A 57671-nucleotide genomic window follows, 5' to 3' on the forward strand; every position below is an offset into this window, starting at 1 on the left:
GACGGCCTTCTGCTCTTGAGCAGTCAGTTTTCCCAAGGCATCGTAGAATGTATCGGCGATCCTGTGGGTCAAACGGTCAAAACCTTCATCACTTCATCCCCAAGATGGTTGATCACCTTAACTGCAATGCGCCCTGACTTGGGCCGCGCGAAGGGGCGGGAGACTGTGCGTTTCAGGCTATCCCAAGCCTCTTGATCGATCTCCCCCTTCAGCGTCGTCTTCAGCTGCTTGTAGGGGATGTCTGCGCCGGGGAAGTAGGCGTGGCGCACAAAGAAGCTTTCTTCGTTGTAGTCGGTATCGATGAACCAGCAGGCGATATCGTCCGGCTCGGAGGAGATAACCTGCCCAGTTGCAGGTTTGAAGATATCGACGCCAAGCAGTTCGACACGGTATGCGCCATCCTCCTCGACCAGCTTGATATCCGGCTCACCGAACACGACGAACAGGTTGCCGCCACCGGCTTTCAGATCGCCAGCCATATGCAGATCGGGGTTCATACGGGCTTGCAGGATGGGCACACGGCCTAGTTTTCGGAACTCAGCGGTGTGGGCGTCGAAGTTGAAGGCGCAGGCGATCACGATGTCCAGACCGGCATCCGCTGCCTCGCGCGCGGCGGCGACCAGATCGGCGCGTTGCACGGTGCCGTATTCGGGGCCGATGAAGACACCGGCGCGGCGCTCGGTCTCGCCTTCCATGTACTTGCCCTCGGCGGCGATCCATTCGCCGGGCCACGGGACAAGGCTGCTGAACTTGATCGCGTCTTCCTTGCCCGATTGCTGCACGCCTGCTTTGCGCAGGTTTTCCAGCATCGCCTCTCGGTAGTTGTCGGCCTCTTGTGCGCCACGGGCACGTTGCCCGGTGACGGCGTCGACCTCTTCGATCAACTCGCCATGTTCATTGACCGCTTGGGTACGGTGGGGGGAGAGGCTTTCGACCGTGAACGGCCCCGCCACGCGGACGCGTTTTTTGTCCTCGTAGGGTTTGTCGTAGAGGTACTCGAAATCTGCTTTGGCGGCGATGGAGGCGTCGATTTCGGTCTGCCGCGCGATGCGGGCTTTCCAGAAGGTCTCCAGCGCTTCCACGGCAGCGTCGGGCCACGGGGTCACGGGGCGGTCGGGCAGCGTGTCGAAATCCCATGCGGTGCTGCGCATCTCGTTCAACTCGGCCAATCCCTGTTCGGCTTTGCGGCGTTTGGCGGGGGTCAGGTCGTCGGACATGGTGCGTGCGGCGGTATAGGCGGCGCGGTGGTCGGCGGGCCACGGTGTGCCGGGTTCGCGGGGGATTTCCCATTCCATGAAACCGTTTGCCGGGGCCATCTCTCCGCTGGGCATTTCAACCTCGCCGGAGGCGGTAAAGTCGATGTATTGGCCAATGCGCCCGCCAGTATCCACGTGGAACGGGTCGGGCTGACCTTGGAGGGCAGTGTTGAGGGCCACGCGGGTGTCTTCGACGGCGGGTTGGCGCTGCTCCCAAATCTCGTCAATTTCCGCATTATTTGCGATCGACTTGAGCATGATGTGAGGCACCCGCTCGTAAACGAAACCGTGTCGAATATCATCGTAGGTTTCGCTGGTTGCAGGCGCAGATCGAGTTACTTCGGCCTCTTTCTTTTGGCCGTCACTACTGTCTTTGAGCAGGTACCAAGGGTATTTTGCTCCCATAATCCTCGCACGAGCCAGTGCAAGAGCTACACGAGAGGTATCGATTGTGATCCAGCGTCGGCCCCATTGCTCTGCAACGAATGCCGCTGTTCCAGATCCACAAGTCGGATCCAATACTAGATCACCTGGGTCGGTCGCCATTAAAAGACAGCGCGTCACAATTTTTACATTAGTCTGAACGATGTATACCTTATCGGCGGTAAATGAGCCGGTTCCCACATCGGTCCAAACATTGTTGATCGGTGCCACGTTGAAGTCGTCGAGACGACGCAAATATTGATACGTCCGGTTGCTGGTGGTGAAAATTCGAGTGGCAGCCTTGAGGCGCTCCATACCAGCGGGGTTTGTTTTCCATCCCCCTTTTCCAGGTCCGGAGTGATCGCCGCGATAAGCAACCTTATAAGTCGCGCTTTCCGGTGAACTTTGGCTAGTAAGGTTGTCAGGTCGGAATATGCTCGCACCTTCTTGCAAACTTTCGGAACCATCGAGTTCTCCAGCTGTTGCTGCTCTGTGAACTCCTGACCAATCAGTATGTTTCTTATAGAGATTTGCGGACTGCATATCGGCTTTTTCAAAATAGAGCTGCCGATACTTCAGCATGTCCTTCTTGCGCGCATACCAGAGAACTGTATCGTAGACGCCCGCTAGAGCTAAGGTTCCTCCGCTTGGGCTTCCAGCTCCACTTGTTGTCTTCAGGACGATTTGGCTTACAAAATTCTCCTCTCCAAACACCTCATCCATTAACGCCCGCACGCGGTGCACGTTCTCATCCCCTATCTGGACAAAGCAGGACCCGCTCTCGGTCAGCAGTTCCCGCGCCACCACCAGACGGTCGCGCAGGTATTGCAGGTAGGAATGTATCCCGTCGCGCCATGTATCGCGAAAGGCCTTCACCTGCTCGGGCTCGCGGGTCAGATGATCCAGCTTGCCGTCTTTCACATCTCGATTGGTCGTGGACCATTGGAAGTTGGAATTGAATTTGATCCCATAGGGCGGGTCGATATAGATCGCCTGCACCTGGCCCTTTAGCCCCTCGCGTTCGGCCAGTGACGCCATCACCTGCAGCCCGTCGCCCAGGATCATCCGGTTCGACCATTTCTTGTGGTGCTTGTAGAACTCCACCTCCGCCTTTCGGTCGTCGTCCGTCACGCCAAAGTGGTCAAACAGATCCGCGCCGCCACCCTCGCCATTGCGTTTGTTACCTGCGCGCAGGTCTTCGATGATCGCCTTGGGGTGCACCTGTTCCTGCAGGTAGATCGGGGGCGCGTCGATTGTCACCGCCTCTTGATCGATATCCTTACCGCGCCAGATCAGCTGCGGGTCAACGTCCGGGTTGCGCTGCTGGTATGCGACCTTGATCGGCTTGGCATCGTCCGGGTCCATCATCGGTGCCAGTTCCGGCGTCGGGATGTTCACCCGCGCGTCGTCATGGGTGATCGGGTCGATGGGTGTTTTCTTGTCGGTCATGCTGCCGCCTCATCTTCTTCACTGGGGTCGTATGGGGCCTGCAAGTCCGGCTCGGCTGGGGAATTGCGGATCACGTCGCGGCGCATGGCAGTGCCGATCAGGTCGGCGAGTGCATTTTGGCGAGAGGTCCAGAATGCTTCGAAGTCGTCTGCGCGCAATGGTGCAGGATCAATCAGATGCGTCCGTAGGATTTCATCAAGCTGCTCTGTGGTCAGCCCATCCTTATGTTCGATCCGTTTGAGGTACACCGAAGGGGCGTCGCCACCGATGCGGATATTGCTGATCTTAGAAAGAGGCGACTTGTTGATGATGGAATCGTAGCGCGATGCGGGGATGTCGTTTTTGTTGCACCAGTCGCGCGGGAAGATGTGGTGGATGTCCACTTGGCTGTCGAAATAGGTCATGATCTCGAACGGCTCGCCCGAGATGAAGTCTTGCGCCCCGCTGAGCATTAGCCTCGCGTTGACGCCTTTGTATGCAGCGGCCAGGCGGGTGCGCAGCGTGTCCAGCCGGTCGATCTGGAAGACTGCATCGCCAATGGTGGCGGGTTGTGGGCCATCTTCCCGGATCCAGGCCAACAGCTCCGGAATGTCACGCGCGATACGGGTTTCGACAGACCCGGCATAAAGTTCGCCGAAGACACAGCTCCAATACCAGTGATCGAGCTTGTCATGCGCAGCGGCGGTACGTTCTTTAGCAGGCAGTCGCGCAAAAACTGCGGCGAGTGTGATCAACTGCGAGGGGTAAGGCACGTCCTTCACCCAGATGATGCGCTGAGATGTGAAGAACTTCTTCGCTTGAGCGAACCCCTCTTCGACGGAAACTGCTAGCCGCTTATATTCCTCGATTGGTAAATTCAGCATGGCATCGCGGCGAACAGTTACAGGCGGGAGGTCTTTGCCAGTGCGACCTGTTTTGACGGCTTGGTTGCGTCGATCCATTGTGGAAAGCGCGGTGCAGGCTTGCAGGAAGTCGGTACTGGCCAGTTTCGCGTAGATGTCCCTTGTTTTGTCGAGGCCGCGCAGCCGGTCAAGCCGCCCTGGCTGCCCTTCCACTCCAAGCCAATCTTCACGCAGATTGAACTCACTGGCAGCAAAGACAGCTGTTAGTAACTCAAACGCGTCAAGCTTCTTGCCGCCAGTGTTCACCTTTTCAAAGACTGTGCAAATCGCCTCGCGACTGTTACCTTTGGACAACCGAATAATCGGCATTTGGTAGGCCTGCACAGGTTTGACCACCTTCAGGTTCAAAGCCTGTTCTTTGGCATGCGTGTCTTCACCGCGTTCGTTCCAGTAATTTTTGTAGGCGAAGAGCCAATCGAATGGTGCGAAGACTTGATTTAGCGGAAAGGCATGTGACGCAAACTGCTGCTCAGCGGTTGAATAGTCACGATCAATGTCGCGGCCGAAATTGCTTGTTTCGCGACCATCTCCACGTGTCATTATGATCCAATTGGCGGGATCGCTACCTTCAAGCGACGCTGCCTCAAGATCCACGAAAAAGAGCCTCTCAGCCAAAGCACCTTTTGAGGTGAGCGTTTTGACGACATCTTTGCGCAAAAGCGACTGATAGAGGCTGGTCAGCCTCTGTTGGCCGTCCAACAGAAATTCTGCTGGCGGGCTCCCGTTGCTCGTTGCATTTGCTAATGGTCTTGCCTTGAAATTCACTTCACCGCCGACTTCAAGTGTTAGAATGGCACCCACAGGGAAGCCGCGCACGATACTCACCAAGAGCGCATGTATGCCGTCCTCGTCCCAGACCCAGTCTCTTTGAAAGTCCGGAAGCTGGAGGTCTTGGTCGTCCACCTGCTCAAGAATCCGGTTGAGATTGTCTTTTGTACTGTCAAACATCGTTAGAAAAATTCTCTTTTGAAAATGATCCGTTATCTGAAATCATGCCGTCTCTCCGACCAGAAGTTTGTCGATGGCGGCATCGAGGTCTGGACCAAAGTCATGGGCACTGCGCAATTCGGCAAAGCCCCAGCTGCCAAATTTGCCATTGCGGTTGATCGCGGGCACCCATTTGTTAGCGATGGTGTCGGCCTTGATCATCGCATCATGGCCACGGAAACCTTTGACTTCGATGATCAGGGTTGTCGGTTCAGGTGTATCGAGCCGGATCAGAAAGTCCGGCAAATACGTCTTCGGTTCGGCCTCTAGCAAGTATGGCACTTCGAAACCAAGGTTATGGTTCTTGGCATAGGACAGAACCTTGGGGTGTTCTTCGATCCGCGCCGCAAGTTTGTCTTCCCAATCGCTGTCGGTGATGATCCAGTTCAGGTGCGATTTGTCCGGTCGCGGTGCGTAACGGGTCGCCTTGGTCGTGTTGAAATTGACGCCAAGGGTGGAGCCAACGGGATTGTAGGGATCAAGCACCGCGCGCATCAGACTGTCGCCGCCAGGTTTGTCGATCAGCGCGCCTGAAATGAGCTCGCAGACTTCATCCGCGAGTTCACGGTAGAGCAGTTGGGCGGGTACTGTGCCGCCCTTGCAGACGAGATGCCCCTCATTCAGCCACTGGTTCACGATCCGCTTAGCAGCGGGGATCAAGTGGAGGCGTGGGGCCTCGTTCGCATCGCGCAATTTTTCGAAAACCATATGTTTGGCAACGTGATAGGCGATGGTCGAATTGCGCAGGGTTTTAAGGTAGTCCATTGTCAGCGTTTCACTTTCGCCGACGATGCCTTGCATGGTTACACGCGTCGCGTTTACCTTGTCAGGATCAAGCACGTAAGGCTCGATATCTGAAAAGTCCGCCTCCAACCGATCCGGCGGTAAATCTGCGATGTAGCCTTGGACCCGTGGGAATGTGATTTCCAAGTGATCCCGTGCGGGTGAGACGGCGTGTACTTGAATGACATCTCGCGGCTTTTGTGGGGGGGCTACGCGAGGCTGGTCCGAGAAGTTCAAGCCATCAATGCCCATGATGTCAGCGTATTCAGTTCGGAACAGACCGTTCTCATCGATTTGGTAAGAGAGGCGTCTGAGCGCACGTCCGACGACCTGCTCGCAGATGAGCTGGGTTCCGAAAGCGCGCAGTCCAAGAATATGCGTGACGTTGTTGGCATCCCATCCTTCGGTCAGCATCGATACTGAGACAACACAGCGGACTTGCTCTCCTAATTTGTCCTTCTTGCCGACGGTATTCATCACCTCTCGAAGAATATCTGCTTCGTTGAGGTCTTCACCACCCAATCCGCGTTCGGCCTGCTCCCGCCGGAATGCCTCAATTTCCGAGGCATGCGCATCGCGGAAGGACTTATCGATATCTCCCCCAGCCTCAAGCGTGGCGCTGTCAATCAGAACGGACCGAGGTCGCGGCAGCCGCTCTCCATCGGATGAGAAGTTTGAAAACAGGCCACACTTGCCGTGAACTGTCTCAATCGTGCCGTCTGGGTTCTCTCGTTCATATCCGGCGATGTAGTCGCGTAGCAGCTCGGAGTTGGTTGTGTTGTTGCAAACCACGATGAAGACTGGAGGAATCCCTACATTTTCAGTCTCCCACAGCTTGTAGGTTTTTTCGTAGTGGCCATAGAGCGCGTCGATAGCGGTCTTCAGCTCGAGAGGCAGTTTTTGGGGATCCGGGGGAGTGCCCTTCGTCTTCTTGGGCATTTTCTTCCCAATTGCAGCCCAGAGATTACGGTACAAAGGCTCAGGCTTGCCGGGCACGTTGTCAGCAACCGGAACACGAGGCAGTTTAACGATCCCGCATTCAATGGCATCCATCAGTGAGAAATCTGATACCACCCAGGGAAAAAGCGTTCCTTCCACCCAACCAGATCCTGCAAGAAAGAACGGTGTCGCAGACAGATCGTACACGATTTGCAGGCCGATTTTCCGCTTCGCTGCTTCCAATCCCGATATCCAAAGTCGCGCGGCTTCCCGGTTTTCGTTGGCCTCACGAAGTTCGTCTCCCGTCAGACGTTCAGTTTCAGAAACAGCCCGTTCGCGATAGCAGTGGTGGGCCTCGTCATTGATGACGTTGATCTTCCCAATGCCCATGAGATCAGGCATCACGCGCTGCAGCATCTGACCTTCTGTTTCGAGTGTCTTGAGCTCTTCGCCGTGCCCTTCGAGTGCTGTGCGTGTGCCGGTCGCGAGCTTTACTTTCTCTCGCAACTTAAAGGCATGATAGTTTGTCAGAACGATCTTTGCCCGCTGCATATCTTGCATCATATCGGCGGGGACCAAATTGATCTTTTGGTAGTAATTCTCAGCATCATTGGGCAGCAAGACACGCAGGCGGTCCTTGATCGTGATGCCAGGCGTAACGATGAGAAAACCACGAGAGAACGTCTTTGAGTTTTCGCTGCGAACCGAATTCAATGTTTGCCATGCAATCAACATAGCCATGACCGTCGTCTTTCCCGCTCCGGTCGCCAACTTCATCGCGACCCGAAATAGGTCAGGGTTTGCTTCGGCGTTCGCTGCTTCAAGGCGGGTGCGGAAGCGTCTGCCTCGATCCTTCAATTTCGGTGCGACTTCGGCGAGCCAGATGGCGGTTTCAACAGCTTCAAGCTGGCAAAAGAACGGCCTGATGACTTGTTTTTCGTCTTTTTGGATCGCCCTCCAATGTGAAAGCAAGCGCTGCGTGACTGGCGACACCTGCCATTGGGTAGGGTTGGGTAACGCACGCCAGACATCAACTTCACGGCGCAACTCGTTTACGAATTCAGTCACGTTGTAGCTAAGGTCTTGGCCCGACAGGCCTTCGGCGCTCAGCTCCATCTCACTCTGCTTACCACCTTTCTTGCTCTTGGCAGGAGGCATGGCTGATATGAGATCGGATCGACGCCGACGCTCTATGACCTGGTCAGTGGGTCGGCCTTCTGTATCCAGCTCCCAGTGGCGTCCCGGTTCAAAATAGGGCGAATTCAAAATTGGCTTTTCAAAAAATGACATGCTCACCCTAAAACTCATTGTTTTGGGATCATTAAATCAACGAGTTCAGCCCATCACAACCTCTTTCGTTTGTTTTCAATTGCATCTACAGCCTAAAGGCGACTAACCGCAGGGACTTTTGCTTCGAAAAAGTAAGGCGCGATTTGAGGTGCCCCTAGTTTCCTAGACACCTGCCTTTTCCAGTTTGCGCTGTCTGTTCTTATAGTCAACGGGCGACAGTATGCCGTTGTTGGTGTGCTTGCGTTCCGGATTGAGGAACCCGCTTCGGCAGCGATGACAACGTCTGCTTTCGGGAAGCTGCGCTGCGGCATCACTTGTCACGACGAGAGTCCGGTTTGGGCCGGTCTTCATCCAAGTGAAATGCGCCCGACCTCCGAATGTTGTATTGCCCCCACACGCCTCAGCCCAATTCAGTCATCCATCGTTGCTTGAGCACGACAATAAATTGCGCATTTGACAACAAGTATTTGCGGCCCACATGCTGAAACGTGAAAATCGAGGTGGAACGACCAAAGGTAATTTCATGTTTAGATCATCAACCCGAAGTGAAGCAGAAAGCTTGTTAAGCGGACTTGCTCTAGGATTTTCTGCCGACCCATTCATGCGCTGGTTGTATCCTGAACCTGCCGATTTCCTTACCCACTTCCCGCGAGTAATGGACTTCTTTGGAGGGCGTGCATTTGAACAGGGCAGCGCGTTTCGAAACGATGATTTTACTGCTGGCGCACTTTGGCTTCCGCCAAGCATTCACCCTGACGAAGAACGGCTTGTCGCCTGTTTTGAGCAGACGGTCTCATCAGAAAAGCATGATGCGTTGTTCGAAACCTTCGGGCAGATGGACAATTATCATCCCGATGAGGACTGCTGGCATTTAGCTTTTATTGCGGTCGATCCAATTCGCCAAGGAAAAGGGTTGGGGTCCGCGTTGCTTGAATGCTGCCTCAAACGTTGTGACGAAGATGGAAGACCTGCTTACTTAGAGTCGACAAACCCTACAAATCTATCGCTGTATAAGCGCTATGGTTTCCAAGAGATGGGTCTAATCAAAGCCGACCAAGCCCCACCCCTGTTTCCGATGTTTCGAGCCGCCCAATAGCGGTAGATCAAACGGCTGCATTGTCCGCAACCTGTGAGTTTGTGCAGCGCCAAAATTTGCACTTGCAGCGAATGACCGGAACGCGGGCGAGGTCGCAGTGTCTCGACCAACCGGTGAAAGGCAGCTGTGTGGCCGTGTGCAGCGTGGGTTCAGGGTCGCTTTGGTTGGGATGCTGCGCTGCCTCCGAGGTCGGCTGTGAGCCCTGAGCTTTGGATGCAGCGATCCTGAAGAAGGTGTGCGAGTTCGTCAGGGTTGCCCCTCGGTTTTCTAGTTCATGCAGGCTCTCCGGGTGCAATATGGCAATTGCGGTGGTCGAGCGTGATCAAGGGCCATCCGCGCTATCTGTTCGATGCAACGCGTGCGTTTCGATATTCGGAAGGGGATTGTCGGTGCCTTTCTCGAAACGCACGGTTGAAAGGTCCGAGGGAGGCGAACCCGACGTCGTAAGCGATGGACAAGACCGGTGTGTCGGCTTGCGCGGGATCGGATAGCACTTCGCAGGCCGCCACGATCCGGCGTTCATTTATGAATTGGGCAAAGTTGCGATACCTGAGCCCGTTATTGATCGCGCGGCGAACCCTGTGATCAGGCGCATCCACGGCATCGGCGAGTTGCGCAATCGTCAGCCCTTCCTTGCGCCAGATGCCTTCAGCCATCGCCGCCTCGACCCGGAGCAGCACGGCAGCATCGGCGTCTGACAGAGCCGGTTCGGAGCGCGGTCGAGATTTTTCCCCTGTGGGCCAGAGATCGGGCGCAACCCGCGCGCCCCAAATCAGAAAGAGCAGCGTCAGGAACAAAAAGCCCGCAGCATGAAGTGGATAGATAAAACGCGGCAGATCGGCATCGAGCTTCAACAATTCCACCACCGAGATCCCCAGACCGGTCAAGGCCATGAGCGCCACGAACCCCCTGCGGAAGCGGCGGCGTGTTTCGACCAGATCGCCCGAGGCGGAGGACAAGACGATATAGAGCAACCCGGCATAGAGCAAAACGACAAGGATGCCGCGGAGGGTCGTCAAGACCGGCAAGTACGGAGCCAGCCATGCCGCCGCGATAACGAGGCCCGCCAGGACTCCATGCAGGGGCCGGTAGACCGGGCGGTCGAGAAAGATTTCGGCTCCGGCCCATATGGCAAAAACCGGAGCCATGCCGGCAAGGAGGACGAGACCGGCTTCGGCCCAGGTTCCGGCAATCCCCAGATTCGGCGACGACACGAGCAAATAGGCGCAAAGACCAATGCACAGGCTCGGCACTGACAAGCCGCGCGCACCCGGTGCGCGGTCGGCCAGAAAGATCAGCGCGCATGCGGCTAATGCGGTTACCGCGCCGCCCCGCAACAAGAGATCCATTCTGACAGCCAAGTCTTCCATGGACAGAGCGAAGCCCAAACCAAAGCAACGGTCAACCAGGGCAGGTGCGCCGATTCCGGAGAAGCGGCGCCGATTCCTCAAATCCCGCGGCACATTTCAAATCCGGCGCGCCGCGCAATGCGCCTTCGCCTTATGTGGTCAGGAACACTCGCAACCAGGAGACCATGATGACCGAACAATGTTTTACCAGCCATCTCGCCGAGATATTCTCAGGCGTTCTTGTCGCGGATTTTCTGCGATACGCGGTCGGTGCAGGCGGTGTCTATCTGATCGTGAACTTACTGTTGGCCGTTCGTCTCCGCGCGCGGAAAATCCGGGCCGACGACCCGCCGCAAGGGCAGATCCGTCGCGAAATCCTGGCGAGCCTGCGCACCGTGCTTGTCTTTGCGCTGAATGGCACGCTGATCGTCCTTGGCGCGGAGATGGGGATCATCCCGATCTATACCGATGCCGCCGATTACGGTTGGATCTACCTGATCTTCAGCATTGCGATTCTGATCGTTGTCCACGACACCTGGTTTTACTGGTCCCACCGGTTGTTGCATTATTCGCCATTGTTCCGGCGCTTTCACCGCCTGCATCACCGGTCGCACAACCCGACCCCCTTCACGTCCTATAGTTTCGACCTGGGCGAGGCGGTTGCCAATGCGGTCTACCTGCCGCTGATCCTGCTGATCCTGCCGGCGCATCCGGCGGCAATTCTTGTTTTCGTCACGCACATGATGCTCAGAAACGCGGTCGGGCATTCCGGCTACGAAATCTTTCCGGCCGATCGCGACGGCAAACCGCTTTTTGACTGGATGACGACGGTGACACATCACGATCTGCACCATGCCCATGCCGGGTACAACCTCGGCCTCTATTTCACCTGGTGGGACCGGCTGATGGGCACCGAGTATCCTGACTATCACGAAACCTTCCGCAGGGTTGCCAGACATGACCTGCGGCGGCCCGTTCGCGAACCTCGACGCATCAAGGAAATCGCCCGGTGAGACCCAATTTTGGAGTGATTGACATGAAGAAGCCCGAATTCATCGCCCGCCAGAGCCGCCGTCCCACGGGCCTGCTCGGTGCAATCGTCGCCCGCATCATGGCCAGAGAAACGCGCCCCGAAAACCTACATGCCCTGCGCCTGCTTGATCTTGTGGACGGTGACAGCCTGATCGATGTCGGCTGCGGTCATGGCGAAACGCTGTTCGAAGCGGATTCGATGGTGCAACTTTCAGGAAGTGCCGGCGTGGACTTTTCCGAAGCCATGTTAAGCCGCGCGCGCACCAGGAACCTGGAAGCGGTCCGGGACATGCGGTTGACGTTGCGATGTGCGGACACGGTCGCACTGCCATTTCCAGACCAGCATTTTAGCAAAGCCCTTTCCGTGCATACGATTTACTTCTGGTCGGACCCAGCGGCGCACCTTGCCGAAGCGTTCCGTGTGCTACGAGCAGGCGGGCGGTTCGTTCTGTGTTACCGATCGACGGAAGACAGCCGGGCGGTGAGCGAGTTTCCAAACACCGTCTACCGTTTCCCGCAAGTCTGTGAGGTTGAAATGATGCTGTCCCAAATCGGGTTTTCCAGGCTCGAAACACGCTCTGAAGACATCTCAGGGCGTTTGACGCATTGGAGCATTGCGATGAAGCCCAAGGCGAAAGACTGCAAAGCAGGGTAACGCCGACAAGTAAGTCTGAGCATCAAACGGCGCCTCTGTCCGCGTAGTGTGAGTTCAATTGGGTTTGGATTTGGCGGCCGCAGCGAATGGCGGCCAATCGGGCTGCGATCGCAGCATCTTGACCGGTTGGTGAACGGCAGGAATGGGCCGTCCTTTCGAACGGCCCTTTAGTCTAGATTTCAATGGCTTCGGCAATGGCCAATGCATCCTCAAGTTCGACACCAAGGTATCGGACCGTGCTGTCCATCTTCGTGTGACCGAGTAGGAGCTGAACAGCTCGGAGGTTGCCTGTCTTCTTGTAGATCTGCGTGACTTTAGTTCTCCGCATTGAATGGGTGCCATACGCGCTCGCCTCAAGACCGATCGATGTGACCCAATCTCGGACGATCCGTGCATATTGGCGGGTCGAAATGTGCAGGCGTTCATGAAAGCGCCCGGGCCAAAGGTACTCGGAACCGACCATCAGTTCGTCCTCCATCCACTTTTCGACAGACGCGCGCGTTCCTTCGGATATCTCGAAGCGCACAGGTTTTTGCGTCTTGCTTTGAAGGACTGAGGCTCGTTCTTTGATTTGGCCTGAAGCCATGACATCGACCACTTTCATCTTCACCAGATCACAGCCGCGGAGCTTGCTGTCGATCGCCATGTTGAACAGGGCGAGATCGCGGCGGTTCTCGGCCAATTCAAGTCGAACCCGTATCGCCCAGACGTGTTTTGGTTTCAGTGGTCGCTTCTGGCCGACGATACGCCCTTTGTTCCAGGCAGGGCGAAGTGCGCGAATGGCTGGTAGGTTTGGTGTTTCCATGACTGATCCTCCGATCCGCCATGCCCTCCCAAAACGACAACCCGACGTTGACCGGAGCATTTTATCACGACACGCTGCGCTGCCTCCGAGGTCCGCTCTGAGCCCAAAGCTACTAATGCTGCAGTATCGATGAATGCCTGGGTTTGTGAGGTGGCGATGCGCTAACCGATAGATGTGGCCCTGAATCCCAGCCAGTATTTAGCTTTCAAAATGATCCGTGCTCGCATTCAAAAAACTGAGCGTGGCGTCCAAAAACGCGTCCCAATCTAGGCTGTTGGGCATAGGAACGTGATTTGCGGAGTCCAAAACAAGCAATTCAGAGTCGACTATGCCCGCCGCCAATTTGCGTGCTTGGGAAAGCGGGTGGATCGAGTCGTCACGTGCATGCACGATCAGCGTCGGGCATTGTACCTTTGGTAACAGCTCGACAACTGATGCGTCGTTATGAGACTCGCGCATACGGAGTATATTTTCCGCCGGGCATGACTTGTGCATTATCTCGACAATGTCCTTGGCCAGATCCAACGGGCCCTCCGGGAAATAGAGCAACGAATATGCCAGCAAAAAGCTGCTTTCAGGTTTGTCCCAAGCTTCGGAAATCATACCGAACATTTCTTGGGTGCCCGTGGTATCCTTCCGCACATTCCGCCCCTCAGCATAGCCACCATTCAAGACCATGGACACAACTCGGTCCGGATAGTGTGCGGCCAGATATGCGGCTGATAGCGCTGATCCCGACTGGCAAAACAAGCCGAACTGGTCGATCCCCAAGGCATCTGCAACACAAAGCAGGTCAAGTGCGATGGCCTCGACTCCAGCGGAATTCATATCTAAATCAGAATGACCACTGCCAATTTCGTCGAAGCGCACCAGCGTGTTCTTTGAACATATTGCGTCAAACAACGGGCGGAAAAATGGGGAACTCCAGTCAGCCTCAATGCTGGTCCCGCCAAATGTTGTGTATATAATCGGTGGTCCATCGCCCGCCACGGTATAGGCAAGCGACTTACCTTCGCGGTTTTTTGTGAATTGAAGCCTTGGCGAAAGCGCTCTTGGTGACGCGGGACTTGCGGCTTCAACAATCTCCACGTCGGCACAACACAAGAAGCCACGCCGCGCAACCGTTCGGATTATCGCTTGAGACTCACCGTTGTCTCCTACCGCGCGTCGGACCGCTGCAACGCAGGCGCTGATAGCAGAATCTGAGACTATGCGCCCTTGCCAAACGAGGTCGATCAATGTGTCACGGCTGATCAACTCGCCTGCGTTCTTCACCAAAATCAGCAAGAGATCGAACACCTTTGGCTCAATCGAAACCAGGGTCCCCGAACGCATCAGGCTATGCTGGTCGGGGTCAAGGACATAGTCGTCAAACTTGTACTTTCGCGCAATGCGCACCCTGTCTTTTTTTTCCGATGGATCAATCACAGGAAAATCCTATGAGTTTCTTCATGTGTTCCTCAAGCAAAAACCTACTGGGCTTGCAACATTCCTGAGACAACAGTGAATATAGAGGTTGCAAAGATGGACAGCACAAAAATAGCGCAATTAGCGCAAAGTTATACAAATGCGTGGAACTCGAAATCTGCTGAGGCAGTTGCCTCATTTTACGCGCGGGATGGCGACATCGTGATCAACTGTGGAGAGCCGTGGTCTGGTCGAAATCGAGTGCAAGAAATGGCCGATGGTTTTTTCACGGATGTGCCGGACTTGACGCTCACATGCGATGACGTGCGCGTTTCTGGAAAACACGCACTCTTTTCGTGGACCTTCACCGGGCATGATGCAGCCACAGGTAACCCTCTCAAAATCCATGGTTGGGAAGAATGGGATTTGAATCGCGACTTGGAGGTTCAGTCTTCACGCGGGTGGTTTGATGCCGAAGCGTATGCTCATCAAGCAGGGAACGGATAGCGGCAAGGGCAAAGCGGACATTGCTGAGTTTGGCGCAAAGGTCCGCTAAGTCCGCACTCCCGAAGTCGGGTCACGCTACAATCTCGTGGGCGCAGCGAATGGCCGGTTCGGTGAAGCTGCACTGCGGCGTAGTCTGACACGATAAATGTCTGGTATGGGCCGGATTATCATGCCGCTTTAGAAAATGCGTGAAATCTGGGCAAAGGCCGGTCAGGGCTCTTACCACCAGTTGAAGCGTTCCGCAGAGAATGGCAGGAGTGAGTCCAACCTGTAAATTCGAATTTCTCGCTGCGTGCGCACGCAGCACCAGAAATGCAGCATGCACGTGAATTTCGGTGCCACCGCGTAGCGGAAGGACCGGTCATTCATGTTGACCGCAGCGAGGATCAGACGCCGAATTCACCAGGAGCGGACAAATCTGCCATTCGGCCTCGCGGTCCGAACGGCAGGTTTGTATTCCAAGCAAGTTTTCTTAGCTCATAGCGTTATACGTAATCAGGCGCATCCAACGTTTCGCCGTTCATATTGCCTTCGATGGCAGCAACGTAGGCCTTTGCAGTGTCTGCCGCCGATAAGCCCGTGCTTGAATCCATACCCATCATCTCCATCGTTTCTTTGACGAAGACGGGGCTGACGGTGTTTACGGGACCCATTCGCTGCGCCGGACCAAGGCAGCCGAGATTTATCGAAAGACCGGCAACCTCCGCGCCGTGCAGCTTTTGCTCGGACACACGAAAGTCGATAGCACAGTGCGATACCTTGGGGTTGAACTGGAAGATGCGCTGAGTATTGCAGAGCGGATCGACATCTGAACTATGTCGGCGGGCGGCACCTGCCGTTCGCTGATTCAGAACGGACCTATGACCTCCCGGCGACGAAAGAGGAATGAGAGCCCATTTTGACGGATACTGCACATCGAACGAATGACGGCTTACACAAGCTCAAGAAACAGTTGCATAATAGGTTTCAGGCAACCGCAATAATGTTCGGATAATTGTCGACTACTTGAGAAGCTCAAATAGACTTGTGAAAGGGTCAACACTATACACCAAATAGCCCGACATAGTTCAGCTTGGAGCCGATTTCTGCGGCACCGCTCTCGGTGCCGCAGTGCTCTTTAGATCTAGAATGACCAGCGAAGTCCGGCGCGCAGGAATGGCCCCTGAGCGTCGCTGCCGATTTCCTGTTCCGCCGTCAGTTCAAGCCGCATGTCCTGAATGAGATCTTGCTCGTATCCGACCACGACACTGGCGCCGGTAAAGTCGGTTGACGCAAAGGCCAGAGACTCGGTCTGAGAGAAGACGGTTACGTCGCCCTCGGAACTGCCTAGGTCGCGCCGCAACACGCCGCCAAGCTGACCGCTGAGAACACCGCCGTTTTCAAGGTCCTTTGATGCCTCAACCCCCAAACGGGCCTCGACAACTTCGGTGGTGATATCGCCGACGGTGGCATTCGCAGATGACCCCGTCTCGGTATAGCCGTCATCCTTTTGGTTGGTGTAACGGGCGCTGGCAAAACCAAGCAAACCGAAATCGTCACTGAGGTCGAATGCACGCTCGACCCCGATGTTCGCGGTCAACAGCCTGCTGTTATAATCGGCCTTAGCGTCAGAGCTGCCCGAGATCGACCGGCTACGATCAGTCGTGAGCCAACCAATGCCAAATCCGGCATCCAGCGTGTAGGCACCAAACTGGCGACCCACTGCGGCATCAAGATAGAAGCCATTTGTGTCAAAGTCGGTGGTGCTGTTGTCACCATCCGACGCGAACACACCCATGGCAACAGCCAGAGACACTCCGTTATCCATCTGCCCCGTATACCCGGCGCTTCCGCTGAACATCGTCACGTCCGTGTCATCGTTCGAGCCGGACTCGAACTCTCGATACTGGGCGTCGATCATTGCGAAGGGCCGGAAACCAGCGAAGGTTGCGCCCTGCGCGACCTGCGGTCCCTGACCATAGCTAAGCGCATTGCCACTGCCGCCGACAATGCTGCCGAAGAAGGCCGCGACATCGCCCGATGGTGCAATGTCATTGCCGTCGACCACAGAATAGATCGGGGCAGCGCCGCCCTTGTCCTGCACGAACCAAGCGGATTGCCCGTCAGACACGGTGGTCTTGAAGGTACCCGTACCCGGCGCGGCATCTTCGAACGCAAACACGCCACTGCCGCCTTTGGCTTCTAGGTTCACGTCATGGTCCTGAACGCGGATCAGACCCTCAACGTCGTCCATTGTATCGACATTCAGCGTCCCCGTGCCGGTTCCTAGATAGACGGCGTAGACCTCATCATTCCCCGAAACCCTGATGGTCCCCAGATCATGAATCGTTCCGTCGAAATTGTCGAACTGAATACCGGCTGCACGGGTGCCGGAACTGCCGGTCGCGTGCACGGTAATCGGGCCCGTGTTCGAGAACGTTCCCTGCATGTCGCCGGCGTACACGCCGAATGCCTCAGATGCGCTTGGCGGTGGCCCACCATTCTCTTGCGCACCGTTGGCGGTGACGGTGATGCTTCCGGTGTTCTTGATGTCACCGGTTACGATTTCATCAACATAAATCCCATAGGCCTCGGCAGAGGTGTCATGCGAAATCGCAGTCGCTGTAATCTCGCCCGTGTTTGCCAGAGAGCCGCTTAGGTTATCGGTCAGGTAAATCCCCGAGGCTTCTGCAGAATCTTCGGCAGCTTCTGCGAAAAGCGTCATAGTGCCCGAGTTGCGAATTGTACCGGAAACGTCATCCCCGGCATAAATGCCCGTCGCGGTCGCCTCGTCCGCGGTGTTGAGAGACAAAGCCGTGGCCGTAATCGTGCCCGAGTTTACCACGATCCCGTCAACAAGGTCCTCAAGGTAAAGCCCGCCCGCATATGCAACGTCATCGGTATCCGCGCTGGCAAAGGCCTCAATTGTACCGCTGTTATGTACGGACGCGCCGGACAATACGTCATCATCGACGTAAATGCCGAAAGCAGAAGCGTCGGATTCAACACCGATTGCGGTTACCTCGATAGAACCGCTGTTATCGATCTGACCGGACAGGTCACGATCGACCAAAATTCCATAGGCAATCGCCTCATAGGTCGAAGGGGCAGAGGCCAATACTTCCAATGTGCCGGTATTGCGGATCACACCGTGCGCATTGCCATTGACTTCGATCCCATAGGCAGACGCGGTACTGTCACTGGTCGATATGGCAACCGATTTGATTGTTCCCGAGTTCACGATCTGACCGGTTTCTTCCAGGTCACTTTGCACGTAAATGCCCCAGGCATAGGCATAATCATCGGCGAATGATCTGGCGCGGACATCAATCGTGCCGCTGTTTCTGATCACACCCGCGACGTCGCGGTCGACCGCAATACCGTAGATTGATGCGGTGCTTCCGTCGGTGATCAGCCCATCAACCTTGATCGTCCCGGTGTTGACGATCTTACCTGTTTCAGAAACGTCACCGTCAACGTAGATACCCCAGGCCTCGATATCGCCATCCGTGGACAACACGTCGACATCAATCGTTCCGGTGTTTTGGATTACCCCGTCGGCGTCACCGTTCACCAGCAAGCCATAGATATCCTGAGGATCAGACCCGGTGACATCTACAGAAATGGTGCCATTGTTCATCAAAGCACCGGATTGCTGCAAATTTCCGTCCAGCAAAAGTGCCGTCGCAGTATCGGTATCCGTTGCCGTGACCGAAATCGAGCCGTTATTCGTAAATGTGCTCGAATAATCTGTCGTGATCGTCAAAGCTGCAGCGGTGGAAGAAGTTATCTCGATCGCGCCGCTTGCCGTTACTTTGTGATCCGCATCGGTCGAGAAAACCTGAGGTGTCGTCACCACATTCGAGATCGTATCCGCATGTACGTCCCCGGCCATCAGGGCAACCATTGATACTTGCGCCAGCAACGCAGCTGGAGCCGCGCTGACAATTTGGCCTTTCCACTTGAAAATACGCCCCCCACGGAGCTTGGGGGCGTTCGCCCTCGACCCATTATTAGACATTTACTATCCCGTTAGATTATCTTGTTTTTTTCTCGAAACTCGTCGCGTTTTTGCAATCGGCTCCGCTTACGAACCGTTAATAAATCGTTAACATGTATGCAATCTACCAATTTTCCATTGCACAGGATGACCTATTGCTGTTGGAAATTCGTAGGAAAACTGCAACACAATGTGGCGACTTGACGGCGCTTGAGATCAGGCTGTCGTCATGCGCCAGCCCGGAGCTACTTGAATGCCTAAAAACCAGACATTATCCATCGGTGAGGCCTACAACCAAGGAGTTCAGGCCTACGATACAGGGCATTTGAATAAAGCTGTCAATGTTCTGAACCAAGTGCTCAAGGCTGCGCCCGAATACGCGCCAGCGCATCAACTGCTTGGCGTAATTGCGTTTCAAACCGGTCAAAGCGGGCCAGCTGAAAATGCTATGCGCGAAGCGATCCGATTACAGCCGGACAATGCTGGGTTCCTGTCGAACTTCACCGAGGTGTTACGCACGAACGGAAAACCTGAAGAAGCGATCAGGGTTGGCAAACGTGCAGTCCAGCTTGCTCCGGGGGTTGCAAATGGGCATTCAAACCTTGGGCTTGCCTATTACGATATAGGTGATTTATCCGAAGCCGAGGCATCTCAGAAGAGAGCGCTGGCCCTTAATCCAGATCTGATTGCTGCGCTGAATAATCTTGGATCAATCGCGCGCGACAACGAGGACAGGGAAGGGGCAATCTCGTTCTATCGTAGGGTGCTAGATTTGCGCCCGGACTATCTCGAGAGTGTCAACAATCTCATTTCTGTAATGATAGAAGCTGAGGAGCTAGAAGAAGCCAGAGATTTTGCAGATGACTGTCTTGGCAAGGGGCATATTTCCGCAGAGTTGCACCGCAATCGGGGACGGTTACACGTTTTGCAGAGCGAATGGGACGAAGCCGAACGCTGTTTTCGAAATGCGATTTCGCTAGATGAAAAAAAGCCCGAAGCTTATGTCGGGCTTGCGCAGGTCCTGATCGAGAAAAACCTGCATGAACTTGCCCTTGTCGAGGCAGAAAAAGCGCAGCACATAGACCCCGGCCACGCGCCTGCATACCACTATATAGCCGTTTGCAAATCGCACCTTGGCGACCTCGAGGCCGGTTTTGCCAACTACGAGAAGACCCTTGAGCTAAAACCGGAATTCTCGGCCACAATGATCGCATTGGGCCATCTGGAGATGGAGCAGGGCAATTTTGACGCTGCCCGCAGCTGGTTCAACAAGGCCGCAGAAAGGGACAAGGCGCGTTTGAATGCGCAGATCGCGTTGGTTAAGTTGGATAAAGTTACCGAAGACAACCTTGATTTTCAGGGTCTTGTGGCTGCGTTGCCTGAAGCCGACAAGATGCTTCCTGAACAATCGGTATCGTATCACTACGCATTGGGAAAATGTTATGAGGACCTCAAGCGCTACGACAGCGCTTTTGAGCATTTTGCAAAAGGGGCTGCAATAAAGCGCAGCATTATCGATTTTGATGCCGACCAAATCGAGGAAACGGCAGACGACCTGATCACGGCCTTTACACCGGAACTGCTCGAAAAACTTCACCAGAGCTCTGTGGACAGCAGCCAGCCAATTTTTGTTGTTGGCATGCCGCGGTCTGGAACGACGTTGACGGAGTCGATCCTCGCCAGCCATCCAGACGTATTCGGAGCCGGAGAGCTTAACTATTTGCACAAACTTTTCACCGATCAACTGCGCGGTGGAAACAAGAAAACTGGAAGTCTGATTGCGGCTCTCTCGGATCAGGAGCTTTCAAAACGCGCCCAACGATATGTCCAGCGGCTCGATGCGCACGCTCCTGGTAAACCTTATATCGTTGATAAGATGCCTGCGAACTTTCTGATGGTTGGCCTAATTCATGCGATCATGCCCAATGCGCGGATCGTGCATGTCGCGCGCAATCCGCTAGATACGTGTCTGTCCTGCTTCACCCGAGTGTTTCAGCGCAGTCAGCTCCACAGCTACGACCAGATCGAATTGGGTCGATACTTTAATGCCTATGTGCGCGTTATGCAGCATTGGCAGGAAGTTCTCCCCGCCGGCAGCTTTCACACCATTCACTATGAGAGCCTTATCGATGATATCGAGTTCGAAGCGCGACGCTTGATAGCATATTGTGGCCTCGAGTGGGATAATCGTTGTCTCGAGTTTTACAAAGGGGCACGACGTGTCCGCACTGCAAGTGTTCATCAAGTGCGCCAGCCATTATACAGCTCGTCAAAGGAGAAATGGCGAAACTACGAATCTCACTTAGCACCGCTTATCGAGACAATCGGAGAAGCAAAGATTCCGTTTTGATGATCTTTGGATGGATATTGGTTCTAAAAGGTGTCGGATCTACTAAGGCGTGCTGTTATTGAGGCAAATTCCTTTGAGCCGCACATGAAATTGAGTGCAAGCAATCGAACTTTGTTCATCCAGCCACAAGCGACGGAGAGCCAGCAAACCTAGCTTCTAACACCAAATTTTTGGCCGCATCTTTTCTCTTGGTTAGAAAAAGCATTCATTCGAGTCAAAATCATCAAGGTCAGCAAAGTCCCGCTCAATGGTTGTCTCTCAAAACTGCGGCGAAGGGACATTTTGGAAATCGCCGATTCTCGCACCATTGAATGGCGGGAAACGGGAACCCCGCTGCGGTGACTCGAAACTTATGCTGCGCTTGCGAATAGATGCTGCGCCAGCGTTCTTCGAAAATCCAAAGTCGGGAATGTCCGCAAAGCGGACATACATCGCGATTTTGCGAACGTCTGCCTCGAGCCCTTCCTGTGAGTTCACTGTTCTTTCTGCGAGCGCACGCAGCGCGGATTTTTCTGCTGTTGCTGAATTTAGACGGTCGCAACGCGGCGAGAAAACCGGCCGTTTAAACATATCGCAGCAAATCTGGAATCATCAATTCATAGGTCGCGGACAATGCAGAAGATCGGCATTCGCGACCCGAGGTCCACCTTAGTGAGCATCGCGAAAGCAGGGAAAGCGCCACAACGGGATCCGAAAATTTGATGCGGTTATTCTCTCAGCCTAGTTCAATGTGGAAATTAGAAGCTAGTATCATGCGTGAAGTCGTGGCGCATGCTCTTCCCTATCGTCCACCAAAGCTGACGGGAGTCCCTTTCAGGTAAGGTTGGTGTTGATACCATTTTCAGGGTGTTCTTTTGGGATAGAGTGAAAGCGGTAATTTGTAGAGAAAAGGGCACCAATGGATCGACGTGAGAGCGCATTAGACGCAGCCAAGAAGACAGTCTTGTCGCATCAGCGGCACATAGACACTGCACCGAAGTTTGCGCTTGCTGAAGGGCTTTCGGTCGAAACCAGCGCGAATTGCAGTTTTCAGTTCACTGCACCGTTCCGGGAATACGTCGGCGCCGAAGATGCCGACAAGAATTTTTGGGGCCCATTGCGAAGTTCGTTTTCTCCCCTTCAACGCAGACCGGACATATTTTTTGCAGGCTACAATCACCTGAGCGATGAACCTGGCGTTTGGGTTGCTTCTATGGGGCACCTTCTTGGTCTGTTCGATCAGCCGTTTCTCGGAATGCGTCCGACCCGACAGTCAACAATGCTCAGATACGCAGAATTCAGCCTGGTCGTGGACGGCAAGATAACCGAAACAACGATGTTCCTGGATGTGCTGAATCTGATGGCGCAGGTGCGGGCCGAAGCACTTCCGCCGTCGACCGCCGCGACGATGGTGACGCCCGGGCCGCGCACGCATGACGGCCTGCTTTTCAACAGCCAACCTTCGAGCGAAGGCGAAAAGACTTTGAAGCTGTTTCTCAGGATGATCGACCGTTTGCTGGCGGAAGATGTTCACACAACAAACACGGATCTGTCGTTGGATTGGAAGGAAGACATGATCTGGTGGGGGCCAGGCGGCATCGGTGCACCCTACACCCAGGAACGCTATCTTGAGCAGCATTGCGCTCCCTTCGAAGAAGGCTTGAAGTGGGGCGACTTTTTCGGTCACCGAACGGAGTTCGCAGAAGGCCACTATGGTGGATTCTTCGGTTGGCCCACATTTGATGTGACCTCGCTTGGGGGATATATCGGGCTTGCCCCGAAGTCCGAGAAGAAGGCGACGATGCGCGTTGTCGACCTCTATCGGCGGGAGGGTGATAAAATCGCTGAAAATTGGAACTTCATTGATCATCTGCACTTTCTTGAACAATTAGGTGTCGATCTTATTGCGCGACAACGCCTGCTGACCGGATTGGATTGAGGTTTTGATATTTTAAGAGAATCGAGTATAGTCGACATCGCATACGTATGCGATGTCGAGCGACCAAACTGCTCGTATCTGCTTCTAAGCTGACCCAACGAGGTCGAACCCAGGGAGAAAAACATGTCTATCATCACTCGTCTGGCAGTTACTTCAACTGCGCTTGGAATGACGGTCGGGGCTGCGTTCGCTGATTGTCCGGTTACCAGCGGAAGCGTCAGAATCCTTGCCAACGACTTTCCAGCGCTGCATGCGGTTGTCGATAACGCCGAAGCGTGCGTCGGAGAGGGGGCGGAATTCTCGAAAAACCACTCAACCAAGCACAATGAAATACAGGTTGCAGCGCTCACGGCCAATCCGGCTGAGTATACGACTAAAATCGTAGCGAACTCGTCCATCGTTCCTTTGTTGAATGATGGGCTGATACGCCCGCTGGATGATCTCGTCGCCAAGCACGGTCAGAATTTGCAACCAAACCAGCTAATTCGTGTCGATGGTAAGATCATGGCGATTGCCTTCATGGCCAATGCACAGCATCTGATCGTGCGCCAGGACATTCTTGACCAGGTCGGCAAAGGGGTGCCGACATCCTACGAAGAGGTGCTTGATGTTGCCGAAGCCATCCGCGCGGCTGGCATCATGGAATACCCTTTCGCAATGTTGACCAAATCGGATTGGAACCTCGGCGAAGAGGTCGTGAACATGTATCTCGGTCACGGCGGCGAATTTTTCAAACCCGGCACGGCTGAGGTGTCCATCAACAACGAAGCAGGCGTCGCGACGCTGAACATGCTGAAATCGCTGATGGAATATTCCAACCCTGACTTCCTGACCTACAATACTGGCGCAGTCGTGCCGCTTTGGGAATCGGGCGAGTTAGCAATGGCTGTCATCTGGGGATCGTCGGTGGGTGGTCTGCTCGACGACGAGGGTTCTACACCTGAAATCGTTGCGGCGACGATGCCTGCCGGTGCGATGACTGTTGCGGGCGGTTCGACGCCAGCGTCATCGCTCTGGTGGGACGGTTTCACCATCGCCGCGAATATCAGCGGTGAAGATGCCGAAGCTACTTTCATTGCGATGGTCAATGGCATCTCTGATGACATGGTCATGGCTAATAACGACAAGGCCGTTTGGTTGATGGAAAGCTACAAACCTGGCGTCGCTGCTGAGGGCGTCGCGGCCGTCGCAGGTGCCGGTGCCGAGCCTTATCCGATGCTGCCCTACATGGGGCTTCTGCATTCGGCATTTTTCCAAGAGGTGCCAGACTTTCTGCAGGGCAACGAAAGCGCTGAACAAACCCTAGCTGACATCGAGGCGGCTTATACCGCTGCTGCAAAGGAACAAGGGTTCCTCAAGTAAACACTCAAATGGTGCGCGGCGCTCTTTCTGCGCCGCGCACAACTTTGTCGGGTTTTCGCTATGCCGCACGGAACTTTTGCACGATTTATCTGGCCATCATTCCTGGCAATGATCCTGTTCATTGCCCTGCCGATCGTGTCGGTAGCGATGCAGTCGTTCTTTGTTGAACATGAACAGGTCATGCGTGAGGTCGAGAATTGCGGGCCCTTCACATGTACCACGATTCTACAGGTCGATCTGGAAGCAACCGACGCGTTGAAGGTCGACGCACCTCTCGGGCGTTATAACGGCTTGGGAACCTACACAAACCGTGGGCATCTGGCCTTTGACGAAGTGAGCGAGATCTGGTCAGCATCTGAATCTTTCGGGGGATTCATCTCGGGGGTTTACAACCTGCCGTTCTACAAGGCGCTTTTCTTCACGCTTGCCTATACCTTCGTCGTCACACCGTTGGTGATCGTCTTTGGTCTATTGATAGCTCTGGGTGTGAACCGCCTTCCAAAAGTCACCAAGGGGCCGACAATCTTTGCCTCGCTCTTGCCGATGATCGTGACGCCTCTGATCGGGGGCTTGATCCTTTTTTGGATGGTAGACGCAGACGGCATCATCGGGGCTACGCTGCAGATCATCTTTGACGATCCTGATCTTAGCCTGAAAGCTTCGGCACCGCTCACCTGGATCATGCTGATGGTCTACGGCGTCTGGCATTCGACGCCCTTTGCCTTCGTTGTGTTCTACGCGGGGTTACAGACGGTTCCCACGGATACTCTCGAAGCTGCGAAGATCGACGGGGCAAGCAGGTTTCAACAGGTCCGCTATGTCATCGTTCCCTACATGATGCCGCTTCTGGTCTTCATCACCTTGATGCAACTGATGGACAATTTCCGCGTCCTTGAACCCATCGTGTCCTTCTCGGCCGAAGCCAAGGCCAGATCGCTCAGTTGGATCATCTACAACGACCTTTCGGGGCAGGATAAACTCTTCGGCTCGGCCGCAGCGACTTCGATGCTAACAATCCTCGGCGTTGCCATCCTGCTGACACCAGTGCTGATCAAGACCTGGCGGGACTTTAACCGGAGGGCGGTGTGATGGCGTCAGCGGCTAACAAATCACCGCGTCTGCTGACGTGGTTCGCGACCTCGATGATCATCTTCTGGCTGATGATCGCGATCGGGCCGTTTGTCTGGACGGTCTGGGGATCTTTCAAGGTACAGGGCGATTTCTTTTCCAAGGCCGATTGGCGGAACGCGATCTACGGCGTTTACACACTTGCAGAAACCGGCAGCAACTTCACTGGCAATGGCTATCACGGTGCCTGGATCCAAGAAGAATTCTGGCGAAATGTATTGAACACGACTGTTGTCGTTGTTTGCACCGTCATTATTTCACTGACCCTAGGAACTTTGGGCGGATATGCCTTGGCGCGTTCCGGATATCGTTACGCATTCTGGCTTTTGATCGCAGCACTCGTGTTTCGGGCCATGCCGCATATCACGCTGGTCTCAGGCTACCTACTGCCATTCTTCGAATGGAACCTGTGGGGACGACTCTCGACCACAATCGTCGTACTGGTCGCAATTAATCAGCCGTTTACGCTTTGGATGTTGCACTCGTTCTTCCTGAACATCCCGAAAGATATGGACGAAAGCGCTATGGTCGATGGCTGCACCCGGTTCCAGGCGTTCTGGCATGTGATAATTCCGGTCATGTGGCCGGGCGTCATTACCACCGGGCTATTTTCTTTCCTTCTGGCCTATAATGACTTTGCAATTACCTCGATGCTTCTGAGTTCGGAAAACCAGACGATGGTGCCCAAAATCGCAAGCTTCCTGACGCAGATCCGCGAACAGGGCAACGTGATGTTTGCCGTTTCGGCGGTGGTGAGCGCCATGGTGCCTCTGTTCTTCCTGGTTTTGTTCTTCCAACGTCAGATCGTTAGCGGGTTGACCGCTGGCGCGGTGAAAGGGTGAGGCGATGGACCGTCTGACACTCGCCTCCGCTCCGCTGATTTTCACATGGTATCTGGGAGATCGTCTTCAAACCTAGGGTGTGTCGCGCCGTTAACGCAACGCCGCAACCCAACCGTCACCTCTAGATCAAGGAAGATCCATGTCAGTAGACCTGCAATCCGCCAAGTCGCTTGTTCAAGCGTACTTCACCGCCCGTGACAAAGGCGCCCCCGGGGCCGAAACCGCTGCTGCTTGCGCAGAGTACCTGTCCCCTGAGCACACCTACCGCGGTATGCGCCCGTTTTACGATGTCGAAGGGCCTGAAGCATTGGCCGACACCGTCTGGACACCGCTGAAGAATGCCATGTCCGCCATCCAGCGGCGTCCCGATATCTTTTTCGCCAGTCATGCCAATCTTGACCCGGGTGCCGGCACCTGGGTTGTTGAAATGGGCAATTTCCTGTGCGATTTCACGGACGACTGGCTGGGCATGTCCGCCACCGGAAAAACCACCTATCTGCCCTACGCGACGATGTCTCGGGTCCAGGACGGAGCCATTGTCGAAACGGTAGAGTTTCTGGATATTCTCGCCGTCTTGAGCCAGGCAGGCCGGAACCCACTGGCGAAACACCAGACCGGGGGCATGATGATGTCGCCGGGACCAATGACCCACGACGGGCTTCTGCATGACCCCCAGCCCGGGGACCTGACCCAGAACACCTATGATCTGACCCACGCCATGCTGACCGATCTGGCGCTGAGCTATACGTCGCCCGGCGATCATCTGGTCCGGTTCTGGAACACGGACATGAACTGGTTCGGCCCGGCCGGCATCGGAGCCAGCCTCTCCATTCCCGGCTACCAACGCGGACACACCCTGCCTTTCGAAGCAAAGCAAGACGTGGTGAAAATCCACGATTGGGAACTTGCACTGGCCGAAGGCAACATTGCCGCCTTCATGTGGTGGCCTTGCCTGACCCTTCGCAACACCGGCGATTACCTCGGCGCGCCTGCCAATGACGTGGCTGCCGAAATGCGCGTCGTGGACCTTTATCGCCGCGACGGCGACAAGCTCGCCGAGAACTGGATATTCATCGACATCCTGCATTTCCTTGCCGAACAGGGCGTTGATCTTTTGGCCAATACTGGAGAGACCGAATGACCCAATTCATGCCCGATCGCTCGAAATCGCATCATCCGGCCGCCGCCTTGTCGCGGGGTCACATGCCCACGTCGTTCGACATATCTCTCAAGAACTACACCAAGGGCGGGGCGCACCGCATCCCGCCCTATCTCGGGCCGTCGCAATCGCTTGGCGGGTTCGATCCCGAGTACCGCAACATCGTCGACTATATCGTCCGCATCACCTATCGCATCTGGGAAACCGAGGCCCGTGAAGTCGAATATATCGAAGCGTGTTACTCCGACGATAGCCTTGTCTATGACGACTATGGTCTGCAGCACGGCAACGCCAAGATTGTCGACGACACGCACCACACGACCGGCGCAATCCCCGACATTATCCTTGACGCGGAAGAGGTGATCTGGGCTGGCGATGACACTATCGGATTTCACACTTCACACCTGACGCGCATCAAGGGCAAGAACACCGGGCCGAGCAAATACGGCGACCCGACCGGAGCTGAGGTCGACGTCATGGTCATTGCCAACTGTGTGGCACTTGGCAACGACATTTTTCTTGAGCACGTGCTTTACAACACATCCGCCATGCTCAAGCAGTTGGGCCTTGATCTTTGGGAAGAGGCGGACAGGCTGGCCACCGATCCTTTCCCCGGCTGGCCGCGCAGCGCCGAAACTTGGGCCGATCTGCGGTCCGGTGTGCGTCCTGAGCGCCCGTTGAGCGTTGGCGAACCTGTTGAGGGGTTCGACCCCGATGCTTTTGCCAGAGCCATCCATGACAGCCTTTGGAATGGCGATGGGGCGGCACTGGATGAATGCTATGCCGCCGATCTGTCATTCGAAGGGACAACCGATCGCAAGTTTTTCGGGCGGGACGCTTATCGCGCCTACATCGCCGAATTGCGTGAAGCCTTCCCTGACATGAAACACCATGTCGACGAGGTCTACTGGATGGGCAACGATGACGATGGTTATCTGATCTCGACCCGTTGGAGCGCCGATGCCACCCATACCGGCGGCATTCTCTACCGAGACCCCACGGGGCAGAAATGCCAGATCTGGGGCATCACGCAACAGCGCGTCAAGAATGGCGTGGTTCAGCAGGAATGGCAGCTTTTCAACGAGTTGGACCTGATGATCCAGATCGCCATGGCCCGCCGCGATGGCTGATTATCAGGACGCCAAGGCGCTTGTCCGCTCCGCCAATGCGGCTATTGATGCGGCAGGCACGGAAAGTGTTTCCGAGGCGATGACACCTCATTTCGCCGCCAATCTTGCGTGGCGCGGCATGTACCCGTTTCATGAGCAGATCAGTCCGGAACGCGTTGCTGACGTCTTCTGGCGGCCGTTGAAACAGGCCATGGGGCCATTGCAACGGCGGCCGGACATTTTCTTTGCCGGACGGAACGAACTTGACGGGTTTTCCTCGGTCTGGGTTGTCGAAATGGGGCATCTGATGGGCACATGGGATCAGTCCTGGATCGGGCTCGCACCCTCCCGCAAGCTTTCGTTTCTGCGCTATTGCGAGTTTCACCGCATTGAGAAGGAAAAGATCGTCGAAACCGCCTGCTACGTTGATATCCTGAACCTTTTGGCGCAATCGGGACGTCATCCAAGCGCGGGCACAACCGGATCGGTCCTGTTGACGCCTGGACCTGCGACGCATGATGGCCTTTTGTACGATGCGCATTCGGAAACCGAAGGCCGGGCGAGTGTCGGTCTGATCTCTGACATGGTCACCGATTTGCGCGCGAACAAAGTTGGCTCGCCCGAAGAGCACATGACCCGTTTCTGGACGCCCAATATGTGCTGGTTCGGCCCCGGCGGCATCGGCGCCAGCGCATTCTTCGATGGTTATCGGCGCGGCCACTCAGGACCGTTCGAGGAGGGTCTGGAATACGTTCGCCACACCGAACATGTCGCGCGTTTGGGCGAGGGCAACTACGGCGGGTTTTTCGGCTATCCCAGCCTATCCCTACGGTCGAAGGGTGGGTTTCTTAGTCTACCGCCTGGCGAAGTCGAAGCCGACATGCGGATCGTGGATCTCTACCGCCGCGATGGCCAAAAACTGGCCGAGAACTGGATCTTCATCGACATCTTACATTTCATGGCCATGCAAGGAGTGGACATTCTGGCAGAGCTTGGGCGCGAAAGCTGATCAGGTTCTGTTTGCCACGGTGCCGCGCTCGACCAGTTCTGGCACGATGCTCACGTTACCTGCTGTGTCGTTTCCGGCTATCGCAGCTAGCATCAGCGAGACGGATTGGTCGATCATCCGGTTGATCGGCTGGCGCAATGTCGTCAGATCATACTCAGGCAATGCCGCCATTGGAATGTCGTCAAAGCCGACAATCGACACGTCTTGCGGCACCGTGAGTTTCAACTCGCTGCGAATTACGCCGAGTGCTTCGATCGCCATGTAGTCGTTGGCGATGAAGATCGCATCTGGCCGCTTTGACGCTGGTCTGTCCAAAAGTTTGAGGGCAGCAGAGCGCGTCTCAGCCAGATCAAAATGCCCGGCAGCATGATCAAACAGGCTGTGTCCCTGATCCGACAGCTCTTGCTCAAATCCCAATTGGCGGTCGCGCCCGGTCGAAGATTCCGCCCAACCGGACAGCAACGCAATCTTCTGGTGCCCAGTTTCAATGAGATAGCGCGCTGCCAAGCGTCCGCCCAGGACATTGTCTGACGACACGCAAGACACACCTTCCTCAGCCTTTATCCGGTTGAACATAACGACTGAGATACCTTGATCCTGGCAATGCTTGCAAAGCGACGAAGACAATTCGACCGATGCGGTGATAATCCCGTCAACCTTGTATTCCAGCAATTCGGATACCGTCTCTTCGACCCCGACTGCGGTTTCCGGCATCATGAAAACCATCGCGTGATAGCCGTTCTTCTGCAATTCGATACAGAGCTTTTCCAGTGCCAGCGCATAGAATTGATTGTCCAGATAGCTGAACAGCAAGGCGATGATCTTCGAGCGCCCAGTGATCATCGACCGGGCAAGAGCGTTTGGCCTATAGCCCAACTCCTTGGCCGCATCGAAGATTCTCTTCTTCGCTTCCGCCGATACGCCGGACTGAGTGGGTACACGAGAGAAGGCGCGGCTCACGGCGGATTGCGACACGCCCGCCCGTTTGGCGACGTCGACCGAAGTTACTGAATTCTTCCTGGCCATGTTCCAGATGCCCCGAATTTTTTGTTCCATTTGCCCCGTAATCAACGGAGAATCCGAGGATATTTTCTGCGTGGGCCGGAAGACTTTCCACGATCCTATCTCTACCGAATGACCCAGGTCAATTGACGGATAGGCAGTATGTTTTGAAGCCTTCACCCCGTCTCGACGTCCGCTCATTTCAGTCCTTCTAAGCGGCAGAGGTTTCGTTTCGTCTTGACGCTGCACATCCTCAAACCATTGGGTGTCCTGCAGACATGACATTCTGCCGCGACCGTATCCGCGACACACGCTGCTGCATTGCCTATCATCGCCATGGCGGCCAAGGCCCGTCTTCAACATCCACAATGTCGGCTTATGCGTTTCGAGGCCATCGGCGCAGTTCGCCCTTGGACCTCCAAGCCGCCGAAAGCGCTCGCAGAAGATGCCCATTTGAGTGGCTGCCCTAAACGGGCGTTCAGCCCTGCTTGCACAATCGCCCAGTCAGCACGGTGCTGATGACGGGCGTGGAGGGAGGATCGGAGGGCAAATCATGCCAAGAGTCCAACTTCCCGCAGTTACCCCCATGTGCAAAGCCTGGAACAAAGGGCGCATCATCGGACAGAAACGTCCACTGCTGCCAAAACAGGTTTGGGCGATCCGTGCTCGATTCGAGCTTGCAGGCAATCTGCGCGACCTGACTTTGTTCAACGTCGCCATCGACAGCAAGCTTCGAGGCTGTGATCTGGTCAAGCTAACCGTGCCTGATCTTATCAAAAACCATCGCGTCCGGGAACGTGTTTCGGTGATCCAGAGCAAAACCAAGCGACCCGTTCAATTTGAACTGTCGGAAAACACGCGAAAAACCGTTCTGGCCTAGGTCAGAACTCCAGAGATGCTTGCTTGCCTGTTCATGTTTCCAAGCCGGTTTCACGACCGACCACACATCTCGACGCGTCAGTACGCACGGCTTATTCGCGACTGGGTGAAGGCGATCGGCTGGAGCCGAGTGGATACGATTTACACTCGCTCCGCCGCACAAAGGCGGCCGAGATCTATCGTAAGACGGGCAACCTTCGCGCGGCGCAACTGCTCCTTGGCCACACCAAAGTCGACAGCACGATGCGTTAACTTGGTGTCGAATTGGAAGATGCTTTGAGCATAGCCGAGCGCATCGACATATGACCTACCTTGGCGAGCGGTTCTGCCGTTCGCCATCTCATAACGCGATAAACGGCGACTTCGGCGATATGAGTTGCAAAACAGCGATAGCCATGCCGCAGATGCGAGGTATTTCTGCGTCAGCAATAGTTGCGACTGCACAAGTCCGGTTTGTCCCGCGAACTGTGAGTTCGCCTACTACCTTACTTTGCTGCTGCAGCGAATGGCAGGTTCGACAGGCCGCGCTGCACCATTCCGATAGAAGGGTGAATGTCCGGTAAGGGCCGATCAGGAAGACGGCCCGAAAAAATCATATTTCGATGGCTTCTACAATTGCCAGTGCGTCCTGAAACTCGGCGCATTAAGATATGCGTGCACTCAAGCCAACCACGATCAAATGTGCCTTTAGGTAGGCGGCGTCACTCATGGCGATCGTTTGCCCGCATTGTTTTGCGACCAAGCCAGTCTTGATTGACGCCGCCCATCAGCAGATCACTTCAATGCCAAGTCAACTTCGATGTTGTTCCGCACTGCGGCCGAATAGGGGCAAATCTTATGGGCACCATCGACAATTTTCTGCCCGGTCTCTTTGTTGATGTCGGGTAGGTCTATTTCAAGCCGAACACCGAGTTTGAATGCCGCGCCATTTGACCCAGGTTTAAGCGCGACGCTCGAAGCAACAGAGGCCTTTGAAGCATCAACACCCATACTGAGAGCTGTATACCGAAGTGCGGAAATGAAGCAGCCTGCGTAACCTGCCGCAAACAGCATTTCAGGGTCGACACGTGCGCGGTCTGACGTGGCGGGTGCTTCCTGCATTTCCTCGGGCAACATGTCATAGACTGCCGATGGCATGACTAGATCGAGGTCAAGTGTACCGTCAGCGGTGGACACACGTCCTGCACGCCCTCCTGATGCAGTAGCGGTTGTGATGTATATTGCTGGTTCCAAGGCCGACATATCTCTCTCCCATTTAGAACTATCGTTGATTAACCGAGTCTCACGTTTTATAATGTTAAAAAATGTAACGTGACAATATGTGCAGTTAGGATGTAAATGCATTCCAGATTCAACGAACTTCGAAAGACCAAGCACGGCAGGGGGTTAGAGCGTCTCTTGAGCAGCCACAAAAAGTATGTGGAATATGCAGCGCTATCTCGTGCTGGCCTGCCAGCGATCACGGCTGCGGTGCATGAGCTTGAAGAGCTTTTTCCGATTGTAAAATCGGATCAGGCATCCAGACAGTTTTGTGGAGCAGTAGTTGGAGAGGTCATGAGGGACGCCGGTCATGAAATCCTGAGGCCCAGAGGCCGTGTCTCCGGAAACCTCTTTACATACGGGACGGTGTGGACACCATTTCCAGTCGAAAAGGATTTTGCCCAGATTGTCCAAAATATGAGCGGTGTACCTAGAAAACTATCTGCATTGCTGGAAAGTATTCCTATCCGCTTCCTACAGATCGATTCACAAGAAGGGCGCATGCCCATTGCCAACCGGGTTGTTGAGATGATTGGCAATGATGTTGAATTGTACAATCGCGTTGAAGGCACAACCGTGATTGGATCGAACGACTGCACTCTTGATACGCAGCTCGTGGCCCTGACGTCTCAAGACGGTGCTCTCAAGGTAGATGAATTTGTCACCCAGTTTGAAAGCGGCCGGGCACGTTTGTGTCAGAGTCTTGCTCGTAGTCTTGAAAGTCCTTCAATACACGAAGAGCCCGCAATTCTAAATCCTGAAGCTTTGCGAAAGGCAATACGCCTGGCACACGACGGTGATCAAGTACTGCTCAACGATATTCAGGAGTTTGTTTTGGAAATCTCGTTTGGATCGTAGGCAATCATACCTAAGGCCCTAAATCCCTGCACGGCGATTATGATGTCTTGGTCGCTGCAACGGCAACCGCACGCACTAAGGATGCGGTTGGGGCAGATCAAAACGCTTGATCAGATAGGCGAGAATATCCTCAATATTCTCGATCCGACGTGCCGGGGAGTTTCCGGATCTGCTAAGCCTGATTGAGTGATTGTCATCCCCATCGGGGAATACGAGCTGAGGACAGGACTGGTTCTCACCTACATTGCATGCCATGCCCCCTCGGGGCCGGTCAAAACCTACGTACCGAATATCTAGGTTCTGGCGGACATGTGGGAAGACAGCAAGAAGCCCTTCGACCAAAAGGCATTGGGGACAATAGAACGCTGTGTTGCCCGCTTGGGTGTCGATAAAATCGGATCTCAGAAGATAGAGGATGGTGCTCGTCATGGTCCCGTCATTTCAAGGTTGTTTGCCCAGGTATCTTGATGCTTGAGCTGTCTTGTGAGTTTCAGAGTTCAGCACGACCGCCATCGATGACCAACTCGGTGCCCAGCATGTAACTGGATGTATCGCTTGCCAGAAACAGTACGGCCGAAGCGATGTCTTCTGGTTTGCCCATGTGACCCACCGGCACTTGCTGTCCGACCCGCTCAACATAGGAATTAAAGTGTTCGTCGGTTTCATCCGGTCCACGGTGGATCGGCGTTTCGATAGTGCCTGGACTAACGCAGTTTACACGAATGCCTCGATCCACAAGCTCAGCTGACATGACGCGGGCAAAAGAACGTACAGCAGCTTTTGAGGCTGATAGCAGCGCTTTCTTTGGAGTTCCGATCTGGTTGAGCCATGATGTATTCAGGATGATGGAAGCCCCTTTCGGCATCAGCGGGAGCACGGACTGGACCGAGAAGAAGGTGCCTTTTACGTTCACGTCCATCATCCGATAGTACATCGTTTCATCGGTTTTCCCGAGCGGCGTGTTGAAGGCGACGCCAGCGTTGGCAAAGAGAATATCCAGCTTGCCAAACGCGTGCTGCAACTCAGATCGCGTTCGGTCCAGATCTTCCAGTTTGCTGATGTCTGCCTGGATCGCAATGGTATCATCACCAAGCTTGTCGCGAGCAAGCTTCAGCTTGTCCATATTTGTTCCGGTGATTGCGACGCGTGCACCATTGTCATTCAGCATTTTGGCTGATGCAAAGCCAATGCCGCTGGAGCCGCCGGTCACAAGAGCTGTTTTCCCTTCAAGCATGAAGGTGCCTCCCAAATTGGTTGAGTAGTTAGACGTGTCTGAGGCGACGGTGATCCGTCATTTTGATGCCAGGATCAGTACTGGCTTTCCTCTTTCTCCCATTTGCTGCTGATGTAGTCCTGCGCAGGCATCTTGATCTCCGGAAGCGTGCTCTGGCTCACTTCTCCATCTTCTGGCAGGAAACCGTTCATGTAGAGAATATATGCGGTGACCGAATAGACCTCTTCAGTGCTCAGCTCCTTGGGATTGAAGGGGGGCATTGCGGTGCGGACATACTCAAAAATGCTCGTTGCATAGGGCCAGGAATAGCCTGTCGACCAATGAAAGCCGTGATCGGGTTTGCCGCTGCCTGCAAGGATCGGGATATACATGCTCATATCGCCTTCCCCGTTTTCACCATGGCAGATCGAGCACTGGTCCTCGTAAACGACCTTGCCCTGCTCGACTGTTCCGCCGCCCGGCGGTAGCCCTTCACCATCCGGGTAGACCGTTGTGCTGAGACCGGCCAGTTCTTCGGGTGGGATGGTTTGACCTAGTGCGGGCGTATCCTCAGCAGAGGCCACATTTGCAGCTAGAATGCCAAGTGCGACCACGAATGTTGCGTGTTTGTTAGAAGACATTTGAGACTGCTCCCTGTGTATCGATGTACCAGGTCTGGATTGCGTTGTAGTGATTGCGGCTTCCCTCAAAATACCTGCTCTTCCAGGCCTCATGAGTTGGCTGAACGTTATCCCATTCGTCGAAGGCGCGACTTTGAAGGCGCACTGGGCTGCCATCCCAACGCCAGGGCAAAGTGAAGCGCGTCAAAGACTTGCTCAGCACAGGTCCTTCGAGAGTGGCGGGCAACCAGTTCTTGCCGCCGTCATCAGATACCTCGACTCTGGAGATTTTTCCGAACCCCGACCACGCCAACCCGCTCATCTGATAGTACCCTTTGTCGGGCAAGACCTGTCCGGCGGATGGGTGGGTGATCACTGACTTGACGCCCATATACATACTGAAGCCTTCAATGGAGCCATCAGCCAGAGTTTCGGAGTAGTGGCGGCTTTCTTCGCGGGTATAGGCTGGACGATCAGTCACTTCGAGGCGTCTGAGCCACTTGATGCTGGTATTGCCCTCCCAGCCCGGAAGGAACAGGCGCATGGGATATCCCTGCGCTGGCCTCAGCCGTTCGCCATTTTGATAGAGCGCGATAATCGCATCATCCAGCAGCTTTTGCAGAGGGATACTCCTCGCAAGGGAACCGGCGTCAGCACCTTCGGCAATGACCCATTTGGCCTTGGGATTTAGGCCTGCCTCTTGCAGAAGCAGCTTAACCGGAACACCAATCCATTCGGACCCGGACACCAACCCGTGAAGATATTGCAGAGGCATCGGCTGAGCCTCGGGATAGTAACCCTGTGGCGCGCTATTTCCTCCACATTCCAGGAAATTTATGCCGCCTGACAGAGGATATCGCATGAGATCACTTGCTGTGAACTTCAAAGGACGGTCGGTCATTCCATGAATGAACAACTCATGCATTTCCGGGTCGATTTCGGGAACGCCTGAGTGATGCGCGCCAAAGTGTAATCCTGATGGCGTGATGATGCCCTTTTGAGTGTGCAAAGGTGTGAAAGATGCGGTCAGCGTCGATTTTTCGTTCTGTGGAAAGATCTTTCGTACATTGCCAGCTTCATGAGGGGACGGGCTACCGTAAGCTTCATCCTCAACACCCGCATACAGCATGTTATCGGGGATTTTCGGCGCAGCGGCGGCCCCTTTTGCGGTAAGTGTGGCTGGCAGGGCCGCCGAACTGGCGGTTAGAAATGTTGCACCTGCCTTCAGGAAGTCACGTCTTCCCACGAAACCAGTCGTTTTTAACATCTGATAATCCCCTTGGATGGGCGGTAACTTAATTGTTGGATCGAGACTGATTTGGCCTTACTCGCGTCGCTTGATGTAAAGACCACAACCAGCCTCGTACGAATTGAATCAGCAACAGGAATTGGTTGAGGCTCCGGAACATGTCTTTTGATCCACCGGTACAATGCCTTTGGCGCGATCTTCGGCGATACGATCCAGCACAGTTTTGAACTGCTCAAACGCTTTTTCGATATCCGCTCTGGGTGCTGCAATGTTCACTCGAATGAACTGAGTGGCGTCCTGATCAAACCAGGTGCCCGGTGTGGCACCAAATCCGGATTCGGCGAGCGTGGCCTTCAGATCATCGCCGGCTAACCCGGTAGCGGAACAATCGAGCCAAACCTGATAGGTGCCTTCGACGGGAGACATTCTGATAGAAGGCAACTCTTCTTTCAGGAACCGATCAATCCATGCCACCGTGCCTTCCAGATAAGTGAGCAAGGCATCTACCCAGGCTTCGCCTTTCTCATAGGCTGCGATGGTCGCAAAGGTTGTGAACGCATTCCCATGCGTTAGGTACATGGAGTCCGCAGTCTTCTTGAAACGATCCAGAAGCTCTTCGTTCCCGGTATAGACGTATCCGTTTGAGATGCTGTGCAGGCCAAAAGTCTTTGCGGGCGAACCGATGACCGACACGTGTTTCTTCTGATCCACGGCCATAAGACTGGTGAAGCGATGGCCGGTGTAGATGATATCGGAATGGATCTCATCGCTGATGATCGTCACGTTGTGGCGATTGGCGATTTCGACCAGCTTCTCCAACTCGTCTTTGCGCCACACGCGGCCAACCGGGTTGTGCGGGTTGCACAGGATCATGGCTTTGACGTCCGGTGCACTTAGCTTCTCTTCGAGATCGACGTAATCCATCTCATATGATCCATCGACATTGCGCAGCGCGCTTTTGACGAGATTTCGACTGGCTGTGCTGATCACCTTGCCGAACTGATGATACGCCGGAACCTGCATCAGCACGCTGTCCCCCTGTTCGGTCAACTCGCGGATCAGCATCGCAATGGCCGTGAGCACTCCGGGAACTTGTTCAAACTTTTCCGGGTCCAACGAGAGGTCGTGGCGGCGTTTGAACCAGGTCGAAATCGCCGCAAATACGCCTTTTGAGTTGAACTCGTAGGAAAACTGGCCGCGCTTGGCCAGACGCAAAAGCTCTTCCTGGATTGGGTTGGCGACGGCAAAATCCATGTCGGCAACCCACAACGGCGTCACCTGATCGGTGCCGAACACCATATTCAGGAAGTTTGGATCATGCCGGACGAAAGTATCACCGGATTTTGCAGGGGCAGAGTCAAACGGGCTCACGGGGTCATTCCTTTGGAAAGAGGTGTCAGGGTCAGAGTTCGGGGTGATGGAATTGAGCATTCGTCAGCAGCACGTTTCCGCCAACTCAGGTGCCTCCGGCTGGCACCCGCCATTTACTTTGCACCTGCCAAGAAACGTTTGGTCCGACAGATAAAAGTCTACAAATGCGCCTTCAAACGCCACCGGAACGGACTTTTCCGCAAGGCCTGTCTGCATCAGATGCGTCTGCCAAGACTTCAGCTTCGGGCGTTCGCCAATGAAATCATATCCGGTGTACTTTTCGATAATTTCAGCCCGGTGCAGCAAGACCAGCCATGCAACGTCGACCATGCCAATCTCATCGCCGTTAAAAAACGGGGTATTACCCAGTTGCTTTTCGATCCGGTCAAAGGCAGCATCCAGTTTTACAACACGTTCTGAAAGTGTTGCTTCATCCTTGCTGCGCTGAGCGCCACATTGAACGAGGTAGTGTTTGGTTGCCAGATAGCTCCAAGCACGGTTCGTCGCCTTTTCTTCCGGCGACAAACCAGTTTGCAGGGGTGTGTATGCTTCTTCGAGATACTCAACAATGGCATCGCTTTCAAACAGGGCCTGACCACCATCAGTTATGAGCACTGGCACCTGACCGTTGGGAGAGATGTCGAGAAACCACTGGGGCTTGTCCTGCAAGCTGATGAATTCGATCTCGTAGGCCAGGTCTTTGGCTTCGAGCAATGCGGCGACGCGTTGGACGAAAGGGCAAATGTTGAAACTGACGATCTTCATGGCATATCCGAATTGTTCAGGCAGAGGGCTGCCGGGGTTGTTTGAGATGAGTCGAAGTTGTTATATGAGTATTAATTCAACATTTCAAGAGAGGTTGAAATATGGATGAGAAAGACGCGATTGCCATGCTTGGTGCGCTGTCTCAGGAGATGCGTCTGCGCATCATTCGGTATCTGATCGGGCGGGGTGATGACGGCGCTTCTGCTGGCGAGATCGCAGAAGCCATGGATGCAATATCTTCGAAAGCATCCTTTCATCTGTCTGCATTGGAGCGCGCTGGCCTGATCACCTCGGAGAGGCAATCTCGGAAAATCATCTATCGGGTGAGCTTTCTCGGGCTGGGTGGGCTTCTTTCGTTCATTCTCAATGATTGTTGCAGCAATCACCCTGACATCCGGGAACATTGCGGCCTGCCAAATTTTGAGTGCTGACATTCATCGCCTGACAGGCAGCACCAAAAATGAGCTGCCGTAGCTCGAGGGTTGATCTCCGGCAGCCTTAGCTTTTGTGCAAAGTTCGTAGCAACGTGATCTGCCTATTTCACCTTGCCGGGTAGGCTCAGATCTCCCGAAGCGATGTCGAATACGTCAGTCACGCAGAGCAGGGGCGCATGGACGTTGACGTTCACCCGAAGAGCGGATGTGACACCATCATAGGCAACGTCTGCAAGTTCAACATCGCTGGTAAAACCCGCGTTCACCGTGATCTCCGGCCCGTCAAAAAGTGGGGTGAAGCCCGGGCTGTCGAGAAAAATCGGGAAACCAGGCCAGGTTGAGGGCAGTTTTGGGTGCGTTCCCTCTGGTATGTCACGTACGGCCAGAGCGCCTGGGCCACATTCCTCGGTTGGAGTGAGAACAACCCAGTGACTGTGCCATTCGAGCCCGTCATTGGCGGGGTCTCCATCGCCGTTTTCGTCGTAAAGCGGCGTGTCATCGAAATCAGGATGGCTGGTCGCAGCCATGGCCAGAATGCCCGTCCCACCTTCAAAACCGACTGCTGAAGGATCCAGTGAGGTTGGCCAGACGTAGGACCAGACATCCGACCCGCCGACAGATCCGGTTGAGGCGGGCGTAGAAGCTCCGGCGATGCCATTTGTTGTCATGTGGAAGGTGACAACGTTGCCGTTTCGATGGGCGTGGGCCGCTAATATGTCAAAGTCCGCCACCTTGGTGTTATCGGCGGGTGAGTTGACGGCATCGTGCATGTCTGCCGCGTGATCTCCATCGGCAAAAGCTCCACTTGCTGAAAGTACGACCGCGGTAGCGATTTTGGGCAGGGACAGTCTCATCACATTTCTCCTAGATTCGAAATCATAGCGAGTCGATACTACTTATCAAAATCGATTGCAATACTAGTATCGACTCGCTATGAATTAGCCATGGATATGAGTCACCGCATTCGTGCGCTTATCAACAGGATCGCTAGGCTTGACGCCGCACACAGTTGGGAGGGCGATCTGAACCCCGCACAACGTGGTGCCTTGGAGTATTTGGTTCAGGCCAACATCTACTCCCGGGCACCGTCTCATGTCGCCGAGTACTTCGGTACAACCCGAGGAACGATGTCTCAGACCCTCAAGGTGCTGGCGCGCAAGGGTTATGTATCTGAAGAGACTTCGAAGTCTGACAAACGGTCAATCTCGTATACGCCAACTGAGGCAGGGCGCGCGTTGATCGCTGCTTCAAACCCCATCTCCGCCGCGTTCGAAGCGCTCAACCCGGATGAACAGGCCGAATTGGAAAAGACACTGAGGCGCGGCCTGCAACTGGCCCTCAAGGCCAACGGCGGTCAGTCCTTTGGCTTGTGCAAGACGTGTGAGCACTATGACCCTCAAGAGGTAAACGGGTTTTGCAAGCTTCTCTCAGTTTCGCTGTCAAAAGGCGAAAACAACAAGATCTGTGTCGAACATAAAGAGGTGGCAGTTGTCGCATCCTAATCTGAGCGCACTCGTAGATGGCCTGTTCCTCGGTGTCGCCAAAGATCGGTGGGAAGGAAAACCGCCATCGGCCATTCAGAAGGACCGGGTCAGCGGACCACAGGATGTATCATTCAGCGGGTTTTCCGGCGATGAACAGGCAGACCTGACGGTGCATGGTGGCGCAGAAAAGGCCATTCATCACTATACCTCTGATCATTACACGGCTTGGCAGGCAGAGGGGCATATGGCCCCAAAAACAATCCCTGCTGCCTTTGGGGAAAACATCTCCACGCGAGGATTGACCGAAGACAAGCTTTGCATTGGCGATGTTCTGACCCTTGGCACAGCTACGGTCCAGATCAGCCAGGGCCGTCAGCCTTGCTGGAAGCTTGGCCTGCATACAGGCAACAAAAAGATGCCTTACCTGTTTCAGAAAACGGGAAGAACAGGCTGGTATTACAGAGTCTTGGAGCCGGGACGCGTTGCGCCAGGGGATTTTATTGAACTTGTCGAGCGGCGTCATGCCGACTGGAGTGTCAAGCGCGTTACGCAAGCTCGGTTGACGCGATGTGTGAGCCAACAAGTGGCTGAAACCCTGTCTAACATCGAGGATCTGGCACCAGGCTGGCGTGCGGCTTTCGCGAAAATGGCCGATGGGAATGCGCAAGAAGATACCAGCGCGAGGTTGGGGGTTTAGGTGCGTAATGAGGCTGATAAAACGTTTACACAGCGCCTCTCACGAGCAATGTTGAGAGAAAGCAAGAGGCCATTGACGCTGGTGAACTGAATGGCAAGTTTGTCTGCGATGTGTGAGTTCGACAGAGCCGGGAGTTCGCACTTGCAGCGAATGACCGCAAAGCGGGCCGCGAACGCGGCATCTTGATCACTTGGCCAACGGCAGGTTTGGGCCGTCCTTATTTCAGTTTTTGCGGGCAGGGGGCTTTGCTGCAACGGCATCGAGGTCAGCATCGAGTCGATTGTGTTGAAAAACTCGATAACCTGACAGCTGCATTTTTCCGCCAGAATCTGTTGTGCCGGAAAAATTGAAACCCAGTGCCTGGTAGGGCCGCTGAGAGCTCCGGACATCGCCAACGCGTGTCTTAGGCCGACCCCCTCGACAATTTCCGGAAAAGCCATCTACGGGCAAGTTTTTCACCCTTCTTCGCGATAATCGGGGTTTTTCAACACAATCAGCCCAATGTTCTTGACGCTGCGACTTACGCCAATATCCGACGGCTTAGGGAAACGGCCCTGACGCGTGTTGCGGAGAATGTCAGTGGCGAGCCCTTTTACCGAATGCTGCACCAGGTAATCGCTGACTAGGCCAGATTAGTTTGCCGATGGAGGAGTTGCAGGCACAGTTGCCATTGTAACGTCTACCGCTTCCGGCCAACCGAAATTCGTTGTTCGGTCAGGTAGGCCCAAAACTCTGTCGAGTGTGAGAAACTGCATGTCGATTGCCGCCTGCAATTTTTCTGCGGCTTGATCGGCTATGTCAGATCCCCGTGCATCAATCGCGCGCAACAGCGCGAGATCAATAAAGGTGCTTAGGAACAAAATGAGTTCTGCGGCAGTATCAACATCTGCGACAGTAAACGTGCCCTCATCACGACCTTTCTGAATGATCCCGGTCAGGACGGGCATAGCACCGGTTCTGACTCTGCGCTTGAACTGTTCAAGCAGAACCATGTTTTTGTCCTGATTCATGACCCGAAAAAATTCAACCTGACCAGGGTAGTCATGTTCACGCAGGTAGTTTGCCCGCAGGTGGATAAAGCTGTGCAACAGGTCGAGCGCAGAGGAGGTCTCATCAGAGGCGACAACAGCCATCTGCGAAAATACACCCTCTGCCATTCCGTCCAATACGCCGAACAGCAACTCGTCTTTAGATTTGAAGTGATGATAAAACCCGCCCTTTGAGACACTCGCCATATCAAGCACATCTTGTATGGTTGTATCCTCGAAGCCTTTGGAAAAGAACAACATCTGTGCGCATCCCAGCAGCTGAGCACGCCGTTCTTCGGGCGGCATGTTCTTTCGCTTCGTAGATTTCATACACTTTCCTCTTGCAAACCGACCGGCGGTCTGCAAATACAGACCCATGGTCGGTTTGTACCCCGACTCACCTGGCAGAGCAATGTAATTCACCTGCCAACCCGAATTTAACGATGCGTTTACGCAGCCAAACTCCGCAAGCGGTAGTGCTTTGCGGATCCGGTTGAGTTGCGCGCACGATGCAGGATCGAATGTCATGAATGCTCTTGTCTGTGGGAATGTATCACCACCCGAGTTGCGTCGAATGTCTCGCCTGGCGGGTATTCGCGAACTGCTCGGGGCTCTGATCACAAACTGCTTGAAGCAGAAGCCCCCAAAGCAACGCAAAATTCAATCAGGATATGGAAAGGCCATGAAAAAACGCCATAAATCACGGGGGCCGGAGAACCCGGCATCTATTGAAGCAAGTCGAAATCGAAGGCTTTCAATACAACGCATTGCGACCTCCGGTCAGTTTGTGCGTTCGGTGTTCGTCGCGCTCATCTTTGGTGCCGCTGTGAGCGGATGTGCCGCCAACATGGCAGCGACAGGCAGAGATGGCCCTGATCTGAGCGTTGTTAGCCAGGAGGCCACCCGGTTCAATGTAGAACGCCAGTTGGGCTCACCCGATGAATTGCAGCAACAAGCCAATGGAGACTGGGTGGCCGTCTATGATGTTGAGCCCAGGACAAAACCGAACCTGGCGCGAGCAGCAGGTCATGGAACACTGGATCTTTTTACCTTCGGGCTTTGGGAAGTTGTTGGTGGCCCGCTAGAGGTGGCACATGCGCGCCGGGTGCTGGTCACTGCCCGATATGACCAATCAGGGAAACTGATTCAAATGACCAGCAAACCCAAACCCATCCTCTAATCCGAGTTTTTGATCACCGCTGGAAGGAAAACGGAAAGCGGTAATTCCAACATCCCCACTAACGGAGAATCACTCCCGCTGGCGCATCACGCATGCCCAGCGTCCAGATGGTCTTTCCGTACAATCAAGAGAACGGACCTTTTAAATGAAGACTATCACGATGATCACGCTGGCAGCCGTGATGCCGACTTTGTCCTTGGCAAATGAAAGCTGGACCGGTTTCAATGCTGGCTTGCAGCTATCCACAATCGATGTCTCCGAGGGCAACAACGACAATGGAAATGCAGCCCTGGGTCTCCATGCCGGTTATCTACACGATTTTGACGGTTACGTAATTGGTGGTGAACTTACTTATGACGCGGGCGCTGAGGTTGAGTCCGGAAGGAAAGCCGAAAAAGTCGATACTGTACGCCTGAAGTTCAAAGGTGGTCATGTATTTGGCCGGACATACCTCTATGGCGTGATTGGCTATGCAAACATTGATGGCGGATCCAAGAACGAAGACGGCTATTCCGCCGGTGTTGGCGTGACGTATCGCGCGACGGACAGGGTTCTGGTTGGTCTTGAATACCTGCGAGACACATATGACACGTCGGGTGATGATATCACTGCTGACTCTGTTGCGCTTCGGGTGTCCTACAAGTTCTAGCCGAAGCCATTCGAGATTTCGAAAATGACGGGGGACTTCAAACGGTTCCCCATTTTTCTACCACCTTCAAATTCCGGAGAGGCGCCAGGTGACTAACGTGCCAACTCTAAAGACCGAGCGGCTAAACTTAATACCACCTAAAGTAAAAGCTTGGCTCGACTATCTTACTTTTATGGTCTCGAAACGCCCAGCGTTTATGGGCGGTCCTGTTTTCCCGCGTTTACCCAAACATGGCGAGCTGGCATTCCTATCTAATCACATGCGTCGCGATATCGGTCTCCCAGAATATGGCAAGCGCGAGCCCAATCTCTATCTGAGATATTGAGTTCAGGTCGCAACCGAATTCGAGACACCACCACAATGCATTAATCCAATGGACAGCGAACAATGTACTCATTCAAGCTTCAACGCCGTCTCTTACTGTTGACATTCTGTGCCGCCAATTTTGCTGGGTCGTCATTTGCCCAGGATCGTCAAGAAATTGCCGTGACGCGCAGCGGCGAAGATGTTGCAGCTATAGAGTGTTTCGGAAGCTTCGTTTCACAGGAAATAGTTGTTCTTGGCGGGATTGAGCAAACGATACTTATTCGCACTTGTGATTTGTCCCAACCGGTCCTGCTATTTTTGCACGGGGGTCCGGGTGGTGCCGTGATGCCCTGGGTCGATCTGTTCCACACGCCCTTGTTGGAAGAGAACTTTGTCGTTGTCCATTGGGATCAACGTGGAGCCGGAAGTTCATTCAACGACGATCTCACGATAGAGGATATCACGCCATCCAAGTTGGTGGCGGATACGCTTCAACTCACCAACCTCTTACGCGACCGCTTCAGGCAAGAGAAAATATTTCTGAGCGGTCATTCGTGGGGCAGCGCGCTGGGTTTCATGACTATCGCAGAGGATAGTTCCCCCTATCACGCGTTCATCCCAACGTCTGAGCGTGTCGCGTGGGTGCGCAGTATGAGCATGGGTTTTGAGTGGGTATTGGATCAAGCGAAAGTTCGTGGCGATGTTGAAACTCAGCGGAAGCTCAAGGCAATTGAGCCATTCGATTCATTGGACGAGGCAGATCTCACTGTTCAGCGTGAAGTTTTGGCAGAATACGGTGCAGGAGACTTTCACACCGAAGGGCTATGGGATCGCTATCTCTCTTATGTGCTAGAAGGGCAGAGCCCCTACTACACGGACGCACAGGTTAATAACTATCCCCGCGGCCTTGAGCTATCGAGCACAGCAATTGAACAGCCTGAGATTGTTGGCGCATACGACCTCTTCACCTCGCACCCGGTCCTAGATCTACCGGTCCACTTTATAACCGGAGCAGAAGACCAGAACACACCAGCCGATCTTGCACAGGAATATTACGAACACCTGAAGGCTCCAGCGAAGAGTTTTACCCGTATCGATGGCGCTGCCCATATGGTGATGTACGACCAACCCAATGCCTGGGCTGAAGCCCTGGTTCAAATAAGAAACCAGACGCCTACCAACTGACGAGCGGCCCAGCGTCGTCATACACTTCAATCAATTCGACCCTTTCCATTTTCGGAGAGGTGGATCCAGGAGTTGCAAAGATGGACATAGCTCGATTTTCCGAACGCCTTATGGGCATGAAGGACGAGGTTTGGCTGCGACATGCAAACCCTTGGTCCGTTTGGACCCGTGTGTTGACACCCCTGCCTCTTCTGGCGTTTGCAATCTGGAGCAGAGCCTGGATTGATTATTGGGCGTGGCTTGCGGTCGGCATAGTTCTTGTCTGGATATGGATCAACCCACGCGCTTTTTCGCGGCCGGAGACTTTCGACAGTTGGTCTGCACAGGGTGTTCTCGGCGAGCGTGTCTGGCTGCGGCATCGCGACAAAGTTGCGGAACATCATAAGCGCGTCGCAAATACGGTCGCCATTGTCAGCGGCGCTGGTCTTTTGCCGTTTGCCTATGGTCTGTGGGCATTCGACTTAGGGTTCACTTGCCTCGGCATGGTTGTGATCTCGGGCGGCAAGATGTGGTTTGTAGACCGCATGGCCTGGGTTTGGAGCGACTTCCTGCGCGACGGTGGAACTTTAGATGATCTGACGGTTGGCAGTTGATCTGTGGCGCCACATTTAAACCACTCGGGAATACGATCATGAAGAAAGTAGTGTTTTGCCACGGTATGCCTGGCAGCCCATCAGATGCGGAGCTACTAAGTAAGGCCAATCCTGGTATTGAAGCCATTGCTCTGAATTTGCTGAACTTTGATCCGAAGGCCATCGACGCAGATCTTTGTGATGCCATAGATACAGCGTTGGGGGAAAACGACGGCGAGTGTGTGCATGTGGTTGGCTTTTCCATCGGCGCCATGGCGGCAATAAAAGTTGCGGCGTCCAGGCCAAACCTGGTTGGCCGACTAACATTGATATCGCCCGCTGCCCCACTTTTCATAGGTGATTTTCTACCCAAGATGGCGGGAAAACCGGTTTTTGAGTTGGCCATGAAGCGTCCAAGGATACTCCGGATTCTGACGCGTCTTCAAAGTTTGCTGACCCGGTTTTTTCCAGAAACTATGGTCAAAGTATTGTTCGCAAAGTGCGGCCCTGCGGAAAGAGTTCTTTTAGAAGACGAGACCTTCGTCAGCGTTATGAAAAAGGCGCTATCGGAGAGCTTCGTACAGAGGCCAGCGGCCTATCTTGCATTTATCAGCGCCTATGTCGCGGATTGGAGCGAAACTATGTCAGCGGTGCAGTGCGACGTCGTCCTTTGGCACGGGACTAATGACACTTGGTCGCCGGTTGAAATGTCTCACTCGCTAAAGGGTGTGTTTGGTGAAAAAGCCACAATAAACTTGGTTCAAGGCGCTGAACACTATTCAACCCTAGTACAAGCTGAACTGTAGTTCACACTCAAGATTGACGCTTTTGGAGTTGTACAGATTCTGGATAATATACTGATTTCGTTTAAAATAGGCACTCGAAGGAAGAGGCGTCTTTGGCTCGGTCACCTCGGCTGGAGGCAGTCGGATGTTCGACCGGATTCATCAAGAAAATGCATGCGGCATCGCCCCGAAATTCGACGTATGAAATTCATATGCGGCAAGATCCGTTATTTCGGTCAATCGATGGCTAGTGGGTCTGGACAGACTTTGTTCGAACTTGGCGGACTTCTACAGAGATTTGGTATCAACCACATCCATAATGCGGAGGGAGATATCATGGGTTATCAAGATTGACGTGGGTGCGGAAACCCAGGAAGTTTTGAGTTCCTAGTGTCACAAATGAGTACGTTAAGTGGTACGGTAAGGATCAATCTCAACAGACTTCCCCCAAGAGAACTTTCTGAGCGAACAGGTTACACACATGATTATCGAAGTTCGTCGCTACACACTAAAACCCGGACGTCGCGAGGAGTTTATCGAGTTCTTTGAGCAGGAGAACCGTGTTGCACTGCGCGACGCCGGGATGCTGGTCTTTGGTCCTCTGCGGGATCTGGACAATCCTGACAAAGTCCACTGGATGCGGGCATTCTCGTCGCTCGAGGAGCGAGACAGGATCAAAGAAAGTTTCTACAAAGGACCGGTATGGAATGAGCACATCGAGCCCTTGGTAATGCCCTTAATCCTCCATTTCGAGGCGGATGTGACCGAAACAACAAACGGGTTTGAGAGTTTCGGGGGTGGCGTATCTCTCTGAATTCCCGGGCCCACAATCCGAAGGGCTCACAGAAGAGAACGAGACACGCTCCGCAACACCGATTGTTGCCACTGGCGTGTACGCGGTGAGTGGCGATAACCCGAAACAGACCGTGATCGCATGGCAAAATTACGTCGCCAATACACACCCAACTAACCGGAAGCGAAGACGGCATTAGATTTCGAATGCAAGTCGCCGCTGTCCCGCAGTTCGTGAGTTCGACAGGCCTCCTTTCTCGCTAGTGCAGCGAATGGCAGCAAAGCGGGCTGCGACTGCAGCAATCGAGCACCATGCTCAAGGTCGGCTCTGGGCCGTCCTCATCGCCGCGATCTGAGCCCTCCAATAAGATGTCGCGGTTGCTCCGAGGTCGGCTCTGAGCCCAAACCTAACAGCCTTCGACACATTCCAATGGCTGGTTTGGGCTTTAGGCAATGTGAAATAGAAATAAAGAAGCCATTTCGGATCAGAGTAAAGAGATCGCGTTGATAACTGTTTCACGGTTCTGAACAGCGCCGGTTTGCAAATACTCCATTGCTCTAAGCGCAGCTTCATGGGCTTGGAGCGATGACCCGCCGACGCAATCCTCCACAACGCGGCAAAAGTAGTCTGATTGGTGGCCATCAACGAACGTGTAGTGCACACAGACATCGGTCAACCCTCCGCATAGTATCAGAGTATCTACCTTCAGGCCGCGTAGCAGAATTTCGAAATCGGTTCCAAAAAACGCAGAATAACGCCGCTTCGGAACTAAATAGTCACCAGTGCGATATCCCATCTCTTCTTTGGCAACCTCTGTCCGTGGATCACCTTCGAGACAGTGTATGTCCTCATCGCCATCCAGCTCCCGGCCGAAGTCGATCCGGTCGGAACGATGAACTTCCTGAATGAAGATGACGGGCACATTGTTTTGATGTGCAGCGTCAACCAAATCGCGCGCCGCGATCATTCGTTCCCTATAGCCCGGCATATTGTCGATTGAGCGGATTGCGCTGTTATCAATGAACGTGCTCTTCTGAATGTCGATCACGATTAGGGCGGGTCGACCCTCGATTAGTTTCTTTGCATTTTTGTGTTTGGTTGTCATCTTCGACCTCAGTTTTATCAGGTCGTCCTGACTAAGCGCCGTTCCTGGCCGGGCCGTCCCGGCGGGCAGATCAATTTTGCCTAAATGTGCTAGGGCGCTTGGTCAAGGGTGTGGGCTTATTTGTATTGGGATGAATAGCAGACGTTCGCATCCAAACCGGCATGGGCGGCTTTGTTCGAGAGACGACTGCTGCCAGGATCAGGTGCTTAGGATGTAGCAGTTTTCCGATAACGAAGCGTTTTGCGTGTGGGCTTCGTTTTTTTCGGTCTGGCGAAGGGTGTGTAAGGGAAAATCAAGCCCTTCTGTTTAGGGGCGGCTTGCCATTTGGGATAGAGAGTGCAGCGGGAAAACTAGAAACTTAAAATGTCTTCAAGTTGTTTCCATATTTGTTCTGCATGATCTGGCTGAGATTCTGCCAAGCGGACCATCCTGATTGCCAGAATTTGAGTGGGCAGCACATCTTCGATGCACATAAGCCTGCCGTCAGAAAGGTGGGTCGCGACCAGCGAGTGGGGCAGCCAGGCAATTCCGATTTCATTCAGGGCGTATTCTAGAATGGCCAATGTAAGCGCGGTTTCAGCTCTGGGTACTGCGGTTTTACCTTCAGGTAATCGCGGCGCAATCATTCTGGAATAGACCTGCCCGAGAAAGACTTCGGGCGGGTAGCTGATTGTAGGAATTACGTCTTCCGTCACTTGCGTGCGCACAGTAGGCGCACAGACTGGAATCAAAGTATCCATCCCGAGTGTTTTGGTTTCAAACGCGTTAGCGGGTTCTTGAATACTGTCATCAGGCACCGCGTACATGATGGCAAAATCAACTTCTTTTGAAATCAGATGCATCAGGCACTCGTCTTGATTTCCTGAACGCACACGAACCGAGATTTCGCCAGCTTCAGTTAAAACACGAACAATTTCGGGTGAAATTGTCGTGGTGAGCGCGTGTTGGCAAACAAAAGACAGCGATTTGCCTAGCTGATCACTCGCTGTCTTTAAGGTGTGTCGAAGCCTCTGCAGCCGGGTGCTGAGTTCACGTAATTCAAATTCCAGTTCTCGCACGCCTGGCATCAAAGAGACTGGCTTGCGGCGGCGATCAAACAGCGTTGCGCCGATGTTGTCTTCGATAAGCCGCACCCGCCGAGTAAACGCAGATTGCGTCAGCAATCGCTTTTCAGCGGCGCGGGCGAGAGAGCCGCTATCAAGCACGGCTAATATATCATCGATCCACTCAAGACGCATGGCGGATCGATAGTGCAGTTCGTGACAACATGCAATTCCTGCAATTTATGTACCGAAGTTCGAATTATGAATGCGCCTCAGCGCGTAGTAACTTGACAAAAGCAAATATTAGGAACCATGACATGCACCTTGCCCGTTTTCCCCGCCTGCATCTTGCCCATCTTCCAACACCGCTTGAACACATGACTCGATTGTCAAAAGAGCTGGGGGTCGAAATATGGATCAAACGCGATGATTGCACCGGTATGTCGACCGGTGGCAACAAGACGCGCAAGCTTGAATTCCTAATGGCTGAGGCCGAGGCGCAGGGCGCCGACATGGTGATGACCCAAGGGGCCACGCAAACCAACCACGGTCGGCAGACGGCTGCATTTGCCGCCAAGCTGGGGCTTGATTGTCACATCCTTTTGGAGGATCGCACCGGTTACCAAAATGGAAACTACAATACGAACGGCAACGTCCTGCTAGACCATTTGCATGGCGCAACTACCGAGAAGTTTCCCGGCGGCCACGACATGCCGGGTGAGATGGAAAAGGCAGCGGAAAAGAAGCGCGCTGAAGGGCACAATGTCTATGTCATTCCTGGCGGCGGATCGAACCCGACCGGCGCGCTCGGCTATGTTAACGCGGCCTTTGAACTGTTGGCACAAGCAAATAACAGCGGTTTGCAAATTGACAGATTGGTGCATGCAACCGGTTCTTCAGGAACGCAGGCCGGATTGGTGACGGGCATGTGTGCCATGAATGCGCAGGTGCCCGTGCTGGGCATCGGCACAAGGGCGCCTCAGCCCAAGCAAGAACAGATGGTTTTTGACCTCGCCTGCAAAACTGCTGAAAAACTGGGCTGCGCAGGTGTGGTCAAGCGCGAAGACGTGAAGGCCAATACTGACTATGTCGGCGAGGGTTATGGCCTGCCAACGACAAGCGGCATAGAGGCGATCCAGATGTTTGCAGAGCTCGAAGGCATCCTTCTCGATCCGTGCTATTCCGCCAAGGGTGCAGCCGGTCTGATTGATCTTGCACGGAAGGGTGAGTTCAACGGCGAACGGATTGTGTTCCTGCACACAGGGGGTGCCGCAGCCCTTGGGGGGTATGATTTTGCCTTTGATCATCAAAACCGCTGGGTGACTGTCTGAACCATGACACTGCGCCCGGTTGGAATTCTTGGCGGTATGGGCCCCGAAGCGACGATCCTCCTCCAGCGCAAGCTGGTGGCGGCCGTACCCGCAACTGATGACCAAGACCACATACCTTTGTTGATCGACATGAACCCGCAGGTGCCGTCGCGGGTTCGTCATCTGCTCGAGGGCGTCGGAGAGGATCCGGGGCCGACGCTTGCAGCTATGGCGCGTCGGCTTGAAGATGCTGGAGCCTTAGCGCTGGCGATGCCGTGCAACACCGCCCATCACTATGCCAAGGCGATTACGGATTCCGTGGACATCCCCTTGCTGAACTTGATCGAACTGGCAGCTGAATATGCAGCTCGGACGCTTGGGTCAGGGGGATGTATCGGAATGCTTGCCTCGCCAGCCGTACAACGTACTTATCTATTCGAGACAACGCTGCAAACGCTCGGGCTTTCGGTTGTTTGGCCGGCAGACGATGAAAAAATGCTTGCAGCGATCCGAAAAATTAAGACTGACGGTCCGTGCAATGAAGGGCGCGAAACACTAAGAGTTGCCTCGAAAGAACTTGTTGCCGCAGGGGCCGACCTGCAGCTTGTGGCTTGCTCAGAATTCTCGCTCATCGCTGATAGTGTTGCGGCCGAGGTCAATGCCATTGATACGATTGACCTGCTTGTCCAGGCGATTGTCGAATTTTCCCACGCAGGGCAAGTTTAGGCGATTGAATTAAGTGCGCCACAGCGTTCGGAGGCAATCTGTAAGTCAACAGATACCTTTGTTCATAATTGGTCCCAAAGCTGTTGCGCTGTCTGATCAAAGGTCGCCGGATTGGCAAATGCGGAAATCGTCAAGGTGGCACACCACGCGTCATCGCCGATTGGCACCAGCAATCCCGCGTCCAGCTCTGGCGAAATCGCAGTTTCGGGCATCCAGGCAAAGCCGCTTCCGGTAATCAGGCGTCTCTTGATTGTCTCAACCAGACTATCAACATAAATCGTCTCGGCGTTCAGGGGTTTGCGGTCTATGGTATTTTCTACAACCATGCCTAAAAACGAAGAACGATCATATGCCAGATAGGGGATGGGTGGGCCATCCTGCTCTGCGAGGCTCCAACCCATGGCACGCGCTGAATCAGCTGTAGCCACTGGCACCAGACGATCCTTTAACAGGTCTTTTCGCTCAAATGCGGTTTCATCAATCATCGGTGAAACCGAGTGGTGATTGTAACACAAGAGAATGTCCACTGCGCCCTCGACCAACAGGTCACAGCAGGTGCTTAGGGAATCGGACAATACTCGAGTGCGCAGATCGGGAATTTGCATCTGCAACTCTTCGATGCGACTTGCCAAAAAATTAACCGCGATCGTGTGGAGGACCGAAAACCGGATGAAACGGCTATCCCCACGATCGGCATCCCGCAGCGATTGACGGGACTCTGACAGTTGTGAGATCGCCGCTAAAGCGACCGGCAAGAATTGTTGACCTGCTTCTGTCAATTGAACAGGATAGGTGGCGCGATTGACCAGAGGCAGCCCGACCCAGCTCTCCAACGCTTTGATTCTACGACTGAATGCGGATTGTGTGATGTTGCGTTCATCGGAGGCTCGGGTGAAGTTCAGTGTCCGGGCGAGGCATTCAAAGTCGCGCAGCCAGTTCAAATCCAATGTGTGTACCTGCATTTCCAAGGAAGCATTGGTCGAGCATACTCAAAACTATGCATTGCGGGAATAGTTTGATGAAATGTTCGAATTGGCCCTCAGAAAACCTCATGCTCTAGACTTCAGGCTAGGGCCTGGCGGTTTGTCCCCCTTTTCCCCTTCCGTCCGAAGTCGCAGCCCGAGACGACTTTGTACGACACCGCCGAGCGATGGGAAAGAAACTGACTAAAAAATACGACGCCAAAATACGGCGCAAATCAACAGAGGAGAATATTATGAGAAGGAAGCTGAAGGCATTTGGCATGGCAGCGGCGGTTGGTATCTATGCGATACCCGCTTTCGCTGCTGAAGAGGTTAAAATCGGTGTGCCGTCATGGACCGGCGCGCAGGCAATTGCTCATCTTCTGGGTGCAGTTGTCGAAACACGCATCGGAGGGACGGTTGAATATGTGCCCGGAAACAATGCCACCATCTTTCAGGCCATGGATCAGGGCAAAGGCGACATAGACGTGCATCCTGATGTCTGGCTACCCAACCAGGAAAGCTTTACCAAGAAATATGTAGACGAAGCGGGCACAGTAACCCTGTCGTCGAACCCCTATGAAGGCAATCAGGGCTTTTGCGTTAGCAAGGACTTTGGTGAGGCCAACAATATCACCGACATAGCTGATCTGGGCCGCCCTGACGTCGCTGCCCTGATGGATAGCGACGGCAATGGCAAGGGTGAGATGTGGATTGGCGCCCCGGGCTGGGCGTCGGCCAATGTGAATGAGGTTAAAACGCGCGACTACGGTCTGCTTGATTTCATCGAGCCCGTGCGTGCAGAAGAAAGCGTGAAGACCGCGCGTATCAAAGACAGCATCGCCAAAGGCGAGGGCTATGCCTTCTATTGCTATAAGCCACACGCGGTCTGGTACATGTTCGACGTTCAAATGCTGAGCGAGCCGACTTTCGACCCGGCAAAATACGTGATGGTGCAGCCATCGGACGATCCGGATTGGTATAGCAAATCCAGTGTTGCCACCAAAGACGCCCTGAAGAACGTCCAGATCGCATGGTCCAATACGTTGCCAGACCGCTCACCTGCGATTGCTGATTTCTTCGCGAATTTCGCATTGACTGCAGATGATGTCAGCGGTTTCGCCTATGAGATCAGCGGCAAAGGTCGCGATCCGGCAGAGGTTGCCCGCGAATGGGTCGATGCGAACCCGGATCGCGTCGACGCTTGGCTGGGTCTCTGATCCCACTTCCAGAAACAGGGTGGCGGCATCTGTTGGCGCCACCCAAAAGCAGATCTCTGGAGGACCTATGAGCGACGACACCGTTATCGAAATTTCGAATGTCTGGAAAATTTTCGGAGGCAGGCCCGAAGTGGCGCTGCGGGCGATCCGCGACCGTGGGTTGGAAAAGTCCCAAGTGCTGGCCGAATACAACTGTGTTGTCGGCGTCGCTGATGTCAGCCTGTCGGTAAACCGGGGTGAGATTTTTTGCATCATGGGTCTGTCAGGCAGCGGTAAATCCACCCTGGTTCGCCATTTCAACCGACTGCTGGAGCCGACAGCTGGTAAGATCGAAATCGAAGGCACTGATGTCATGGCCTTGGGGCCAAAAGAGCTTCAGCAGTTTCGCAACAACAAAATCGGTATGGTGTTTCAGAACTTTGCGCTGATGCCGCATCGGTCGGTGTTGGATAACGTGGCAATGCCACTGGAAATCCGACAGGTCAGCAAGAATGAACGCATGCGTCAGGCTGCTGCTATTCTCGATATTGTCGAACTGGGCGCCTGGGGGTCAAAGTTCGCACACGAGCTGTCCGGTGGCATGCAACAACGTGTGGGTCTGGCCCGCGCTTTGGCCGCCAACCCCGACGTGCTTTTGATGGATGAACCGTTTTCGGCCCTTGATCCGCTGATCCGGCGACAATTGCAGGATGAATTCATCCGGCTGAGCAAGATTCTCAAGAAGACTACAATCTTCATTACCCATGACCTTGATGAAGCCGTCCGCATCGGCAATCGGATCGCCATCATGCGGGACGGCAAGGTGGTGCAGATCGGGACAGCCGAAGACATCGTCATGAACCCCGCTGATGACTATGTGGCTGATTTCGTTGCAGGTATTTCACGCCTCAAAGTGGTGCGCGCCCATGCGGTCATGCGGCCAATTCCAGAACATATTGCGGCCCATGGACCGCTACCGTCGGATGCCCCGCGCGTGAATGAAGACGAAAATCTGAGCACGCTGATCAATCTGGCGATCGACAACAGTAGCGCAATCCTTGTGGAGGACGGCGGCGTGGATGTTGGCGTCATAACCCGTGCCGATCTGTTGCGCACCGTGATCGAAGGGACCGAAGTGTCATGAGCATTTCTGATGTGAACCCGCTGGAAGATACCGAAAGCGAAGCGGCCCTTGCCTATGCCGAAGAGCGGCGTGAAAGCATTCGCACATTTGTGCGCACCAGCCCTGACTACTATATCCGTAATTTCGACAAGATTGGTGCATCGTCCCGCTTTACACCAACTTTCAATCTGATGGCCGGATTGTTTGGTCCGGTCTGGTTCGGTGCGCGAGGTCTGTGGTCATGGGCGTTACCATTTCTGATCCTCGAAACTATAGCCTTTGTGCAGATTGCGCGAGGGTTGTTCGGCGATCTGGCAGCCGAGGCAATGGAGCGTATTGCATCGATTGAAGGGACGCTTGAACTGCGCCGTCAGCAATTGGCGGCGGCTATCGAAAACAATTCGGACAAGATCGATGTCTATCAGCGAACGGTGGACTCGCTTGAAGAAAACATAGGGGGTATCCGTGCCGAGGCCGAGGCGATGGCAGCTGAAGGTCCTTACATCATTCTAACCGGCCTGATCATACTGATCATCATCAAATTCATACAGTCGCAGGTGGCGAACTGGGCGCTTGAGGCGCGTTTCTCGGAGTGGCTATCGGATCGTTCGATCCGTTCGGCCATGCCGGTGTCGCAGATCGTGTTCAGCGCAATCTTCATGGCGTTAATCGTCGCCGCGGCAATGTTGCATTACAGCTTCCCAGGGCGCTTTTCACTGCTTAGCCATTTTCCGACAGACCCAAACATCCGCCTGACCAGTATCACTTGGGTAGAAGATTTCATCGCCTGGTGCGTACGCAACAGCGAGACCTTCTTTGATGGGCTGACATTCGGCATCCGCACTCTGTTGGATGCGCTAGAGGTCATACTGGTTCAGACGCCATGGATCGTGATTGCGAGCTTGATTATTCTGCTGACCTGGCTGACAGCGGGCATCAGCACGGCGATCTATTCGGGCGCATTTCTGGCCTATATGGGCCTGCTGGGTTTCTGGGAAGGTGCCATGACGACGCTGGCCTTGTTGGGGACAGCGGCGTGTCTGTCGATTGTTATAGGAATTCCGCTCGGCATGTTTGCTGCCCGTCGCCCACGGTTCTATGCGTTTATCCAGCCGATCATGGATTTCATGCAAACCATGCCAGCCTTCGTGTTCATGGTGCCTGTGATTGCGTTCTTCGGCGTTGGAAAGCCAGCGGCGGTTGTGGTCACGATGATTTTTGGCGGCACACCGGTGGTACGATTGACCGTTCTTGGTCTGCGTGGTGTACAAGAAAGCGTGCGCGAAGCAGCTATTAGTTTCGGTGCCAATAAGTGGTACTTGCTCACTAAGGTAGATCTTCCATTAGCAAGCCCATCGATCCGCGCGGGGATCAACCAGACGATTATGTTGTCGCTGGCGATGGTCGTCGTGGCCTCGCTGATTGGCGCCAAGGGGCTGGGTGAGGACGTGCTGGAAGCATTGCAATATGCCAATGTGGGCCAAGGCATCCTCGCCGGGTTTGCGATCCTTTTCTGCGCCATGATCCTTGATCGCATTGTACAGGGTGGGCGCAAATGACACCTGTCGTATTCGTCCATGGATTTTTGGGCGGCAGTCGACAATGGTTAGGGCAAGTCGAAGCCCTGGCCGGTTTCAACGTCGTAGCCTTGGACTTACCGGGATTTGGTGAGAATGCGCATCTCGAGGCCCCTACCAGTATTGCTGGATTTGCCGAGTGGGCGCTGTGCGAATTAACCGGGCGGGGAATTGAGCGATTTATCCTGATCGGCCATTCAATGGGCGGGATGATCGTCCAAGAAATGGTTACCCGCGCACCCGAACGTATCGACCGGTTGGTGCTTTACGGCACCGGAACGATTGGCATTTTACCCGGCCGGTTTGAGACGATCGACACTTCAAAGCGCCGGGCCAATACAGAAGGACCAAGAGCCACGGCCAGACGTATTGCGGCAACCTGGTTTCTTGATCGGGGAAAAGCTGCGGCCTATGAGGACTGTGCTATGATTGCAGAACAATGCAGCCTGCAAACCATGCTAATTGGGCTCGACGCAATGGAAAGTTGGAGCGGCGCCAAACATTTGGCGGATATCATGACCCGTACGTTGGTGATTTGGGGTGACCGGGATCGGACCTAT

General features: G+C 54.3%; 53 protein-coding genes and 1 pseudogene (2 of these 54 cut by a window edge). 31 read left to right on the forward strand and 23 right to left on the reverse strand.

Going from position 1 to position 57671, the window contains the following annotated elements; all coding sequences use genetic code 11:
• The 4 genes in view from AC2FJV_RS12385 to AC2FJV_RS12400 are tightly spaced (at most 42 nt apart) and all read right to left on the reverse strand, a layout consistent with a single transcriptional unit that may run on beyond the window.
• Window positions 1-36, reverse strand: the 5' portion of a protein-coding gene (locus AC2FJV_RS12385) for a 3'-5' exonuclease (RefSeq protein WP_496713836.1). 1950 nt of this gene lie to the left of the window's left edge; 36 of the gene's 1986 nt are visible here — the first part of the coding sequence; it begins with the start codon at window positions 34-36; its stop codon lies beyond the left edge, outside the window.
• A 32-nt stretch (window positions 37-68) separates the two neighbouring features.
• Window positions 69-3128: a site-specific DNA-methyltransferase gene (locus AC2FJV_RS12390; protein WP_496713837.1), complete on the reverse strand. Its 3060-nt coding sequence runs from the start codon at window positions 3126-3128 to the stop codon at window positions 69-71.
• Window positions 3125-4978 (reverse strand): GmrSD restriction endonuclease domain-containing protein, encoded by a 1854-nt coding sequence (locus AC2FJV_RS12395; RefSeq protein ID WP_496713838.1) that lies wholly within the window; start codon window positions 4976-4978, stop codon window positions 3125-3127. The genes AC2FJV_RS12390 and AC2FJV_RS12395 overlap by 4 nt, the downstream gene beginning before the upstream one ends.
• Window positions 4979-5020: 42 nt before the next feature.
• Complete coding sequence (locus AC2FJV_RS12400; protein ID WP_496713839.1) at window positions 5021-8029, reverse strand: BPTD_3080 family restriction endonuclease; 3009 nt, start codon at window positions 8027-8029, stop codon at window positions 5021-5023.
• Between the two features lie 478 nt (window positions 8030-8507).
• On the opposite strand from AC2FJV_RS12400, the gene AC2FJV_RS12405 reads away from it, so the two are divergent.
• Window positions 8508-9125, forward strand: a complete 618-nt coding sequence (locus AC2FJV_RS12405; protein WP_480596544.1) for a GNAT family N-acetyltransferase — start codon at window positions 8508-8510, stop codon at window positions 9123-9125.
• A gap of 338 nt (window positions 9126-9463) precedes the next feature.
• On the opposite strand, the gene AC2FJV_RS12410 is transcribed toward AC2FJV_RS12405, so the two are convergent.
• A complete protein-coding gene (locus AC2FJV_RS12410; protein ID WP_496713840.1) occupies window positions 9464-10495 on the reverse strand; it encodes a helix-turn-helix transcriptional regulator in 1032 nt (343 codons plus the stop codon).
• Between the two features lie 167 nt (window positions 10496-10662).
• Between AC2FJV_RS12410 and AC2FJV_RS12415 the strand changes: the two genes are divergently transcribed.
• Together AC2FJV_RS12415 and AC2FJV_RS12420 are read left to right on the forward strand one after the other, a co-directional pair.
• A complete protein-coding gene (locus tag AC2FJV_RS12415) occupies window positions 10663-11487 on the forward strand; it encodes a sterol desaturase family protein (RefSeq protein ID WP_496704116.1) in 825 nt (274 codons plus the stop codon).
• A 23-nt stretch (window positions 11488-11510) separates the two neighbouring features.
• Window positions 11511-12161, forward strand: a complete 651-nt coding sequence (locus AC2FJV_RS12420; protein ID WP_496704115.1) for a class I SAM-dependent methyltransferase — start codon at window positions 11511-11513, stop codon at window positions 12159-12161.
• Window positions 12162-12333: 172 nt separating this feature from the next.
• Here the strand turns inward: AC2FJV_RS12420 and AC2FJV_RS12425 are convergent, their stop codons facing one another.
• Complete coding sequence (locus tag AC2FJV_RS12425) at window positions 12334-12966, reverse strand: tyrosine-type recombinase/integrase (protein WP_281974001.1); 633 nt, start codon at window positions 12964-12966, stop codon at window positions 12334-12336.
• Between the two features lie 198 nt (window positions 12967-13164).
• A complete protein-coding gene (locus AC2FJV_RS12430; protein WP_496713841.1) occupies window positions 13165-14394 on the reverse strand; it encodes an alpha/beta hydrolase in 1230 nt (409 codons plus the stop codon).
• A 96-nt stretch (window positions 14395-14490) separates the two neighbouring features.
• Here AC2FJV_RS12430 and AC2FJV_RS12435 point away from each other — a divergent pair, with 96 nt between their 5' ends.
• Both AC2FJV_RS12435 and AC2FJV_RS12440 read left to right on the forward strand, forming a co-directional pair.
• Window positions 14491-14880, forward strand: a complete 390-nt coding sequence (locus AC2FJV_RS12435) for a nuclear transport factor 2 family protein (RefSeq protein WP_299355936.1) — start codon at window positions 14491-14493, stop codon at window positions 14878-14880.
• A gap of 641 nt (window positions 14881-15521) precedes the next feature.
• A pseudogene (locus tag AC2FJV_RS12440) lies at window positions 15522-15692 on the forward strand (tyrosine-type recombinase/integrase); the annotation flags it as partial.
• Window positions 15693-16003: 311 nt separating this feature from the next.
• Here the strand turns inward: AC2FJV_RS12440 and AC2FJV_RS12445 are convergent.
• A complete protein-coding gene (locus tag AC2FJV_RS12445; RefSeq protein WP_496713842.1) occupies window positions 16004-18766 on the reverse strand; it encodes an autotransporter family protein in 2763 nt (920 codons plus the stop codon).
• 346 nt (window positions 18767-19112) lie between these two features.
• Between AC2FJV_RS12445 and AC2FJV_RS12450 the strand changes: the two genes are divergently transcribed.
• On the forward strand, window positions 19113-21209 hold the full coding sequence (locus AC2FJV_RS12450) for a tetratricopeptide repeat-containing sulfotransferase family protein (RefSeq protein ID WP_496713843.1): 2097 nt from the start codon (window positions 19113-19115) through the stop codon (window positions 21207-21209).
• A 258-nt stretch (window positions 21210-21467) separates the two neighbouring features.
• Here the strand turns inward: AC2FJV_RS12450 and AC2FJV_RS12455 are convergent, their stop codons facing one another.
• Window positions 21468-21779 (reverse strand): hypothetical protein, encoded by a 312-nt coding sequence (locus AC2FJV_RS12455; protein ID WP_496713844.1) that lies wholly within the window; start codon window positions 21777-21779, stop codon window positions 21468-21470.
• A gap of 688 nt (window positions 21780-22467) precedes the next feature.
• On the opposite strand from AC2FJV_RS12455, the gene AC2FJV_RS12460 reads away from it, so the two are divergent.
• The 7 genes from AC2FJV_RS12460 to AC2FJV_RS12490 all read left to right on the forward strand — a co-directional run bounded on the left by AC2FJV_RS12460 (window position 22468) and on the right by AC2FJV_RS12490 (window position 29736).
• Window positions 22468-23127 carry an ester cyclase gene (locus AC2FJV_RS12460; RefSeq protein ID WP_496713845.1) on the forward strand — a complete coding sequence of 220 codons (660 nt, stop codon included), beginning with the start codon at window positions 22468-22470 and terminating at the stop codon, window positions 23125-23127.
• Window positions 23128-23250: 123 nt separating this feature from the next.
• Window positions 23251-24489 carry an ABC transporter substrate-binding protein gene (locus AC2FJV_RS12465; RefSeq protein ID WP_496709696.1) on the forward strand — a complete coding sequence of 413 codons (1239 nt, stop codon included), beginning with the start codon at window positions 23251-23253 and terminating at the stop codon, window positions 24487-24489.
• A gap of 60 nt (window positions 24490-24549) precedes the next feature.
• Window positions 24550-25578: a carbohydrate ABC transporter permease gene (locus AC2FJV_RS12470; protein ID WP_496709695.1), complete on the forward strand. Its 1029-nt coding sequence runs from the start codon at window positions 24550-24552 to the stop codon at window positions 25576-25578.
• Complete coding sequence (locus tag AC2FJV_RS12475) at window positions 25578-26459, forward strand: carbohydrate ABC transporter permease (RefSeq protein WP_496697402.1); 882 nt, start codon at window positions 25578-25580, stop codon at window positions 26457-26459. Before AC2FJV_RS12470 ends, AC2FJV_RS12475 begins: the two co-directional genes overlap by 1 nt.
• A gap of 139 nt (window positions 26460-26598) precedes the next feature.
• Window positions 26599-27600, forward strand: a complete 1002-nt coding sequence (locus AC2FJV_RS12480; RefSeq protein WP_496709694.1) for a nuclear transport factor 2 family protein — start codon at window positions 26599-26601, stop codon at window positions 27598-27600.
• Window positions 27597-28748: a nuclear transport factor 2 family protein gene (locus AC2FJV_RS12485; RefSeq protein WP_496713846.1), complete on the forward strand. Its 1152-nt coding sequence runs from the start codon at window positions 27597-27599 to the stop codon at window positions 28746-28748. The genes AC2FJV_RS12480 and AC2FJV_RS12485 overlap by 4 nt, the downstream gene beginning before the upstream one ends.
• Complete coding sequence (locus AC2FJV_RS12490; protein WP_496713847.1) at window positions 28741-29736, forward strand: nuclear transport factor 2 family protein; 996 nt, start codon at window positions 28741-28743, stop codon at window positions 29734-29736. The genes AC2FJV_RS12485 and AC2FJV_RS12490 overlap by 8 nt, the downstream gene beginning before the upstream one ends.
• Here AC2FJV_RS12490 and AC2FJV_RS12495 read toward each other — a convergent pair whose 3' ends face one another.
• A complete protein-coding gene (locus AC2FJV_RS12495) occupies window positions 29737-30762 on the reverse strand; it encodes a LacI family DNA-binding transcriptional regulator (RefSeq protein WP_281973846.1) in 1026 nt (341 codons plus the stop codon). It abuts the gene before it with no gap.
• A gap of 529 nt (window positions 30763-31291) precedes the next feature.
• Here AC2FJV_RS12495 and AC2FJV_RS12500 point away from each other — a divergent pair.
• Window positions 31292-31618 carry a site-specific integrase gene (locus AC2FJV_RS12500; protein ID WP_496702576.1) on the forward strand — a complete coding sequence of 109 codons (327 nt, stop codon included), beginning with the start codon at window positions 31292-31294 and terminating at the stop codon, window positions 31616-31618.
• A gap of 23 nt (window positions 31619-31641) precedes the next feature.
• On the forward strand, window positions 31642-31869 hold the full coding sequence (locus AC2FJV_RS12505) for a hypothetical protein (protein WP_496702578.1): 228 nt from the start codon (window positions 31642-31644) through the stop codon (window positions 31867-31869).
• Window positions 31870-32391: 522 nt separating this feature from the next.
• On the opposite strand, the gene AC2FJV_RS12510 is transcribed toward AC2FJV_RS12505, so the two are convergent.
• Window positions 32392-32859 (reverse strand): Ohr family peroxiredoxin, encoded by a 468-nt coding sequence (locus AC2FJV_RS12510; RefSeq protein WP_496713848.1) that lies wholly within the window; start codon window positions 32857-32859, stop codon window positions 32392-32394.
• A 156-nt stretch (window positions 32860-33015) separates the two neighbouring features.
• On the opposite strand from AC2FJV_RS12510, the gene AC2FJV_RS12515 reads away from it, so the two are divergent.
• Entirely contained in the window at window positions 33016-33735 is a 720-nt protein-coding gene (locus AC2FJV_RS12515) for a hypothetical protein (protein ID WP_496713849.1), read from the forward strand.
• Between the two features lie 75 nt (window positions 33736-33810).
• Here the strand turns inward: AC2FJV_RS12515 and AC2FJV_RS12520 are convergent, their stop codons facing one another.
• The 6 genes from AC2FJV_RS12520 to AC2FJV_RS12545 all read right to left on the reverse strand — a co-directional run bounded on the left by AC2FJV_RS12520 (window position 33811) and on the right by AC2FJV_RS12545 (window position 38953).
• Window positions 33811-34164 (reverse strand): DUF3088 family protein, encoded by a 354-nt coding sequence (locus AC2FJV_RS12520; protein WP_496713850.1) that lies wholly within the window; start codon window positions 34162-34164, stop codon window positions 33811-33813.
• A gap of 61 nt (window positions 34165-34225) precedes the next feature.
• Window positions 34226-34969 carry an SDR family oxidoreductase gene (locus AC2FJV_RS12525; protein WP_496713851.1) on the reverse strand — a complete coding sequence of 248 codons (744 nt, stop codon included), beginning with the start codon at window positions 34967-34969 and terminating at the stop codon, window positions 34226-34228.
• 74 nt (window positions 34970-35043) lie between these two features.
• Window positions 35044-35589 carry a c-type cytochrome gene (locus tag AC2FJV_RS12530; RefSeq protein ID WP_496713852.1) on the reverse strand — a complete coding sequence of 182 codons (546 nt, stop codon included), beginning with the start codon at window positions 35587-35589 and terminating at the stop codon, window positions 35044-35046.
• Window positions 35579-36835, reverse strand: a complete 1257-nt coding sequence (gene soxC / locus AC2FJV_RS12535) for a sulfite dehydrogenase (protein ID WP_496713853.1) — start codon at window positions 36833-36835, stop codon at window positions 35579-35581. Before soxC ends, AC2FJV_RS12530 begins: the two co-directional genes overlap by 11 nt.
• A gap of 108 nt (window positions 36836-36943) precedes the next feature.
• The gene (locus tag AC2FJV_RS12540) at window positions 36944-38188 is read right to left on the reverse strand and encodes a MalY/PatB family protein (RefSeq protein ID WP_496713854.1); all 1245 of its coding nucleotides are present in this window, start codon (window positions 38186-38188) and stop codon (window positions 36944-36946) included.
• 63 nt (window positions 38189-38251) lie between these two features.
• Window positions 38252-38953, reverse strand: coding sequence for a glutathione S-transferase family protein (locus AC2FJV_RS12545; RefSeq protein ID WP_496713855.1), 702 nt, complete (start codon window positions 38951-38953; stop codon window positions 38252-38254).
• A gap of 101 nt (window positions 38954-39054) precedes the next feature.
• Between AC2FJV_RS12545 and AC2FJV_RS12550 the strand changes: the two genes are divergently transcribed.
• Window positions 39055-39384: an ArsR/SmtB family transcription factor gene (locus AC2FJV_RS12550; protein ID WP_176865974.1), complete on the forward strand. Its 330-nt coding sequence runs from the start codon at window positions 39055-39057 to the stop codon at window positions 39382-39384.
• A gap of 104 nt (window positions 39385-39488) precedes the next feature.
• Here AC2FJV_RS12550 and AC2FJV_RS12555 read toward each other — a convergent pair whose 3' ends face one another.
• Window positions 39489-40241: a hypothetical protein gene (locus tag AC2FJV_RS12555; RefSeq protein WP_496713856.1), complete on the reverse strand. Its 753-nt coding sequence runs from the start codon at window positions 40239-40241 to the stop codon at window positions 39489-39491.
• A 90-nt stretch (window positions 40242-40331) separates the two neighbouring features.
• Between AC2FJV_RS12555 and AC2FJV_RS12560 the strand changes: the two genes are divergently transcribed.
• Together AC2FJV_RS12560 and AC2FJV_RS12565 are read left to right on the forward strand one after the other, a co-directional pair.
• Entirely contained in the window at window positions 40332-40889 is a 558-nt protein-coding gene (locus AC2FJV_RS12560; protein ID WP_496713857.1) for a MarR family winged helix-turn-helix transcriptional regulator, read from the forward strand.
• Window positions 40876-41568, forward strand: a complete 693-nt coding sequence (locus AC2FJV_RS12565; protein ID WP_496713858.1) for an MOSC domain-containing protein — start codon at window positions 40876-40878, stop codon at window positions 41566-41568. Before AC2FJV_RS12560 ends, AC2FJV_RS12565 begins: the two co-directional genes overlap by 14 nt.
• Here the strand turns inward: AC2FJV_RS12565 and AC2FJV_RS12570 are convergent.
• Window positions 41565-42008: a hypothetical protein gene (locus AC2FJV_RS12570; RefSeq protein WP_496713859.1), complete on the reverse strand. Its 444-nt coding sequence runs from the start codon at window positions 42006-42008 to the stop codon at window positions 41565-41567. The two genes, AC2FJV_RS12565 and AC2FJV_RS12570, sit on opposite strands and share 4 nt — an antisense overlap.
• Window positions 42009-42200: 192 nt before the next feature.
• Window positions 42201-42926, reverse strand: a complete 726-nt coding sequence (locus tag AC2FJV_RS12575) for a TetR/AcrR family transcriptional regulator (RefSeq protein WP_496713860.1) — start codon at window positions 42924-42926, stop codon at window positions 42201-42203.
• Between the two features lie 196 nt (window positions 42927-43122).
• Between AC2FJV_RS12575 and AC2FJV_RS12580 the strand changes: the two genes are divergently transcribed.
• From AC2FJV_RS12580 to AC2FJV_RS12605, 6 genes are all read left to right on the forward strand, one after another.
• Complete coding sequence (locus tag AC2FJV_RS12580) at window positions 43123-43776, forward strand: hypothetical protein (RefSeq protein WP_496713861.1); 654 nt, start codon at window positions 43123-43125, stop codon at window positions 43774-43776.
• 145 nt (window positions 43777-43921) lie between these two features.
• Window positions 43922-44425 carry an outer membrane protein gene (locus AC2FJV_RS12585; RefSeq protein WP_496713862.1) on the forward strand — a complete coding sequence of 168 codons (504 nt, stop codon included), beginning with the start codon at window positions 43922-43924 and terminating at the stop codon, window positions 44423-44425.
• Between the two features lie 387 nt (window positions 44426-44812).
• Window positions 44813-45916, forward strand: coding sequence for an alpha/beta fold hydrolase (locus AC2FJV_RS12590; protein WP_496713863.1), 1104 nt, complete (start codon window positions 44813-44815; stop codon window positions 45914-45916).
• Window positions 45917-45996: 80 nt separating this feature from the next.
• Complete coding sequence (locus AC2FJV_RS12595; protein WP_496713864.1) at window positions 45997-46509, forward strand: DUF6653 family protein; 513 nt, start codon at window positions 45997-45999, stop codon at window positions 46507-46509.
• A 38-nt stretch (window positions 46510-46547) separates the two neighbouring features.
• On the forward strand, window positions 46548-47294 hold the full coding sequence (locus AC2FJV_RS12600; protein ID WP_496699581.1) for an alpha/beta fold hydrolase: 747 nt from the start codon (window positions 46548-46550) through the stop codon (window positions 47292-47294).
• 460 nt (window positions 47295-47754) lie between these two features.
• Window positions 47755-48087, forward strand: a complete 333-nt coding sequence (locus tag AC2FJV_RS12605; RefSeq protein WP_496713865.1) for an NIPSNAP family protein — start codon at window positions 47755-47757, stop codon at window positions 48085-48087.
• A gap of 463 nt (window positions 48088-48550) precedes the next feature.
• Here the strand turns inward: AC2FJV_RS12605 and AC2FJV_RS12610 are convergent, their stop codons facing one another.
• Window positions 48551-49171, reverse strand: coding sequence for a cysteine hydrolase family protein (locus AC2FJV_RS12610; RefSeq protein ID WP_299664310.1), 621 nt, complete (start codon window positions 49169-49171; stop codon window positions 48551-48553).
• A 350-nt stretch (window positions 49172-49521) separates the two neighbouring features.
• A complete protein-coding gene (locus AC2FJV_RS12615; protein ID WP_496713866.1) occupies window positions 49522-50409 on the reverse strand; it encodes a LysR family transcriptional regulator in 888 nt (295 codons plus the stop codon).
• A 122-nt stretch (window positions 50410-50531) separates the two neighbouring features.
• Between AC2FJV_RS12615 and cuyA the strand changes: the two genes are divergently transcribed.
• The gene (gene cuyA, locus AC2FJV_RS12620) at window positions 50532-51545 is read left to right on the forward strand and encodes a D-cysteate sulfo-lyase (RefSeq protein ID WP_496713867.1); all 1014 of its coding nucleotides are present in this window, start codon (window positions 50532-50534) and stop codon (window positions 51543-51545) included.
• Between the two features lie 3 nt (window positions 51546-51548).
• Window positions 51549-52250: a cysteate racemase gene (gene cuyB / locus AC2FJV_RS12625; RefSeq protein WP_496694416.1), complete on the forward strand. Its 702-nt coding sequence runs from the start codon at window positions 51549-51551 to the stop codon at window positions 52248-52250.
• A gap of 62 nt (window positions 52251-52312) precedes the next feature.
• Here cuyB and AC2FJV_RS12630 read toward each other — a convergent pair whose 3' ends face one another.
• Entirely contained in the window at window positions 52313-53212 is a 900-nt protein-coding gene (locus AC2FJV_RS12630) for a LysR family transcriptional regulator (protein WP_281973759.1), read from the reverse strand.
• A 254-nt stretch (window positions 53213-53466) separates the two neighbouring features.
• Here AC2FJV_RS12630 and AC2FJV_RS12635 point away from each other — a divergent pair, with 254 nt between their 5' ends.
• The 4 genes from AC2FJV_RS12635 to AC2FJV_RS12650 form a co-directional block, all read left to right on the forward strand.
• A complete protein-coding gene (locus AC2FJV_RS12635; protein ID WP_496713868.1) occupies window positions 53467-54432 on the forward strand; it encodes an ABC transporter substrate-binding protein in 966 nt (321 codons plus the stop codon).
• 67 nt (window positions 54433-54499) lie between these two features.
• On the forward strand, window positions 54500-55555 hold the full coding sequence (locus AC2FJV_RS12640) for a quaternary amine ABC transporter ATP-binding protein (RefSeq protein ID WP_496713869.1): 1056 nt from the start codon (window positions 54500-54502) through the stop codon (window positions 55553-55555).
• Window positions 55552-57093 (forward strand): ABC transporter permease, encoded by a 1542-nt coding sequence (locus tag AC2FJV_RS12645; protein WP_496713870.1) that lies wholly within the window; start codon window positions 55552-55554, stop codon window positions 57091-57093. The genes AC2FJV_RS12640 and AC2FJV_RS12645 overlap by 4 nt, the downstream gene beginning before the upstream one ends.
• Window positions 57090-57671, forward strand: the 5' portion of a protein-coding gene (locus tag AC2FJV_RS12650; protein ID WP_496713871.1) for an alpha/beta fold hydrolase. 138 nt of this gene lie beyond the right edge of the window; 582 of the gene's 720 nt are visible here — the first part of the coding sequence; the start codon lies at window positions 57090-57092; the stop codon falls past the right edge of the window. The genes AC2FJV_RS12645 and AC2FJV_RS12650 overlap by 4 nt, the downstream gene beginning before the upstream one ends.

The organism is Ruegeria sp. CDSA241 (assembly GCF_059611265.1).

Coding starts and splice junctions, on each gene's coding strand:
- AC2FJV_RS12605 (WP_496713865.1), top strand. CDS start 47,755: ATGATTATCGAAGTTCGTCGCTACACACTAAAACCCGGACGTCGCGAG.
- AC2FJV_RS12490 (WP_496713847.1), top strand. CDS start 28,741: ATGGCTGATTATCAGGACGCCAAGGCGCTTGTCCGCTCCGCCAATGCG.
- AC2FJV_RS12640 (WP_496713869.1), top strand. CDS start 54,500: ATGAGCGACGACACCGTTATCGAAATTTCGAATGTCTGGAAAATTTTC.
- cuyA (WP_496713867.1), top strand. CDS start 50,532: ATGCACCTTGCCCGTTTTCCCCGCCTGCATCTTGCCCATCTTCCAACA.
- soxC (WP_496713853.1), bottom strand. CDS start 36,835: ATGTTAAAAACGACTGGTTTCGTGGGAAGACGTGACTTCCTGAAGGCA.
- AC2FJV_RS12555 (WP_496713856.1), bottom strand. CDS start 40,241: ATGAGACTGTCCCTGCCCAAAATCGCTACCGCGGTCGTACTTTCAGCA.
- AC2FJV_RS12590 (WP_496713863.1), top strand. CDS start 44,813: ATGTACTCATTCAAGCTTCAACGCCGTCTCTTACTGTTGACATTCTGT.
- AC2FJV_RS12390 (WP_496713837.1), bottom strand. CDS start 3,128: ATGACCGACAAGAAAACACCCATCGACCCGATCACCCATGACGACGCG.
- AC2FJV_RS12485 (WP_496713846.1), top strand. CDS start 27,597: ATGACCCAATTCATGCCCGATCGCTCGAAATCGCATCATCCGGCCGCC.
- AC2FJV_RS12630 (WP_281973759.1), bottom strand. CDS start 53,212: ATGCAGGTACACACATTGGATTTGAACTGGCTGCGCGACTTTGAATGC.
- AC2FJV_RS12410 (WP_496713840.1), bottom strand. CDS start 10,495: ATGGAAGACTTGGCTGTCAGAATGGATCTCTTGTTGCGGGGCGGCGCG.
- AC2FJV_RS12510 (WP_496713848.1), bottom strand. CDS start 32,859: ATGTCGGCCTTGGAACCAGCAATATACATCACAACCGCTACTGCATCA.
- AC2FJV_RS12560 (WP_496713857.1), top strand. CDS start 40,332: ATGGATATGAGTCACCGCATTCGTGCGCTTATCAACAGGATCGCTAGG.
- AC2FJV_RS12425 (WP_281974001.1), bottom strand. CDS start 12,966: ATGGAAACACCAAACCTACCAGCCATTCGCGCACTTCGCCCTGCCTGG.
- AC2FJV_RS12645 (WP_496713870.1), top strand. CDS start 55,552: ATGAGCATTTCTGATGTGAACCCGCTGGAAGATACCGAAAGCGAAGCG.
- AC2FJV_RS12475 (WP_496697402.1), top strand. CDS start 25,578: ATGGCGTCAGCGGCTAACAAATCACCGCGTCTGCTGACGTGGTTCGCG.
- AC2FJV_RS12615 (WP_496713866.1), bottom strand. CDS start 50,409: ATGCGTCTTGAGTGGATCGATGATATATTAGCCGTGCTTGATAGCGGC.
- AC2FJV_RS12400 (WP_496713839.1), bottom strand. CDS start 8,029: ATGTCATTTTTTGAAAAGCCAATTTTGAATTCGCCCTATTTTGAACCG.
- AC2FJV_RS12495 (WP_281973846.1), bottom strand. CDS start 30,762: ATGGCCAGGAAGAATTCAGTAACTTCGGTCGACGTCGCCAAACGGGCG.
- AC2FJV_RS12595 (WP_496713864.1), top strand. CDS start 45,997: ATGGACATAGCTCGATTTTCCGAACGCCTTATGGGCATGAAGGACGAG.
- AC2FJV_RS12635 (WP_496713868.1), top strand. CDS start 53,467: ATGAGAAGGAAGCTGAAGGCATTTGGCATGGCAGCGGCGGTTGGTATC.
- AC2FJV_RS12465 (WP_496709696.1), top strand. CDS start 23,251: ATGTCTATCATCACTCGTCTGGCAGTTACTTCAACTGCGCTTGGAATG.
- AC2FJV_RS12470 (WP_496709695.1), top strand. CDS start 24,550: ATGCCGCACGGAACTTTTGCACGATTTATCTGGCCATCATTCCTGGCA.
- AC2FJV_RS12600 (WP_496699581.1), top strand. CDS start 46,548: ATGAAGAAAGTAGTGTTTTGCCACGGTATGCCTGGCAGCCCATCAGAT.
- AC2FJV_RS12610 (WP_299664310.1), bottom strand. CDS start 49,171: ATGACAACCAAACACAAAAATGCAAAGAAACTAATCGAGGGTCGACCC.
- AC2FJV_RS12550 (WP_176865974.1), top strand. CDS start 39,055: ATGGATGAGAAAGACGCGATTGCCATGCTTGGTGCGCTGTCTCAGGAG.
- AC2FJV_RS12580 (WP_496713861.1), top strand. CDS start 43,123: ATGAATGCTCTTGTCTGTGGGAATGTATCACCACCCGAGTTGCGTCGA.
- cuyB (WP_496694416.1), top strand. CDS start 51,549: ATGACACTGCGCCCGGTTGGAATTCTTGGCGGTATGGGCCCCGAAGCG.
- AC2FJV_RS12520 (WP_496713850.1), bottom strand. CDS start 34,164: ATGACGAGCACCATCCTCTATCTTCTGAGATCCGATTTTATCGACACC.
- AC2FJV_RS12585 (WP_496713862.1), top strand. CDS start 43,922: ATGAAGACTATCACGATGATCACGCTGGCAGCCGTGATGCCGACTTTG.
- AC2FJV_RS12445 (WP_496713842.1), bottom strand. CDS start 18,766: ATGGTTGCCCTGATGGCCGGGGACGTACATGCGGATACGATCTCGAAT.
- AC2FJV_RS12570 (WP_496713859.1), bottom strand. CDS start 42,008: ATGGCTTTTCCGGAAATTGTCGAGGGGGTCGGCCTAAGACACGCGTTG.
- AC2FJV_RS12525 (WP_496713851.1), bottom strand. CDS start 34,969: ATGCTTGAAGGGAAAACAGCTCTTGTGACCGGCGGCTCCAGCGGCATT.
- AC2FJV_RS12415 (WP_496704116.1), top strand. CDS start 10,663: ATGACCGAACAATGTTTTACCAGCCATCTCGCCGAGATATTCTCAGGC.
- AC2FJV_RS12450 (WP_496713843.1), top strand. CDS start 19,113: ATGCCTAAAAACCAGACATTATCCATCGGTGAGGCCTACAACCAAGGA.
- AC2FJV_RS12545 (WP_496713855.1), bottom strand. CDS start 38,953: ATGAAGATCGTCAGTTTCAACATTTGCCCTTTCGTCCAACGCGTCGCC.
- AC2FJV_RS12420 (WP_496704115.1), top strand. CDS start 11,511: ATGAAGAAGCCCGAATTCATCGCCCGCCAGAGCCGCCGTCCCACGGGC.
- AC2FJV_RS12480 (WP_496709694.1), top strand. CDS start 26,599: ATGTCAGTAGACCTGCAATCCGCCAAGTCGCTTGTTCAAGCGTACTTC.
- AC2FJV_RS12455 (WP_496713844.1), bottom strand. CDS start 21,779: ATGTTTAAACGGCCGGTTTTCTCGCCGCGTTGCGACCGTCTAAATTCA.
- AC2FJV_RS12530 (WP_496713852.1), bottom strand. CDS start 35,589: ATGTCTTCTAACAAACACGCAACATTCGTGGTCGCACTTGGCATTCTA.
- AC2FJV_RS12395 (WP_496713838.1), bottom strand. CDS start 4,978: ATGTTTGACAGTACAAAAGACAATCTCAACCGGATTCTTGAGCAGGTG.
- AC2FJV_RS12460 (WP_496713845.1), top strand. CDS start 22,468: ATGCTCAGATACGCAGAATTCAGCCTGGTCGTGGACGGCAAGATAACC.
- AC2FJV_RS12575 (WP_496713860.1), bottom strand. CDS start 42,926: ATGAAATCTACGAAGCGAAAGAACATGCCGCCCGAAGAACGGCGTGCT.
- AC2FJV_RS12500 (WP_496702576.1), top strand. CDS start 31,292: ATGCCAAGAGTCCAACTTCCCGCAGTTACCCCCATGTGCAAAGCCTGG.
- AC2FJV_RS12435 (WP_299355936.1), top strand. CDS start 14,491: ATGGACAGCACAAAAATAGCGCAATTAGCGCAAAGTTATACAAATGCG.
- AC2FJV_RS12405 (WP_480596544.1), top strand. CDS start 8,508: ATGCTGAAACGTGAAAATCGAGGTGGAACGACCAAAGGTAATTTCATG.